Annotated in this window: 49 protein-coding genes and 1 tRNA gene (1 of these 50 only partly in view); 36 read left to right on the forward strand and 14 right to left on the reverse strand. The window is 71.6% G+C overall.

What is annotated here, in order from left to right:
* Positions 1-31: 31 nt before the first annotated feature.
* Complete coding sequence (aspS, locus tag ACFWJ8_RS17745) at positions 32-1390, reverse strand: aspartate--tRNA(Asn) ligase (protein WP_378814032.1); 1359 nt, start codon at positions 1388-1390, stop codon at positions 32-34.
* An 88-nt stretch (positions 1391-1478) separates the two neighbouring features.
* Between aspS and ACFWJ8_RS17750 the strand changes: the two genes are divergently transcribed.
* Genes ACFWJ8_RS17750 through ccsB form a run of 6 tightly spaced genes read left to right on the forward strand, consistent with a single transcriptional unit; the run spans position 1479 to position 6882 of the window.
* The gene (locus tag ACFWJ8_RS17750; RefSeq protein WP_378814033.1) at positions 1479-1898 is read left to right on the forward strand and encodes a hypothetical protein; all 420 of its coding nucleotides are present in this window, start codon (positions 1479-1481) and stop codon (positions 1896-1898) included.
* A 48-nt stretch (positions 1899-1946) separates the two neighbouring features.
* Complete coding sequence (locus tag ACFWJ8_RS17755; protein ID WP_378814034.1) at positions 1947-2576, forward strand: histidine phosphatase family protein; 630 nt, start codon at positions 1947-1949, stop codon at positions 2574-2576.
* Entirely contained in the window at positions 2573-3184 is a 612-nt protein-coding gene (locus ACFWJ8_RS17760) for a TlpA family protein disulfide reductase (protein WP_378814036.1), read from the forward strand. The genes ACFWJ8_RS17755 and ACFWJ8_RS17760 overlap by 4 nt, the downstream gene beginning before the upstream one ends.
* Positions 3181-4065 (forward strand): cytochrome c biogenesis CcdA family protein, encoded by an 885-nt coding sequence (locus ACFWJ8_RS17765; protein WP_378814038.1) that lies wholly within the window; start codon positions 3181-3183, stop codon positions 4063-4065. Before ACFWJ8_RS17760 ends, ACFWJ8_RS17765 begins: the two co-directional genes overlap by 4 nt.
* A complete protein-coding gene (locus tag ACFWJ8_RS17770; RefSeq protein WP_378814040.1) occupies positions 4046-5812 on the forward strand; it encodes a cytochrome c biogenesis protein ResB in 1767 nt (588 codons plus the stop codon). Before ACFWJ8_RS17765 ends, ACFWJ8_RS17770 begins: the two co-directional genes overlap by 20 nt.
* A 5-nt stretch (positions 5813-5817) precedes the next feature.
* Positions 5818-6882, forward strand: a complete 1065-nt coding sequence (gene ccsB / locus ACFWJ8_RS17775; protein ID WP_378814042.1) for a c-type cytochrome biogenesis protein CcsB — start codon at positions 5818-5820, stop codon at positions 6880-6882.
* 113 nt (positions 6883-6995) lie between these two features.
* On the opposite strand, the gene ACFWJ8_RS17780 is transcribed toward ccsB, so the two are convergent.
* The 3 genes from ACFWJ8_RS17780 to ACFWJ8_RS17790 all read right to left on the reverse strand — a co-directional run bounded on the left by ACFWJ8_RS17780 (position 6996) and on the right by ACFWJ8_RS17790 (position 12661).
* Positions 6996-7481 carry a nitroreductase/quinone reductase family protein gene (locus ACFWJ8_RS17780; RefSeq protein ID WP_378814043.1) on the reverse strand — a complete coding sequence of 162 codons (486 nt, stop codon included), beginning with the start codon at positions 7479-7481 and terminating at the stop codon, positions 6996-6998.
* A 210-nt stretch (positions 7482-7691) separates the two neighbouring features.
* Positions 7692-9707: a YhgE/Pip family protein gene (locus ACFWJ8_RS17785; RefSeq protein WP_378814045.1), complete on the reverse strand. Its 2016-nt coding sequence runs from the start codon at positions 9705-9707 to the stop codon at positions 7692-7694.
* A complete protein-coding gene (locus ACFWJ8_RS17790) occupies positions 9704-12661 on the reverse strand; it encodes an MMPL family transporter (protein WP_378814046.1) in 2958 nt (985 codons plus the stop codon). Before ACFWJ8_RS17790 ends, ACFWJ8_RS17785 begins: the two co-directional genes overlap by 4 nt.
* A 137-nt stretch (positions 12662-12798) precedes the next feature.
* Between ACFWJ8_RS17790 and ACFWJ8_RS17795 the strand changes: the two genes are divergently transcribed.
* Positions 12799-13437 (forward strand): TetR/AcrR family transcriptional regulator, encoded by a 639-nt coding sequence (locus tag ACFWJ8_RS17795; RefSeq protein WP_378814048.1) that lies wholly within the window; start codon positions 12799-12801, stop codon positions 13435-13437.
* 104 nt (positions 13438-13541) lie between these two features.
* Here the strand turns inward: ACFWJ8_RS17795 and ACFWJ8_RS17800 are convergent, their stop codons facing one another.
* The gene (locus ACFWJ8_RS17800; protein ID WP_378814050.1) at positions 13542-14549 is read right to left on the reverse strand and encodes an o-succinylbenzoate synthase; all 1008 of its coding nucleotides are present in this window, start codon (positions 14547-14549) and stop codon (positions 13542-13544) included.
* 79 nt (positions 14550-14628) lie between these two features.
* On the opposite strand from ACFWJ8_RS17800, the gene ACFWJ8_RS17805 reads away from it, so the two are divergent.
* The 4 genes from ACFWJ8_RS17805 to metH all read left to right on the forward strand — a co-directional run bounded on the left by ACFWJ8_RS17805 (position 14629) and on the right by metH (position 20726).
* Positions 14629-14967, forward strand: coding sequence for a PadR family transcriptional regulator (locus ACFWJ8_RS17805; RefSeq protein WP_378814052.1), 339 nt, complete (start codon positions 14629-14631; stop codon positions 14965-14967).
* A 17-nt stretch (positions 14968-14984) separates the two neighbouring features.
* Positions 14985-15956 (forward strand): permease prefix domain 1-containing protein, encoded by a 972-nt coding sequence (locus tag ACFWJ8_RS17810; protein ID WP_378814054.1) that lies wholly within the window; start codon positions 14985-14987, stop codon positions 15954-15956.
* A 103-nt stretch (positions 15957-16059) separates the two neighbouring features.
* On the forward strand, positions 16060-16860 hold the full coding sequence (locus ACFWJ8_RS17815) for an LLM class F420-dependent oxidoreductase (protein WP_378814056.1): 801 nt from the start codon (positions 16060-16062) through the stop codon (positions 16858-16860).
* Between the two features lie 224 nt (positions 16861-17084).
* Complete coding sequence (metH, locus tag ACFWJ8_RS17820; RefSeq protein WP_378814058.1) at positions 17085-20726, forward strand: methionine synthase; 3642 nt, start codon at positions 17085-17087, stop codon at positions 20724-20726.
* A gap of 56 nt (positions 20727-20782) precedes the next feature.
* Here metH and ACFWJ8_RS17825 read toward each other — a convergent pair whose 3' ends face one another.
* On the reverse strand, positions 20783-23839 hold the full coding sequence (locus ACFWJ8_RS17825) for an ATP-binding cassette domain-containing protein (RefSeq protein ID WP_378814060.1): 3057 nt from the start codon (positions 23837-23839) through the stop codon (positions 20783-20785).
* Complete coding sequence (locus ACFWJ8_RS17830) at positions 23836-24399, reverse strand: hypothetical protein (RefSeq protein WP_378814062.1); 564 nt, start codon at positions 24397-24399, stop codon at positions 23836-23838. The genes ACFWJ8_RS17825 and ACFWJ8_RS17830 overlap by 4 nt, the downstream gene beginning before the upstream one ends.
* A gap of 87 nt (positions 24400-24486) precedes the next feature.
* Here ACFWJ8_RS17830 and ACFWJ8_RS17835 point away from each other — a divergent pair, with 87 nt between their 5' ends.
* A complete protein-coding gene (locus ACFWJ8_RS17835) occupies positions 24487-25401 on the forward strand; it encodes a 1,4-dihydroxy-2-naphthoyl-CoA synthase (RefSeq protein WP_378814064.1) in 915 nt (304 codons plus the stop codon).
* A gap of 4 nt (positions 25402-25405) precedes the next feature.
* A complete protein-coding gene (locus ACFWJ8_RS17840; protein WP_378814066.1) occupies positions 25406-26560 on the forward strand; it encodes an AMP-binding protein in 1155 nt (384 codons plus the stop codon).
* Positions 26561-26564: 4 nt separating this feature from the next.
* On the opposite strand, the gene ACFWJ8_RS17845 is transcribed toward ACFWJ8_RS17840, so the two are convergent.
* Positions 26565-26948 (reverse strand): VOC family protein, encoded by a 384-nt coding sequence (locus ACFWJ8_RS17845; RefSeq protein ID WP_378814068.1) that lies wholly within the window; start codon positions 26946-26948, stop codon positions 26565-26567.
* A gap of 87 nt (positions 26949-27035) precedes the next feature.
* Between ACFWJ8_RS17845 and ACFWJ8_RS17850 the strand changes: the two genes are divergently transcribed.
* The gene (locus tag ACFWJ8_RS17850; RefSeq protein WP_378814070.1) at positions 27036-28019 is read left to right on the forward strand and encodes a 1,4-dihydroxy-2-naphthoate polyprenyltransferase; all 984 of its coding nucleotides are present in this window, start codon (positions 27036-27038) and stop codon (positions 28017-28019) included.
* Positions 28020-28077: 58 nt separating this feature from the next.
* Here the strand turns inward: ACFWJ8_RS17850 and ACFWJ8_RS17855 are convergent, their stop codons facing one another.
* The gene (locus ACFWJ8_RS17855) at positions 28078-28386 is read right to left on the reverse strand and encodes a DUF4229 domain-containing protein (protein ID WP_378814072.1); all 309 of its coding nucleotides are present in this window, start codon (positions 28384-28386) and stop codon (positions 28078-28080) included.
* Positions 28387-28461: 75 nt separating this feature from the next.
* On the opposite strand from ACFWJ8_RS17855, the gene ACFWJ8_RS17860 reads away from it, so the two are divergent.
* The 3 genes from ACFWJ8_RS17860 (at position 28462) to ACFWJ8_RS17870 (ending at position 31733) form a co-directional block, all read left to right on the forward strand.
* Complete coding sequence (locus tag ACFWJ8_RS17860; protein WP_378814073.1) at positions 28462-28944, forward strand: PLDc N-terminal domain-containing protein; 483 nt, start codon at positions 28462-28464, stop codon at positions 28942-28944.
* A 1-nt stretch (position 28945) separates the two neighbouring features.
* Positions 28946-30769 (forward strand): 2-succinyl-5-enolpyruvyl-6-hydroxy-3-cyclohexene-1-carboxylic-acid synthase, encoded by a 1824-nt coding sequence (gene menD / locus ACFWJ8_RS17865; RefSeq protein WP_378814075.1) that lies wholly within the window; start codon positions 28946-28948, stop codon positions 30767-30769.
* A 100-nt stretch (positions 30770-30869) separates the two neighbouring features.
* Positions 30870-31733, forward strand: coding sequence for a PPK2 family polyphosphate kinase (locus tag ACFWJ8_RS17870; RefSeq protein WP_378814077.1), 864 nt, complete (start codon positions 30870-30872; stop codon positions 31731-31733).
* Between the two features lie 496 nt (positions 31734-32229).
* Here ACFWJ8_RS17870 and ACFWJ8_RS17875 read toward each other — a convergent pair whose 3' ends face one another.
* Positions 32230-33465, reverse strand: a complete 1236-nt coding sequence (locus ACFWJ8_RS17875; RefSeq protein ID WP_378814079.1) for an ankyrin repeat domain-containing protein — start codon at positions 33463-33465, stop codon at positions 32230-32232.
* 155 nt (positions 33466-33620) lie between these two features.
* Here ACFWJ8_RS17875 and ACFWJ8_RS17880 point away from each other — a divergent pair, with 155 nt between their 5' ends.
* From ACFWJ8_RS17880 to ACFWJ8_RS17900, 5 genes are all read left to right on the forward strand, one after another.
* Complete coding sequence (locus tag ACFWJ8_RS17880) at positions 33621-33974, forward strand: PadR family transcriptional regulator (RefSeq protein WP_378814080.1); 354 nt, start codon at positions 33621-33623, stop codon at positions 33972-33974.
* Entirely contained in the window at positions 33971-34867 is an 897-nt protein-coding gene (locus ACFWJ8_RS17885; RefSeq protein ID WP_378814082.1) for a permease prefix domain 1-containing protein, read from the forward strand. Before ACFWJ8_RS17880 ends, ACFWJ8_RS17885 begins: the two co-directional genes overlap by 4 nt.
* A gap of 68 nt (positions 34868-34935) precedes the next feature.
* Positions 34936-35961, forward strand: coding sequence for an ATP-binding cassette domain-containing protein (locus ACFWJ8_RS17890; RefSeq protein WP_378814084.1), 1026 nt, complete (start codon positions 34936-34938; stop codon positions 35959-35961).
* A complete protein-coding gene (locus ACFWJ8_RS17895; protein WP_378814086.1) occupies positions 35958-36788 on the forward strand; it encodes an ABC transporter permease in 831 nt (276 codons plus the stop codon). Before ACFWJ8_RS17890 ends, ACFWJ8_RS17895 begins: the two co-directional genes overlap by 4 nt.
* Positions 36789-36815: 27 nt before the next feature.
* Positions 36816-38471 (forward strand): DUF885 domain-containing protein, encoded by a 1656-nt coding sequence (locus ACFWJ8_RS17900; protein ID WP_378814087.1) that lies wholly within the window; start codon positions 36816-36818, stop codon positions 38469-38471.
* 14 nt (positions 38472-38485) lie between these two features.
* Here the strand turns inward: ACFWJ8_RS17900 and ACFWJ8_RS17905 are convergent, their stop codons facing one another.
* Positions 38486-39775: an isochorismate synthase MenF gene (locus tag ACFWJ8_RS17905; RefSeq protein WP_378814088.1), complete on the reverse strand. Its 1290-nt coding sequence runs from the start codon at positions 39773-39775 to the stop codon at positions 38486-38488.
* 22 nt (positions 39776-39797) lie between these two features.
* Here ACFWJ8_RS17905 and ACFWJ8_RS17910 point away from each other — a divergent pair, with 22 nt between their 5' ends.
* The 5 genes from ACFWJ8_RS17910 (at position 39798) to ACFWJ8_RS17930 (ending at position 44861) form a co-directional block, all read left to right on the forward strand.
* Entirely contained in the window at positions 39798-40475 is a 678-nt protein-coding gene (locus ACFWJ8_RS17910) for a DUF402 domain-containing protein (RefSeq protein ID WP_378814089.1), read from the forward strand.
* A 10-nt stretch (positions 40476-40485) separates the two neighbouring features.
* Entirely contained in the window at positions 40486-41247 is a 762-nt protein-coding gene (locus ACFWJ8_RS17915) for a demethylmenaquinone methyltransferase (RefSeq protein WP_378814090.1), read from the forward strand.
* A 9-nt stretch (positions 41248-41256) separates the two neighbouring features.
* Positions 41257-42312: a polyprenyl synthetase family protein gene (locus tag ACFWJ8_RS17920; protein ID WP_378814091.1), complete on the forward strand. Its 1056-nt coding sequence runs from the start codon at positions 41257-41259 to the stop codon at positions 42310-42312.
* A gap of 86 nt (positions 42313-42398) precedes the next feature.
* On the forward strand, positions 42399-43772 hold the full coding sequence (locus ACFWJ8_RS17925) for an FAD-dependent oxidoreductase (RefSeq protein ID WP_378814093.1): 1374 nt from the start codon (positions 42399-42401) through the stop codon (positions 43770-43772).
* An 84-nt stretch (positions 43773-43856) separates the two neighbouring features.
* On the forward strand, positions 43857-44861 hold the full coding sequence (locus ACFWJ8_RS17930) for an alpha/beta hydrolase (protein ID WP_378814095.1): 1005 nt from the start codon (positions 43857-43859) through the stop codon (positions 44859-44861).
* 264 nt (positions 44862-45125) lie between these two features.
* Here ACFWJ8_RS17930 and ACFWJ8_RS17935 read toward each other — a convergent pair whose 3' ends face one another.
* Together ACFWJ8_RS17935 and ACFWJ8_RS17940 are read right to left on the reverse strand one after the other, a co-directional pair.
* The gene (locus ACFWJ8_RS17935) at positions 45126-45623 is read right to left on the reverse strand and encodes a hypothetical protein (protein ID WP_378814097.1); all 498 of its coding nucleotides are present in this window, start codon (positions 45621-45623) and stop codon (positions 45126-45128) included.
* A 10-nt stretch (positions 45624-45633) separates the two neighbouring features.
* A complete protein-coding gene (locus ACFWJ8_RS17940; RefSeq protein WP_378814099.1) occupies positions 45634-46122 on the reverse strand; it encodes a YajQ family cyclic di-GMP-binding protein in 489 nt (162 codons plus the stop codon).
* A 266-nt stretch (positions 46123-46388) separates the two neighbouring features.
* Between ACFWJ8_RS17940 and ACFWJ8_RS17945 the strand changes: the two genes are divergently transcribed.
* From ACFWJ8_RS17945 to ACFWJ8_RS17975, 7 genes are all read left to right on the forward strand, one after another.
* Complete coding sequence (locus ACFWJ8_RS17945; protein ID WP_378814100.1) at positions 46389-47618, forward strand: extracellular solute-binding protein; 1230 nt, start codon at positions 46389-46391, stop codon at positions 47616-47618.
* 80 nt (positions 47619-47698) lie between these two features.
* Complete coding sequence (locus ACFWJ8_RS17950) at positions 47699-49306, forward strand: ABC transporter permease subunit (protein WP_378814102.1); 1608 nt, start codon at positions 47699-47701, stop codon at positions 49304-49306.
* 1 nt (position 49307) lies between these two features.
* Positions 49308-50237: a sugar ABC transporter permease gene (locus tag ACFWJ8_RS17955; protein ID WP_378814104.1), complete on the forward strand. Its 930-nt coding sequence runs from the start codon at positions 49308-49310 to the stop codon at positions 50235-50237.
* A gap of 112 nt (positions 50238-50349) precedes the next feature.
* Positions 50350-52239 carry a glycoside hydrolase family 13 protein gene (locus ACFWJ8_RS17960; protein ID WP_378814106.1) on the forward strand — a complete coding sequence of 630 codons (1890 nt, stop codon included), beginning with the start codon at positions 50350-50352 and terminating at the stop codon, positions 52237-52239.
* Positions 52240-52315: 76 nt separating this feature from the next.
* Complete coding sequence (locus ACFWJ8_RS17965; RefSeq protein ID WP_378814108.1) at positions 52316-52816, forward strand: FBP domain-containing protein; 501 nt, start codon at positions 52316-52318, stop codon at positions 52814-52816.
* Positions 52813-53724: a PfkB family carbohydrate kinase gene (locus ACFWJ8_RS17970; RefSeq protein ID WP_378814110.1), complete on the forward strand. Its 912-nt coding sequence runs from the start codon at positions 52813-52815 to the stop codon at positions 53722-53724. Before ACFWJ8_RS17965 ends, ACFWJ8_RS17970 begins: the two co-directional genes overlap by 4 nt.
* Positions 53725-53813: 89 nt before the next feature.
* Positions 53814-53898 (forward strand) — tRNA-Tyr (locus ACFWJ8_RS17975).
* A 45-nt stretch (positions 53899-53943) separates the two neighbouring features.
* Here the strand turns inward: ACFWJ8_RS17975 and ACFWJ8_RS17980 are convergent.
* Positions 53944-55536 (reverse strand): phytoene desaturase family protein, encoded by a 1593-nt coding sequence (locus tag ACFWJ8_RS17980; RefSeq protein WP_378814112.1) that lies wholly within the window; start codon positions 55534-55536, stop codon positions 53944-53946.
* Between the two features lie 41 nt (positions 55537-55577).
* Between ACFWJ8_RS17980 and ACFWJ8_RS17985 the strand changes: the two genes are divergently transcribed.
* A complete protein-coding gene (locus ACFWJ8_RS17985; RefSeq protein WP_378814114.1) occupies positions 55578-56135 on the forward strand; it encodes a YbaK/EbsC family protein in 558 nt (185 codons plus the stop codon).
* A 157-nt stretch (positions 56136-56292) separates the two neighbouring features.
* On the forward strand, positions 56293-56964 hold the 5' portion of the coding sequence (locus tag ACFWJ8_RS17990; protein ID WP_378814116.1) for a hypothetical protein. Its footprint extends 288 nt past the window's final position; 672 of the gene's 960 nt are visible here — the first part of the coding sequence; the start codon lies at positions 56293-56295; its stop codon lies off the right edge, out of view.

Here is a 56964-nt window from a genome sequence, read left to right on the forward strand (position 1 = left end):
GGTGCGCTCACGGGGCTCCGTGCGGTGCGGCTTACGGCGCGAGGCGTGTCGGGCCGCGGAACAGGTACGTGACCTCGCGGATCGAGTCCTGGCCGAGCAGCAGCATCATCACGCGCGCGAGGCCCATGCCGAACCCGCCGTGGGGCGGGGCGCCGTAGCGGAAGAAGTCGAAGTAGAAGTCGAGGTGCTCGGCACCGAGGCCCTTCTCCTTCGCCTGCTCGATCAGCACGTCGACGCGGTGCTCGCGCTGCGCGCCGGTCGTGATCTCGACGCCCTTGAAGAGCAGGTCGTACGACTTGGTGAGCCCGGTCTGCTCGTCGCGCATGTGGTAGAACGCGCGGATCTCGGGGTGGTAGTCCGTGATGAACACGAACTGGTGGCCGTAGGCCTCCTCGACATACGCCGAGATCTGGCGCTCGCCCTCGGGGTCGAGGTCGCCGTCGGTGCGCGGGATCTCGTAGCCGCGGCTCTTCACGATCTCGCGCGCCTCAGCCAGCGGGATGCGCGGGAACGGGATGCTGGGCACCTGTACCTCGAGGCCGAACAGCTCCTCGATCTCTGCGCCGTGCTTGTCCTTGACGGCCTGGAAGCCGGCCTGCAGCAGCTCCTCCTGCATCGAGGCGACGTCCTCGTGCGAGTCGATCCAGCTGATCTCGGCGTCGACCGACGTGAACTCGGTCGCGTGACGCGACGTGAACGACGGGTCGGCGCGGAACGCGGGGGCGATCTCGAAGATCTTGCCGAAGCCGGCGACCTGCGCCATCTGCTTGAAGAACTGCGGCGACTGCGCGAGGTACGCGGTCTGGTCGCCGAAGTACTCGAGCGAGAACAGCTCGGCGTTGGACTCGGATGCGGACGCCATGAGCTTCGGCGAGTGCACCTCGATGTAGTCGCGCTCGATCCAGTACGAGCGGAACGCGTGCTCGAGCGTCGTCTGCACGCGGAAGATGAGGTTGTTGCGACGCTGACGCAGGTCGAGGAAGCGCCAGTCCATGCGCTTGTCGAGTCCCGAATCGGCCGCGATCGGCGTCTCGGGCAGTGCCGCGGCAGCGATGTCGAGGGCGCCGATCTTGATCTCGACGCCGCCGAGCTTGACGCGCTCGTCGTGCTTGAGCTCGCCCCGCACCGTCAGGAACGTGCCCGTGGCGAGGTTCGAGATGAGGTCGGTGAGGGCGAGGGCTGCGGCATCCTGGACTTCGGCAGGCTCAGTCGCCGCGGAGGGGTCGGCCGGGCGCGTGGCGGGATTGACCAGCTGCACGGCGCCTGTCTCGTCCCGCAGGATGACGAACTGGACCTTCTTCTGATCGCGGACGGTCTCCACCCAGCCCGACACCGAGACGGGGCCGTCGGGGAGACCCTTCAACTGTCCAACGAGAACGCGTTCACTCACGAGCGTCAAGTGTACGTGGCTGCCTGTCCCGCTCATCGCCAGGCCTTTTCTCTCGCGCGCGATAACGCCTCGCCGCTACCATGCGGGGATGACGACGCCAGAGTCCGAGCCCGTCGCCCCGGGTGCGCCCGCGCCGGTGCCGCCCGGCGCAGCAGGCTACGACGACGCGGAGCCCGCGAAGCGGCCGCTGCGGGTATGGGACATCGTCTTGACGATCGTGCTGCTGGTGGCGGATGTCGCCCTCGCCGCCATCGCGTCGTTCATGGGGGTGTTCCTCGCGATGGCGTCCGACCCGTGCGGTGTGCGCGACTGCAACTTCGACCTCATCACGGCGGGGTTCTTCGTCGGCACCATCGGGCCATGGGTGGCGCTCACGCTCACCCTCGCCGCCGCCATCGTGCTGCTGGTGCTGCGACGCATCGCGTTCTGGGTGCCGTTGGCCGGCGCCGCGCTCATCGTGCTGGTCATGGTGGCGGCGTTCGGGCTGGCCGGCGCCGGAGTCCCGTAGGGCGAACGCTCAGCCGGCCCACAGAAGACGCCCACATAGACTGGTGCGGTGCCCGCCGCTCGCCTCCATCTCGTGCGCCACGGGGAGGTCCACAACCCCTCCCGCGTGCTCTACGGGCGACTCCCCGGATACCGCCTGAGCGCCGACGGCCGGGTCATGGCGCGGCAGGCGGCCGAGTATGTGAAGTCGCTCGAGCGGCCCGTCTCGGTCCTGGTCAGCTCGCCGCTGCAGCGCACGCGCGAGTCGGCCGAGCCGTTCACCGAGCTCTTCGGCATCGAACCGGTCATCGACGACCGCGTGATCGAGCCCACCAACGTGTTCGAGGGCAAGCGCATGAAGAAGGCGCTCGCCAACCCGCTCAACTGGCGCCACCTGCGCGCCCCCGGCGTCCCCAGCTGGGGCGAGCCGTACGCCCGGGTGGTAGCGCGCATGCGCGCAGCGATGAAGGATGCCTGGTTCGCGGCCCCGTCGGGCGACGTCGTCGTCGTCTCGCACCAGCTGCCGATCTGGGTGACGCATCTCGCCGTCGCAGGCGAGCCGTTCAAGCACGACCCGCGGCGCCGGCGCTGCGCGCTGTCGAGCGTCACGAGCTTCGAACTGGTGAACGGGACATGGACCGAGGTCGGCTACGCCGAGCCGGCGACGACGGCCGGTGCCGTGGATGTGGGGGCGGTATGAGTCGGGGCTTCGGGAAGATCCGGGCGGCGGCATCCCTCGTCCTCAGCGCGGTGCTGATCGCGGGGCTCGCGGCGTGCGCCAGCGACCCGCTCGCCGATCAGTACCGCGAGGGCGACAACAAGGGCTTCGTCGCGTCGGACGGGTTCAAGGTCGTCGAGATCAAGCCCGCCGACCGCGAGGACCCTGTCGCGTTCGAGGGCGTGCTCGACAACGGCGAGAAGACCACGAGCGCCGACTACGCGGGGGACGTGACGGTCGTGAACTTCTGGTACGCCGCGTGCGCGCCATGCCGTGTCGAGGCGCCCGAGCTCGTCAAGGTGTACGACTCGTTCGACGGCCAGGACGTGAAGTTCCTCGGCGTCAACCTCTATGACGGCGCCGAGACCTCGCAGGCCTTCGCCAAGAAGTTCGGTGTCGAGTACCCGAGCGCGCTGACCACCGTCGACGGGTCGATCAAGCTCGCGTTCGCCGGCTCGACGCCCCTCAACGCCGTGCCCGTCACGCTCGTGCTCGACAAGGAGGGGCGCGTCGCGGCCCGCCTCATCGGGCAGATCGAGGAGTCGACGATCCTCGAGACCCTCGTGCGCGAGACGCTGGAGGAGTCGTGAACCTCGGCGAACTCGTCGCAGACGGCTCGCTGCTCGTCGCGATCCCGATCGCCGTCCTGGCCGGTGCGATCTCGTTCCTCTCGCCGTGCGTGCTGCCGCTCGTGCCCGGCTACCTGGGGTTCATCGGCGGGGCCGTCGCGCCGCGTCCGGCCGGTGCGACGGCTCCGTCGTCGAAGCGACGGGACGCATCGGCGATCCCGGCTGCGTACGGCGCCGATCCAGCGATCGAGCCCGGTGCTGTGACACAGGCGACCGGATTCGCGGCCCCGGCGGCGGCGCCCTCGGGCGCCATCGACGCCCCGGCCCGTGGCCGCCTGCTGCTCGGCGTGCTGCTGTTCATCGCGGGCTTCACGGTCGTGTTCGTCAGCATGGCGATGCTCGGCGGCACCGTCGGACGCTTCTTCCTCGAGTACGCCGACATCATCACGCGCGTGCTCGGGGTGCTCATCATCGCGATGGGGCTCGTGTTCATCGGCTGGTTCGGGCTCGCGCAGCGCATCGCGCGCCCGCAGGTGCGCGGCAACCTCGGGCTGATCGGCGCGCCGCTCCTCGGCATCGCGCTCGCGATCGGGTGGGCCCCGTGCATCGGCCCGACGCTCGCCGTGATCCTCACGATGTCGTTCGACTCGGGCTCGGTCGGCCGTGCGGCGCTCCTGGGCGTCGCGTACTCGCTGGGGCTCGGCATCCCGTTCCTTCTCATCACGCTCGGATTCGGCTGGGCGACGCGCTCGGTCACCTTCGTGCGTCGCCACATCCGCGTCGTCAACCTCATCGGCGGCGGTCTGCTCATCATGCTGGGTCTCCTCATGGTGACCGGCGTGTGGACCGCCGTGATGGCACAGCTCCAGGGGGTGTTCTCCGGTGTCCCGGCCCCGCTCTGACTCCGAGACCTCGGCGGATCCGCTCCGCCCCGCCGACCACGCCGACGGCACAGGCGCGGCGGCCGAGGCATCCGACGACATCACGCAGCCCGCGCTGGGCGTCGTCGGCTGGCTGCGCTGGGGGTGGCGTCAGCTCACCTCGATGCGCACCGCCCTCGTGCTGCTGCTGCTGCTCGCGATCGCCGCGGTGCCGGGCTCGCTCGTGCCGCAGCGCAGCGCCGACCCCAACGGCGTGCGCCAGTACTTCGTCGACAACCCCGACCTCGCGCCGGTGCTCGACAAGCTGAGCCTGTTCGACGTGTACACGTCGCCGTGGTTCTCGGCGATCTACATCCTGCTGTTCATCTCGCTCGTGGGCTGCGTGATCCCGCGCACGAAGCACCACTTCAAGGCCATGCGCGCGAAGCCGCCGCGCACGCCCGCGCGCCTGTCGCGCCTGGACGCCCACCGCTCCGAGATCCTCGAGTACGCCGACGACGTGGATGCCGAGGCCGCCGCAGCCGCGGCGGTGGACGCTGCGCAGCAGCAGCTGCGCAAGTCCGGGTACCGCGTCGAGCGCTACGACTCCGCCCAGGCGCTGTCGGTGTCGGCCGAGCGCGGATACCTGCGCGAGACCGGCAACCTGGTCTTCCACGGGGCGCTCGTGGGCGTGCTGCTCGCGGTCGGCATCGGCGGCGGGTTCACGTACACCGGCCAGACGGTGATCATCGAGGGCCGCACGTGGGTCAACACGATGCTGGACTACACGTCGTTCAACCCAGGCCGCTTCGTCGACGAGGATGCCTTGACGCCCTACGCGCTGACACTCGACCGGTTCGACGTAACGTACCAGCCGAGCGGATCGCAGGGCGCCGGCATGGCGGGCGACTTCGTCGCCAACCTCACCACGCAGTACGCGGGTGAGAAGACGGCGAAGGGCGAGGTGCGCGTCAACCACCCGCTCGATATGGCCGGCGACCGCGTCTACCTCATGGGCAACGGGTACGCCCCGACCCTCACCATCCGCGACGCGGACGGCGAGATCGTCTTCTCCGAGGCCGTGCCCTTCCTGCCGCAGGACACGAACATGACCTCGCTCGGCGTCATCAAGGTGCCCGACGGCCTCAGCGACCAGGTGGGCCTCGTCGGCTTCTTCTACCCGACGCAGGTGAAGCTCGACAGCGGCGCCTACACCTCCAGCTACCCGGCGCTCATCAACCCGGTCGTGACGCTCGACGTGTACGTCGGCGACCTCGGCATCGACGGCGGCGTGCCGAAGTCGGTGTACACGCTCGACACGAGCGACATGGACAAGCTCACCGGCGTCGGGACCGACGTGAAGTCGCTCGAGCTCGCCCCCGGCGAGACCGCGGACCTGCCCGGCGGGCGCGGCACCGTCACCTTCGAGAACGAGGCGCCCGCGGGCGCAGAGGGCTACGACGGATCGGTCAAGCGGTACGTCTCGCTGTCGATCCACCGTGATGCCGCCGCCACGTGGGTGCTCGTCTTCGCGGTGCTCGCGCTCGCCGGCCTGCTCGCCGCGCTGTTCGTGCCGCGACGGCGCATGTGGGTCAAGGCCGTCGTCCAGGGGCACACGGTGCACCTCGAGTACGCCGGACTCGCCCGTGGCGAGGACCCGACGCTCGCGGCGGCCGTCGACCAGTTCGCCGTGAAGCACCTCGCCTCGCTGGCGGGAGCCGCCCCGACCGGCGGTGCCGGCAGGGCCGCGGCATCCACTCTGTCCGAAACCACCCCCGACGTAGACTGAGGATCATGCCCGACGCCACCCCCTTCTCACTCGACTCGGTCTCGGTGCTCCTGGTCTGGACGGCCATCGCGATCTACGCCCTCGCGTTCATCGCGTACACGGTCGACCTGTCGCGCCGGGGCGCGGTCGCGGCCGACGCGAAGGACGCCGCGGCGAAGGTCGCACGCGAGCGCGAGCTCGTCACCGCGGGGGGCTATGCCGGTGCAAGCTCGGTCGACGCGCTGCGCGCGCAGGAGACGGCGTCCGAGGCGGCGCTGAACGCTCCCGTCGGCCGTCGTGAGCGTCTCGTGTGGGCGCGCATCGGCACGGCGCTGACGGTGCTCGGCTTCCTGTTCCACGTCGGCGGCGACGTGACCCGCGGCATCGCCGCCGGGCGGGTGCCGTGGTCCAACATGTACGAATTCGCCCTCACCGGGACGATGCTCATCGTCGCGGTGTACCTCGGTGTGCTCTTCCGCTATGACCTGCGGTTCCTCGGGACATTCATCACGGGTCTCGTGGTGGTGCTGCTGGGTGGCACGGCCATCTGGTTCTACACCGACATCGTGCCCCTGATGGACCCGCTGAAGTCGGTCTGGCTCGTCATCCACGTGTTCGTCGCATCCCTGTCGACGGCCATCTTCGCGCTCGCGTTCGGGTTGTCTGTGCTGCAGCTCATGCAGGCCAGACGCGAGCGGAAGGTCGCCGTCGCGGCGACGGCCGAGGCGTCCGCCAGTGCCGTCAAGACCGGCCCCGGATTCCTCCGCACGCTCCCCAGCGCCGATGCGCTCGAGTCCCTCGCGTACCGCTTCGCGATCATCGGCTTCATCTTCTGGACGTTCACGCTCATCGCCGGATCGATCTGGGCCAACGACGCGTGGGGCCGCTACTGGGGCTTCGACACCAAGGAAGTCTGGACGTTCGTCATCTGGGTGCTCTACGCCGGGTACATCCATGCGCGGGCGACGCGCGGCTGGCGCGGGTCGCGATCGGCCTGGCTGTCGATCATCGGCTTCACGGCGGTGCTGTTCAACTTCACGATCGTGAACATGTTCTTCAAGGGCCTGCACGCGTACTCCGGCCTGAACTGACGCGTCCTTCCGCAGCAGTCCGTCCGCGGAGGCGAGCGAGGCCGTCCCGCAGACCCCGGTGAGCTCGCGGTCGGCGTCCCCCGACCGTCCCGACCCGGCCCGCACTCTCCTCGTCAGCGTGCGGGCGAGAGCACCACGACCGGGGTCTCGCGGCTGCGGAGCGCCGCGTGCGCGTCGAGGTCCTCGCCGCCGTCCAGAGTCCGGTAGACCGCCCACAGGCGTTCGCGCTCGGCGCCTTCCGCCGCATGCGCGACGATGTCGCGCGAGCCGTCCGGCAGGTCGACCGATGCCGTCGGTGTCGCCTGGAGATTCAGCCACCACGCCGGCGGCGGGTCGCCCCATCCGTTCATCGCGAGGGTCACCAGGTCGTCGCCGTCCTCGAAGTACGCGAGGATCGCGACGCGCGCCTTGCCGGACCGGCGCCCGATCGTGTGCAGCCGCATCATGCCCCACACGGCGGGGGTCGGATGCCGCAGCCCCAGCCGGCCACCCGTCACGCGATACAGCCCCCGGTGCACGACCCACGCCGTCCGGATGAACCAGCGCGGCGGAAGCTTCGCGTCGCCCTGCGGCGTTCCGGCTCGTTCGGGGGAGCTCACGCCTCGATCCTGGCCCGCGCCATCGGCCTCGGCAAGCGCCGGCCTCCGTGCACGACGGGACGGGATGTCGCCGGGGGACGATCAGCGGCCGGGGTTCGGTCCTCCGTCGCGGCATCCCCTCCGCACACGACAGCATCGGGAGCGAGGGGATGCCGCACACGACGCCGCCCCGGCCGCGAAGACGACCGGGGCGGCGTGGAGGCCTGCAGATCAGGCGGTGACGGGCGTCGTCTTCAGGAGGGCGCGCGCCGACGTGGTGCGACGGCGGGCGACGGCCAGCATGGTCGCGGCGAGGGCCAGGAGGGTCCAGATCACGAGTCCGGCGAACGCCGCGCCGAGTCCCGATGCTGACGTGAGCGCCGCGACCATGCCCTGGTAGGCGGCCGAGGTCGGCAGGAGGCCGGCGATGCTCGAGAGCACATTCGGCACGGTCGAGACGATGCCGGTGGCGACGGTGAGCACGCCCACGAGGGCCGCGATCCAGCGCCCGGCTCCGCCGAAGACCGCGACCAGTGCCTGGTTGACGGCCGCGAAGGCGATGCCCGCGACGACGCACACCGCGGCGAACGCCCACCATTCACCCCACGAGTACGACGCGGCCAGCTGCACGACGCCCGCGACGAGCAGGCCCTGCAGCGCGCCGAGTCCGGCCGCGGGGGCGTAGGCGCGCAGCGCCAGCAGCGCCGACGGCTTGCGCGAGGTGAGCGCGCGGCGCGACACCGCCTGGAGGGCGATGAAGGTGCCGAGGCCGCCGAACCACAGTGCGAGCGTCGCCAGCAGGGGGATCGCGGACGCGCCGAAGAGCGACGTGCCGACGCCGTCGGTCTCGACCGGGTCGGCGACGACGGTCGCGAGGTCGGTCGCCTGCTGGTCGGTGTACGAGGGGATCGACGTCGACGCCGTGTGGAGTCCGTCGGCCAGGGTGGCGGTGCCGTCGGCGAGCTGAGCCACGCCGTCGGCGAGGCTCGTGGCACCGGACGCGGCCTGGGTCGCACCGTCGGCGAGCTGTGCCGAACCGCTGGCGAGACCGTTCGCGCCGTTCTGGATGCCGGTCGCCCCGGTCGCGAGTCCGCCCGCGCCCGCGGCGGACTGGTCGATGCCGCCCGCGATCTGCGTCAGACCACCGCTCAGCGTCGCCACGCTCGAGCCGATCGTGCGGAATTGGCCGACGAACTCGGCGGTCGCGGCGGTGTTGAACTGGGCGAGGCCGTCCGAGACGCCGGTGGCTGCGGCATCCGCGCCGGTAGCCGCTTCGAGCAGGGTGTCGCAATACGCCTGTGCTGCGCCGCTCGCGGCGCACTGCTGTGCGATCTGGAGCACGCCCGCCGACGCCTGCGCCGAGAGGCCGGCGCCCTCGGTCAGCTGCTCCGGCACGATCCCCGTCTGCTCCAGCTGGTCGGCGCCGGCGTTGACGCCGTCGGCGAGCTGCTGCGCACCAGAGGCCGCTTCGCGGGTCTTGCCGGCGATCGTCGTCAGGCCCGACTGCAGCTGCGTGGCGCCGCCCGAGAGCTGGGCCGCGCCGTCGGCGAGCTGCGTCGCTCCGCTCGCGAGCTGCGTGTTCCCGTCGGCGATCTGCGTGATGCCCGACGGCAGCTGAGCCGCACCGTCGGCGGCCTGGGTGGCGCCGTCGGCGAGCTGCGTGGCGCCGTCGGCAGCCGTGCCGAGCTGGTCGCCCAGCGTCGTGAAGCCGAGGAACACGTTCTCGAGGTACACCTCGGAGAGCTGCGTGCCCATGCTGGATGCCGCCACCGACGCGACCTGGGCCGTGATGGCGTCGTCGACGATGAGGCTGTCGGGCGGCGTCGTGACCTGGATGGTCGCCTTCTCGGGGGTCTCGCCCGGCTGGGTCGAGGTCGCCGCCGCCGAGAAGTTCTCGGGGATGGTGATGACCGCCGCGTACGTGCCGTCGGCGAGGCCCGCGGCCGCGTCGTCCGCGTTCGAGATCGTCCAGGTGAGGTTGCTGTCGACGTCGTCGGAGCCCTCGACCAGTCCGGCGGTCAGCTGGCGGCCGAGCGGCACCAGCTGGTCGTTGATCGTGACGGGCTCGTCCTCGTTCACGACTGCAGCCGTGAGGCTGTCGAGCCGTTCGGTCGGGTTGTAGAGGGCGGCCACGAGGATGCCGCCGATGACGACGGGCAGCAGCAGGACGCCGATGAGCGTCAGCCACGTCACCGGGCGGCGGGAGCGCGAGCGCTCGATGGCCGTGGTGATCCAGTTGGGGGTCATGCGTTCACCTCTGCGGTGGTGGGGGTGTGGGGGACGCCGGACTGCAGCGTCAGCGTGGACAGGTCCGGGCGGTGGACGTCGGCGAGGAGCGCCAGGGCGGCGCTGTCGGTACGCGAGGTCACGACGAGGGTGAGTGCCGGCGCGCGGTCGGCGGTCGCCCGGGCAGCGAGCGCGGCGGTGGCGTCGCGCAGCAGCGCGGCGGCCTGGTCGCGCTCGGCGGCGTCGAGGGCGTCGGCCCCGTCGATGACGACCAGTTCGGCGCGTCCCGCGAGGGCTCGGCGCAGCTCCTGCACACGATCCTCGGCGTCGCCGAGCAGCGCGAGGCCGACGTGTCCGCGCACCCAGGCCGCGCGCTCGGGCAGCAGGTGCCCGGCCACGCGCAGGCGGCCGTCGTCGGGGGCGAGTCGTCCGGCGGCGACGAGGGCGAAGGCCCGCGTCGCGCGGGGGTCGCCGGTCGCGACGAGGGTCCCGCCCGGCTCGACGCGGAAGGTCGCGCCTTCGAACAGCGAGACCTCGCCGAGCGAGCGCCCGCCGTCGGCGTGCACGCCGACGGCGTCGCCGACGACGACCGCGGTCGTGCCGGGCTCGGGCCAGTCGGCCAGCGAGAGCTCGCGCTCGACGGCCTCGCCCTCGATGTCGAAGTGGGGGAGGATGCGGTCGAGCCAGCGCGGCATCCACCACGCCTTGGCGCCGAGGAGCGCCATCACGGCCGGGACCAGGGTCATGCGCACGAGGAACGCATCGATCGCGATGCCGGCGGCGAGACCCAGCGCGATGGGCTTGATGGACGAGTCGCCCTCGGGCACGAACGCGGCGAACACGGCGAACATGATGACGGCGGCCGCGGTCACGACGCGCGCCGATGCGGTGAAGCCCGAGCGCACCGCGCCGATCGCGATGTCGCGGTCGCTGCGCGTGGCGTGCGCGGCGGCGCTCGCGTTCGAACCGCGGCGCGCGTGGACGTAGTCCTCACGCATGCGGCTGACGAGGAACACCTGGTAGTCCATCGCGAGGCCGAACAGCACGCCCATGAGGATGATCGGCATGAAGCTGATGACCGGGCCGGTCTTGTCGACGTGCAGCAGGTCGGCGCCCCAGCCCCACTCGAACACCGCGGCGACGACGCCGAACGCGGCGAGCACCGACAGCAGGTAGCCGAGCGCCGCCGTCAGCGGCACCCAGATCGAGCGGAACACGATCATGAGCAGGATCAGCGACAGCCCGACGACGAAGATCCCGAACGGCAGCAGCGCGGCGCCCAGCAGGTCGGAGATGTCGATGCCGACGGCCGTGAAGCCCGTGACGAGCAGGTCGACGCCGTACTCGTCCTGCAGGTCGGGCGCGAGGTCGCGCAGCGCGCGCACGAGGTCGGCCGTGGCGGGGTCGTCGGGCGCCGTCTCGGGGATGATCTGGATGAGCCCGGTGTCGGCGGTCTCGTTGGGGGTTGCGAGCGCGACCTCCTTGACGCCCGGCACCTTCTCGATCTCGGCCTTGAGGTCGGCCATGAGCCCGAGCGGGTCGGTCGAGGTGACGATCGTGCCCGTCATGATGAGGGGGCCGTTCGCGCCCGGGCCGAAGTGCTCGGCGGTCAGGTCGTATGCCTGGCGGGCCTGGCTCGACTCGGGCTGCTGGCCCGCGTTGGGCAGCGCCAGCGCGAGGCTGCCGGCGGGGATCGCGACGACGCCGAGCGTGATGACGACGGCGAGCGTGGTGACGAGCGGATGCTTCGTCACGAGCATGACCCAGCGGTTCGGCTTCTTGGCTGCCGGTGTCGCGACGGCCTGCGCGCGGGTCGCGGGGCGGGTGCCGGCCGGCGCCTCGTCGCGCGCCTCGGCGTCGTCAGCCTGGGCGGCGTCGGCCTGGGTGGCGTCGGCGGCGGCTTCCCGTCGGGCGCCGGGGAGCGGCATCCCTCGGCGCTTCCTGCCGTGGCCCCACCCGGCGACGCGCTCCTTCGCGAACCCGAGCAGCGCGGGGGTGAGGGTGATCGCGACCACGACGGCGATCGCGACGGCGACGGCCGCGGCGATGCCCATCGTGGTGAGGAAGGGGATGCCCGCGAAGCCGAGGCCGACGAGTGCGATGAGCACCGTCACTCCGGCGAAGACGACGGCCGAGCCGGCGGTGCCGGTGGCGCGCGCGGCCGACTCCTCGGGGTCTTCTCCGGCGCGCACCTGGTCCTGATGTCGGGCGACGATGAAGAGGGCGTAGTCGATGCCGACCGCCAGTCCCAGCATGATCGCGAGCATCGGCGTGGTCGACGAGATCGAGGCGAACGCGGTCGAGACGTAGATGAGTGCGATCGCGAGGCCGACGCCGATCAGTGCCGAGACGAGCGGGAACCAAGCCACGGCGAACGAGCGGAACGTCACGATGAGGACGAACAACGCGATCAGCACGCCGACTGCTTCGATGAGCGAGAGCGCGGGCACCGACATCGAGAACAGGTCGCCCCCCATCGCGACCTGGGAGCCGGCGGGCAGCTCGTCGCGGAGGTCGGCGGCGACGTCCTCGAGCTGCGCCTTGGTCTCGTCCGAGACGTCGGTGGACTGCCCGTCGAACTGCAGTCGCACGATGGCGGCCGACTCGTCGTCGGCGACCATGCCGCTGACCATCTCGTCGTACGGGTCGGTCACGGCGATCACGCCGTCGATGTCTTCGAACTGCGACACGGCGTCGCCGATGTCGCTCTTGTAGGGGTCGGCGGTGACGTCGTCACCGTCCGCGACGACCACCACCATCTGCGCGCTGGTGCCGCTGGCCTGCGGGAAGCTGCGGTCCAGCAGCTCGATGCCCTCCTGGGCCTCGGTGCCGGGGATCGTGAACGAGTTGTCGGTGCCCTTCATGAACACCGCGGCGCCGGCGCCGGCCAGTGCGAGCAGCAGCAGCCACGAGACGAGCACGCGCCATGGGTGGCGGTACGACCAGCGGCCGAGCGCATACAGGACAGTCGACACAGCGCATCCTCCGGGATCACGGGTGAGAGGTTCGGGAACTGTCGATACAGCGCTGTATCGGATACATGAGTGTATCGTAAGGCGGGTTCGCCGCCCGAACCTGAGTAGTCCGTGTGAGACTGGCGGAGAGGAGAACCATGACCGACACCCAGACGGCAGACAGTGCCGTCACGTCCCCCCGTCGCGAGGCGACACGGCAGAAGCTGCTGGATGCCGCGGCCCTCGTCTTCGCCGAGGTCGGCGTCGACGCCGCCGCCGTCGAGGCGATCTGCGAGCGCGCGGGTTTCACGCGCGGGGCGTTCTACTCCAACTTCGAGACGAAGGACGAGCTGATGCTCGCGCTCACCGAGCGCGTCGCCGGCGAGAAGATCGACGAGGTCGCCGAGCGCGTTGCGGTGCTGCAGGCCCGAGGCGAGGACCTCGAGCCCGGCGCGCTGGTGCGTCAGCTGCTCGACGCGGCGTTCGACAAGAAGCAGGGCATCCTGCTCACGAGCGAGATCCGCACGCGCGCCATGCGGGACCCGCGCCTGGCGCAGACCTACATCGCCTGGCAGACCGGGCTCGTCGAGCGAGTGGGCTCGTTCATCGAGAGCCTCGCGCAGACCTACGGGTTCCGGCTGCGCGTGCCCGCGACCGAGTTCGCAGGCCTCATCATCCAGACGTGGGAAGACACGTCGGCGTTCGCCGTCATGACCGGACTCGCCGCCGAGGAGGCACACACCCTCGTCAACGAGCGCACCGCCCGGCTCGCGACCGCCCTCGTCGACCCGGTCTGACCGACGCGTTTCGTCTGCGCGCGCCAGCGCGCCCTCCGCTCAACGACCGGCACGGTCGTTGAGCGAGCGAGGAACGAGCGAGACGAAACGCCCCGGCCGGACGGTCAGCCTCGGTCCCGCACGGCGAGCACGTCGTAGCAGCGAGCCACGCGGTCGAGCCACCACTGTCGACGCTCGACGGGCGCGGCGTGCTCTGCCAGCAGTGACTCATCGGGGGTCACGCGGCCGACCGCCAGCATCCCCTCCTGCGGCGCCAGCGGAGGTTCCGCGACGTCGGCGGTGAACAGCGACGCCGTGCCGAGGCCGCAGTCGTAGTCGAGGCGGGGGAGGGCTGCGGCCAGCGCGACGCCCATCGACAGCCCGACGGAGGTGTCGAGGGCGCTCGACACGATCGCCGGCAGTCCCGCCTCGGCCACGATCGCCAGCGCGCGGCGAACTCCTCCGAGCGGCTGCACCTTGATGACGAGCAGGTCGGCGGCACCGGCGCGCGCGACCGCGAGGGGGTCGTCCGCCTTGCGGACGCTCTCGTCGGCCGCGATGGGGATGTCCATGTACTTCACCCGTCCCCGCAGCTCGGCGAGCTCGTCGACGCTCGCGCACGGCTGCTCGGCGTACTCGAGGTCGAACTCGGCCAGTGCGTGCAGGGCGCGTTCGGCCTCGTCGACGTTCCAGCCGCCGTTGGCGTCTATGCGCACGCGGCCCTCGGGTCCCATGCTCTCGCGCACGGCGCGCACACGGGCGATGTCGTCGGCCAGACGCTGTCCGGGTTCGGCGACCTTCACCTTGGCCGTCCGGCATCCGTCGAATCTCGCGAGCACGCCCGGCACCGCGGCGGCGGGCACGGCCGGCACGGTCGCGTTGACCCCGACCGTGTCGCGGAGCGGTTCGGGGCGCGGCATCCACGCGTCCTCGATCGAGGCCGACAGCCACGCGGCGGACTCGGCGTCGTCGTACTCGGCGAAGGGGGAGAACTCGGACCAGCCCTCGGGGCCTTCGAACAGCAGGGCCTCGCGGACGTCGATGCCGCGGAAGCGGGTCGCGAGCGGCAGTGCCACCACCCGTGCGGTGCGGAGGATCTCGTCGAGCGGAGGGAGGGCGGCGTCGGGGCTCACGCGTCCATCCTGCAACCTGCGCGAGAAAACATTGATGTGCTGTTGACTATAGTGTGTGACACACAGTACAGTGTGAGACATGAGCGAATCCGAGATCCTCGAGACGCACCTGCAGGAGCTGCGGCGCGGCACGGTCGTGCTGGCCTGCCTGCGCCTCCTCGAGACGCCCGGCTACGGCTACGGGCTGCTCGAAGAGCTCGGGGACCGCGGCTTCCCCACCGATGCGAACACGCTGTACCCGCTGCTGCGCCGCCTCGAGAAGCAGGGGTTCCTGACGAGCGAGTGGAACACCGACGAGGCGCGACCCCGCAAGTTCTACCGCACCAGTGCCGCCGGCACACGCCTCGCCGGCGCGCTGACCGACGACTTCCACGCGATCGCGACCGCGATCGACGGCCTCGACACCGACGACCTGTGAACACCAGGGAGAACGCCATGACCACCGACACCCTCACCGACCGCTACGTCGATGCCGCGATGCGGACCGTCCGCGAGGACCAGCGCGCCGATCTCGCCACCGAGCTGCGCGGCTCCATCGACGACCAGATCGAGGCGCGCATCGCCGAAGGCGCCGACCCCGAGTCCGCCGAACGCGCCGTCCTCACCAACCTCGGCGACCCCGACCTGCTGGCCGCCGGCTACACCGGCCGCCAGCTGCACCTGATCGGACCCCGCTACTACCTCGACTGGTGGCGCCTGCTCAAGCTGCTGCTGTGGATCGTCCTGCCGTGCGCGGCGTTCGGCGTCGCCCTCGGCCAGGTCCTCAGCGGCGCGACGGTGGGCGAGACGATCGGCAGCGCCGTCGTGGCCGTGCTGACCGCCGCCCTCCACGTCACGTTCTGGACGACGCTCGTCTTCGTCGTCCTGGAGCGCACGGGCCACGAGTCGATGGAAACCGGTCCCTGGACCCCCGACCGGCTGCCCGAGCCGCGCCAGCGCGGTGCCGGGCTCGGCGACATGATCGCCTCGATCGCGTTCCTGCTGATCATGGCCGGCGTCGTGCTGTGGGACCACTTCATCGGCCTCGTCCCCACCGAGCCCGGGCTGTCCTTCCTCGACGACGGGCTGTGGCCGTGGTGGATCACCGCGCTGTTCGCCGTGATGGCGCTGGAGGCGGTGCTGGCGATCGCGGTGTACGGCGTCGGACGCTGGACCGTGCCGCTGGCCGTGGCCAACGGCATCCTGAACCTCCTCATCGCGGTGCCGGCACTGTGGCTGCTCGGGACCGGCCGGCTCCTCAACCCCGACTTCTTCCCGACGATCATCGAGGGCTCCGACGGCGCCGAGGTGCAGACCATCATCGCCGCGATCATCGGGTTCGCGATCGTCGCGGTCGCGATCTGGGACACGACGGACGCCGCCCTCAAGGCGGCCAGGGCGCGGCGCGCCTCGGCGGTCCTCGACTGAGGACCACTGCCCGGATGCGGACCCGATCGTGCGATCGGGTCCGCATGTCGGCAGATCTCCTCAAACGAGGAGGCACCCCTCCGGCCGGCCCTAGTCTTTCCCCATGCCCCTCCTCGACATTCCCGTGCGCTTCGGCGTGCAGATCCAGCCTCAGCACACCCCGTACGACGGGATCCGCGACGCCGTCCGCCGGCTCGAGGACCTCGGCGTCGACATCCTCTTCAACTGGGATCACTTCTTCCCCCTGTCGGGGGACCCCGACGGCCTGCACTTCGAGTCGTGGACGATGCTCGGCGCCTGGGCGGAGCAGACCGAGCGCGTCGAGTTCGGCGCCCTGGTCAACTGCAACAGCTACCGCAACGCCGACCTGCAGGCCGACATGGCCCGCACGATCGACCACATCTCGGCCAAGGGCGGCGACACCGGCCGCTTCATCTTCGGCACGGGCGCCGGGTGGTTCGAGCGCGACTACGAGGAGTACGGCTACGAGTTCGGCACCCCGGGTTCGCGTCTGAACGACCTCGCCGCCGGCCTGGAGCGCGTCGAGGCCCGCTGGGCGAAGCTCAACCCGCAGCCCACGCGCAGGATCCCGGTCATGATCGGCGGCAAGGGCGAGCAGAAGACGCTGCGGCTGGTCGCGCGTCACGCCGACATCTGGCACAGCTTCGTGCGGCCGGAGGAGATCGCGCACAAGGTCGAGGTCATCGAGCGCTGGGGGGAGCGCGAGGAGCGCGACACCGCGAACCTCGTGATCTCGAACGAGGTCTACGGTCACGGCGTCGAGCACGCCGACGCGCTCTACGACGCCGGTGCGCGCCTCATCACCTTCGGCTTCCGCGGCCCCGACTTCGACTTCGACCTCGTCGAGTCCTGGCTGCGCTGGCGCGACGGCAAGAACGCCTGACGCCCGCACCCGCGCTGCGCGCTCGCGTCGGCACTCTGGCGTCGAGTGCGCAGGTTCCCGCCGAGACTGCACGTCGTTGACGTCGGAGTCATGCTGATTCGGCGATACCGCACGTACTCGACGGGAGAGAAGAGGGGCGGGATGCTGTGCGCCCGGGTGCGGCGGGGCCAGAGGTGTCCGTCACGGACGGGGCCCGGAGGTCGCCGCGCGACTAAAATCGCGGGGTGACCGCCGTTTCGCTCGCCCCACGCTTCGCCCTCGACATCGACGGTGTGCCCCGCCCCGAGCGCGCGGAGCGCTTGCTCGACGCGGTGCGCAACCGTGTCGTGATCGCGGACGGCGCCATGGGCACGATGCTGCAGCGCCACGATCTCACCATCGAGGGCGACTTCCAGGGGCTCGAAGGCTGCAACGAGATCCTCAACGTGTCGCGCCCCGACGTCGTCGGCGCGATCCACGACGCGTACCTCGAGGTCGGCGTCGATGCGGTCGAGACGAACACGTTCGGTGCGAACTGGTCGAACCTCGACGACTACGGCATCGTCGACCGCATCGCCGAGCTCGCCGAGAAGGGCGCCCGCATCGCGCGCGAGCGCGTCGAGGCGGCCGAAGCGGCCGACGGCCGCGAGCGGTGGGTGCTCGGCTCGATGGGGCCGGGCACGAAGCTCCCGAGCCTCGGCCACACCACGTACGACAACCTGAAGCAGACGTTCGCGCTGCAGGCCGAGGGCCTGATCGACGGCGGCGCCGACGCGTTCCTGGTCGAGACCAGCCAGGACCTGCTGCAGACCAAGGCCGCCATCAACGGCTGCCGCCAGGCGATCGTGAGCCGCGGCATCCGTCTTCCGATCTTCGTCGAGGTGACGGTCGAGACCACCGGCACCATGCTGATGGGGTCCGAGATCGGCGCTGCCCTCACCGCGATCGAGCCGCTCGGCGTCGACGCCATCGGCCTCAACTGCGCCACCGGCCCGACCGAGATGAGTGAGCACCTGCGGCACCTGTCGAAGCACGCCACGGTGCCGATCGCGTGCATGCCCAACGCGGGCCTTCCTGTGCTCGGCGCGAACGGCGCCCACTATCCGCTGTCGCCCGCGGAGCTCGCGACGGCGCACGAGCAGTTCGTGCGCGAGTTCGGCCTCGGGCTGATCGGCGGATGCTGCGGCACGACGCCCGAGCACCTCGCCGCCGTCGTCGAGCGGCTGCGTCCGGTCGGCGGCCCCGCCGCCCGCGTCGTGCACGGACCGGAGCTCGACCCGGGCGTGGCATCGCTGTACCAGCACGTGTCGTTCCAGCAGGACGCGTCGTACCTCGCGATCGGCGAGCGCACCAACGCCAACGGGTCGAAGGCGTTCCGCGAGGCGATGCTCGAGGGCCGCTGGGACGACTGCGTCGAGATCGCCCGCGACCAGATCCGCGTGGGCGCGCACCTGCTCGACGTCTGCACCGACTATGTCGGCCGCGACGGCGCCGCCGACATGCGCGAGGTCGTGTCGCGCCTCGCGAGCGCCTCGACGCTGCCGCTCGTCGTCGACTCGACCGAGCCGCGCGTGATCCAGGCAGGCCTGGAGCTGATCGGCGGGCGCCCGGTCGTGAACTCCGTGAACTACGAGGACGGCGACGGTGCGGCATCCCGATTCGGGCGCATCATGCCGCTGGTCAAGGAGCACGGCACCGCCGTCATCGCGCTGACGATCGACGAGCAGGGCCAGGCGCGCACGGCCGACGACAAGGTCCGCATCGCGTCGCGGCTCGTCGACGAGCTGGTGGGCGACTGGGGCATGCGGGTGAGCGACATCATCGTCGACTGCCTGACCTTCCCGATCGCCACCGGGCAGGAGGAGACCCGCCGCGACGCCATCGAGACGATCGAGGCGATCCGCCGCATCTCCGCCCTGTACCCGGGCATCAACACCACCCTCGGTGTCTCGAACGTGTCGTTCGGCCTCAACCCGGCGGCGCGCAGCGTGCTGAACTCGGCCTTCCTGCACGAAGCGGTCGAGGCCGGGCTCACCAGCGGCATCATCGATGCCGCCAAGATCGTGCCGCTCGCGTCGATCTCGGACGAGCAGCGCCAGGTCGCGCTCGACCTGGTGTGGGACCGGCGCGAGTACGATGCCGACGGCAACGTCACGTACGACCCGCTGGCACGCATGCTCGACCTGTTCGCGGGCGTCGACACCGCCGCTCTGCGCAACCAGCGAGCCGCCGAGCTCGCCGCGCTGCCGACGGGCGAGCGCCTCCAGCGGCGCATCATCGACGGCGAGGGCAAGGGCCTGGAGGCCGACCTCGACCTCGCGCGCGCCGAAGGCATGGCGCCGCTCGCCATCATCAACGACCACCTGCTGGAGGGCATGAAGATCGTCGGCGAGCGGTTCGGCGCCGGTGAGATGCAGCTGCCGTTCGTGCTGCAGTCGGCCGAGGTCATGAAGAACGCCGTCGCGCTGCTCGAGCCCCACATGGAGAAGTCCGATGCCTCGGGCAAGGGGCGCATCGTGCTGGCGACCGTCCGCGGCGACGTGCACGACATCGGCAAGAACCTCGTCGACATCATCCTCACCAACAACGGCTACGAGGTGATCAACCTCGGGATCAAGCAGCCGATCGCCGACATCATCGCCGCGGCCGAGGAGCACGACGCCGACGTCATCGGCATGTCGGGTCTGCTCGTGAAGTCGACGGTCGTCATGAAGGAGAACCTCGAGGAGCTCACGGCCCGCGGTCTCGGCACGAAGTGGCCGGTGATCCTCGGCGGCGCGGCGCTCACCCGCGCGTACGTCGAGGACGACCTCGCGGGCCTGTTCGACGGCGAGGTGCGCTACGCCCGCGACGCGTTCGAGGGGCTCGCGCTCATGGAACCGCTCGTCAAGATCGCCCGCGGGGCCTCACCCGACTCGGTCGGCCTGCCCGAGCTCAAGAAGCGCCGGCACGCCGCCGGCTCCAAGCTCACGCTGACCGAGCCCGAGGCCATGCCCGCGCGCTCGGATGTGGCCGCCGACAACCCGGTCCCGACGCCGCCGTTCTGGGGCACCCGCATCGTGCGCGGCATCGCGCTGCAGGACTACGCCGCGTTCCTCGACGAGCGCGCGACGTTCATGGGCCAGTGGGGCCTGAAGCCCGGCCGCGGCGAGGACGGTCTCTCGTACGAGCAGCTCGTCGAGACCGAGGGGCGGCCGAGGCTGCGCTACTGGCTCGACCGCATCCTCGCGGAGGGCATGCTCGACGCGTCGGTGGCGTACGGGTTCTTCCCGGTCGTGTCGGAGGGTGACGACCTGGTCGTGCTGCATCACGCCGACGACCCGACCGGCGTGCTGGGGGTGCCCGGCCTGCTCGCGCCCGATGGCGGCTCGGGCGGCCCGATCGGCACCGACCGGCTGCGCTTCCACTTCCCGCGCCAGCGACGCGACCGCCACCTGTGCCTGTCGGACTTCGTGCGCGCGCGCGAGTCGGGCCAGGTCGATGTGCTGCCGGTGCAGCTCGTGACCGCGGGCGCGGCGATCGACAAGGTCACCGCGAAGCTCTTCGCCGAGGACAGATACCGCGACTACTACGAACTCAACGGTCTCGTGATGCAGCTGACCGAGGCGCTCGCCGAGTTCTGGCACGCCCGCATCCGCTCCGAGCTCGGCTTCTCGGCGGAGGACCCGACCGACACGGCCGGCCTGTTCAAGCTCGAGTACCGCGGCGCCCGCTTCTCGCTCGGCTACCCGGCGTGCCCCGACATGGAGGACCGCCGCAAGGTCGTCGATCTGCTGCGCCCCGAGCGCATGGGCGTCGAGCTCAGCGAGGAGCTGCAGCTGCACCCCGAGCAGTCGACCGACGCGTTCGTCTTCCATCACCCCGAGGCGAAGTACTTCTCGGTCTGACTCGCTGACATCGGGGGAGGGGATGCCGACGGCCGCGGCATCCCCCTCTCCTGAGGTCAGCGGCGAGCGGGCTCGCGAGCCGGGAGGGTGTGTGCCGTCGCGGGCTGCAGCGGCTTCGTGCGCCGCAGGGCGGCGAGCACCGGACGGCCGATGACGACCAGGCCCGCCACGGTCGTGACGGCGCGGAGGGTGTCCCAGCTGAGGGTCGAGGTGACCAGCGAGTACAGCAGGAAGCTCGAGAGGTTGACGCCGAGCGGCGCCGAGCCGTCGTACGAGATGCCCGTGCCATAGCCGACGGCGAAGGGCCAGTACCAGAGGTTCATGATGAGCCCGAAGACGTACGACGCGACGACGCCGTAGACCGACAGCAGCGCGATCTCGCCCGCGCGCGAGCGCAGCCGGGGGAGCAGGCCGGCGCCTGCGCCCACCCAGGCGCACGCGAACATCTGGAACGGCGTCCACGGGCCGAACGTGCCGGTGACGAGTGTCGACAGGGCGATCGAGGCCATGCCGAGCAGCATTCCGAAGCGGGCGCCGAATGCGCGTCCGGCGAGGATCAGCAGCACGAACACGGCCTCGACGCCGCCGACGCCGGTGCTCGCGATGCGCACCGCCGCGCCGATCGCGGCGAGGGTCCCGAGCAGCGCTAGCATGTGCGCCGACCGGACGGTGCCGTCGAGCGTCGCGATCACCACGAGCACCGCCAGCGGCGCGAGGGCGAGTGCCGCGACGGGCACGGCGGAGTGAGCCTGCGCGGGCACCGCCGTCGCCACGAGGGGCCAGCAGAACGCGCCGAGCGCCACCAGGTTCGCCGCGACGAGCGCCGCGACCGGAAGCAGCGGGGGACGGGAGGCCGGCGGCCGGGCCGGTCGCGTGCGGAATTCAGGAGATCCGGTGGTCGGGGCCGGGGCCCCCGCGGGATTCCGCGCCTCGCGCGGCGGCGGCGTGCGATTCTCCTGAATTCCCTGCACGCGCGGGGGCGCAGGAACGGGAGCGGCAGCCGTCAGCACCCCGTCGCGCATCACCAGGACGCTGTCGGCGTGTGCGGCGACCTCCGGCTCGTGCGAGGCGACGAGCACCGCCGTGCCGTCGTCGGCGAGCGACATGAGCGCCGCCCACACGACGGCGCGGGCGGCGGGGTCGAGGCCGCGCGTCGGCTCGTCCACGAGCATCACGCGCGGGTGGGTCGCGAGCTGGACGGCGAGCGCCAGGCAGCGCCGCTCCCCGGCCGAGAGATCGAGGGGATGCCGCGCCAGTCGTTCCGCGACCTCGGGGCCGTCCGGATCCAGGCCGAGGAACCCGGCGAAGCGCGCGGCGGTGCCGAGGTGCTCTCCCGTGCCCTGGTTGCGCTTCGTCTCGCTCGTGCCTCGCTCGCTCAGCGTCCGGGAGTCCGGGCCTTGGGCGCTGAGTGAAAGCCGGCCTCGCTCGCTCAGCGTCCGGGAGTCCGGCTCTCGGGCGCTGGGCGCGTGCGCTCCTCGCTCGCTCAGCGTCCGGGGCTCCGGCTCTCGGGCGCTGAGCGAGCGCCAGCGAGACGAAGCGTGGCGCGTCGACCCATGCCGGTCCGCACGGGCGCACTCCGCGGCGACCGTGTCGTACACGAACAGGTCGTCCGAGGCGTCCGGGACGAGGGCCACCCGCCCGGCGGCCAGGACGTCCGAGCCACGGGCGGGCAGGGCGAGCGCCGCGAGCAGGCTCGACTTGCCGGCGCCGTTCGGCCCGGTCAGCGCGACGACCTCGCCGGGCCGCAGGTCGACGTCGGCACCGGCCACCGCCACCGTGCCGCGGTGCGTCACGGTGATGCCGCGAGCCCGGAGCACGGGCTCCCCGGGCAGGTCGCGGGGGGCCTGCGGAGCAACCGCCGTCGCAGGGACCGCGACCTGCCGGGCGACCTCCGCCGCAGGCACCGGGTGCACGGTGCCGTCCTCGATCCGCAGCACGTCGTCCGCGACCGCCGCCAGGGCGGCGACGCGATGCTCGGCGACGACGACGCACATGCCGGCCTCGTGCGCGAGCGAGCCCAGCAGCCCGGCGACGCGCACCCGGGCGTCGGCGTCGAGGTCGGCGAGCGGCTCGTCGACGAGCAGCAGAATGGGGTGCTCGACGATCGCCGCGGCGATCGCGACGAGCGTCGCCTCGCCGGCAGACAGACCGCGCGTCGGACGGTCGAGCAGACGAGTGATGCCGATGCGCTGGGCGACGTCGGCGACCCGGGCCTCGACGATCACGCGGGCGACGCCACGCAGCTCGAGCGCCAGGCCGACCTCGTCGCGCACGCGCTCGGTCGCGAACGCTTCGCGCGGGTGCTGCAGCACCACCCCGACCCGCTGCGCCAGGTCCCGCGGGGGCACCGCCGCGCGGTCGTGCCCGACGACCCGCAGCGTCCCGGCGAGCCACCCGCCGTCGGTGTGCGTGTGCAGTCCCGCGATCGCCCGCAGCAGGGTCGATTTGCCCGAACCGGTCGCCCCCGACACGAGGGTGAGGGTGCCGGCTTCGAGCGTCAGAGCGGAGGGGAGACGGATGCCGGCGGCCGCGGCATCCCCTCCGGCGAAACCGGCGGCCACGTCGTGCGCCTCGACGGGCGCGAGGCAGTCGCCGTCGAGCCCGCGCCCGGCGAAACCGCGCAGCTCGAGGGCGGCAGCGACGTGTCCGGCGCGCTCGAGCGTGCGCTGCAGCAGGGGGAGGAGCAGGCGCACGCCGCCGCGCTCGCCGCGCAGACGCTGCGCGAACCGCACGGCGCGGGCGCCGTCGGCGAGCGAGGGGAGCGTCGCCCACGCGATCGCGAGCGCGCGGGCGACGCCGCGCAGGGGTCCTCGCCGCGACGCGCGGGCGAACACGCGGTGCAGGTCGACGAGGGAGTTCAGCACGCCGAAGGCGAGGATCGCGAGGGCGATCGGGAGCGCACTGGCCGCGGCATCCACGAGCCCGTCCGTCGTGACGGGGCCGAGCAGCACGACGTGCGCGAACGGCCGCGCGAGGCGCACCGCGGGCAGCGGCAGCAGCACGGTCCCTGCGCCATCGGCCCCGTGGAACAGGATGCGGTAGACGACCCGGGCCGCCACGAAGCCGGCGGCGAGGACCGCCGCCGCCCGCAGGGGCCCGGGCCGGAGGATCATGACGCGGGAGCGGCCGGCTCGCCGTTGAGGGTGAAGAGCAGCTCGACGGCGTCGCCGGGCTCGAGCGGCTGGGTCGCCAGACCCTCTTCCGCGTAGTTCCACTCGCCGCCGGCGGGCTTGACCCACAGGGACCAGTACGCGAACGCGGCGGGCATGGTCTCGCACTTCTCGAAGTACTCCGAGCCGTCGTCGGCGGTCAGCGCCTCGTCCTCGGCGGGCAGGCCGTTGACGCGGCACACCACCTGGTCGCCGTACTGGTCGGTGCCCTCGGTGGTGATGTCGGTGGCGGCGAAGGCTTCGGCGGCGACGATCGTGTCGTCGGCGCTCACGCACCACGTGTTCGACACGTCGTCAGCGTCGCCGAGTGCGCTCGCGTCGACGACGACCGTGACGCCCTCGTCGCCGTCGCACGCGTGCTCCACCGCGAGCGAGGCCGCCGTCGACGCCTCCGGCGAAGCGGACGTCGTCGGGTCGGGCGACGGGGACGAACAGGCGGCGAGGGTGATCAGCAGAGCGGCGGACGCCGCGGCCACGGCCAGGGTGCGAAGAGTCGAGGTCACCGATCAAGGGTAGTCGGCGGCATCCCCTGTCCGGTTCCGGATGACGCCCGTATGACGCGCGCCGCCGCCCCGCCGTAGGCTGGGCGGGTGAGCGTTTCGGAACTGTTCGACGAGACCGAATGGTCGCCGGCCCCCGGCGCCCCCGACGGCGGTTACACCGACATCACCTCGCATGTATCGAAGGACGGACGCATCGCGCGCATCGCGTTCGACCGGCCCGAGGTGCGCAACGCGTTCCGGCCGCACACGGTCGACGAGCTGTACCGCGCGCTCGACATCGCCCGCCAGGACCCGCGCATCGGGGTCGTGCTGCTCACCGGCAACGGCCCGAGCCCGAAGGACGGCGGCTGGGCGTTCTGCTCCGGCGGCGACCAGCGGATCCGCGGTCGTGACGGGTACAAGTACTCCGAGTCGGAGGAGTCGGTCGGTGCCGAGGCCCAGGCACGCGCCGGGCGCCTGCACATCCTCGAGGTGCAGCGGCTGATCCGCTTCATGCCGAAGGTCGTGATCGCCGTGGTCCCCGGGTGGGCGGCCGGCGGCGGGCACTCGCTGCACGTCGTGTGCGACCTGTCGATCGCTTCCGCCGAGCATGGCCGCTTCAAGCAGACCGACGCCGACGTGGGCTCCTTCGACGCCGGCTACGGCTCGGCGTACTTCGCCCGGCAGATCGGGCAGAAGTTCGCCCGCGAGGTGTTCTTCCTCGCCGAGGAGTACTCGGCCGAGCGCGCGTACGAGATGGGCGCCGTCAACCGGGTCGTGCCGCACGCGGAGCTCGAGCGGGAAGCCGTGGCGATGGCCCGGACGATCCTCACCAAGTCGCCGACGGCCATCCGCATGCTGAAGTTCGCGTTCAACGCCGTCGACGACGGCATGGTCGGGCAGCAGGTGTTCGCCGGCGAGGCGACGCGCCTCGCGTACGGCACCGACGAGGCGGTCGAGGGCCGCGACTCGTTCCTGGAGAAGCGCGACCCCGACTGGTCGCCCTACCCGTGGCACTACTGACGCGATGAAGCTCGAACCCGTCGTCGGCGACGACCCGCGCGAGATCCTGCGGGCGCTGCGCGGTGCGCTGCACGGCGCCGGACCCGCGCTCGGACTGGGCATGGTCGATCGCGTGCCGTCCGAGGTGCGGCCGGGCACTGCCGTGGTCGTGACGACGTCGGGCTCCACCGGTGTGCCCAAGAGCGTCGTGCTGACGCGCGACTGCCTCACCGCGAGCGCCCTGGCGACCGCGGACCGCATCGGCGACGGTGCGTGGCTGCTGGCGCTGCCGGCGAGCTACGTCGCCGGGCTGCAGGTGCTGGTGCGCTCGCTGGTCGCCGACCGCGAGCCCGCGATCCTGTCAGGCTCGTTCACTCCGCAGGCCTTCGCCGCCGCCGCGCTCACGATGACGTCGTCGGTGGGCGGCGAACGCGTGCCCACCTACACGTCTCTGGTGCCGGCGCAGCTGTCGAAGCTGCTCGACGCCGCCGACCACGACCCCCACATCCTTGCCGCACTGCGCTCGTTCGAGCGCATCCTCATCGGCGGCCAGGCGCTGCCTGCCGCCACCCTGGAGCGTGCCGAGGCGGCGGGTGCCCGCATCGCGCGCACGTACGGGTCCACCGAGACCAGCGGCGGCTGCGTGTACGACGGCGTGCCGCTGCGGGGCGTGCAGGTGCGCATCGCCCGCGGCGAGGTGCAGGTGGCGGGGCCGACCCTCGCCGACGGCTACCTGGGCGACCAGGAACTCACGGCCGCCTCGTTCGTGCGCGAGTCCGACGGGACCCGCTGGTACCGCACCGGCGACGCGGGCCTCTTCGAGGACGGGGTGCTGCGCATCCGCGGCCGCATCGACAACGTGATCGTCTCGGGCGGCGTCAACATCTCGCTCGACCGCGTCGAGCGCATCGTGCGGTCGGTGCCCGGCCTCGACACCGCCGTGGTCGTCGGGGTCCCCGACGCCCGCTGGGGCGAGGCATCCGTCATCGTCGCCTCCCGCGGCGAGGCGCTGCGCCGGAGCGAGTCCGTCCAGCTCGACGAGGCGCGCGCTGCCGTGCAGGCCGAGATCGGCCCGCACGCGCGGCCCGCGCGGCTCGTGATCGTCGACGAGCTGGCGACGCTGCCCTCGGGCAAACCCGACCGCGAGGCGATCCGGCGCGCCGTCGCCGCGCTGCACTGACGGGCTAGGACTGCGGGTACGGCCCCGTCTCGACGACGCAGAAGCGGTTGCCCTCGGTGTCTTCGAGCACGACCCAGTCCGCCCCTTCGGGGTAGCGGTCCCAGTCCACCTCGCGGGCGCCGAGTGCGAGCAGCCGCTGCACCTCGGCGGTCTGATCCTCCGCGTACAGGTCGAGGTGGATGCGCGGCGGGTAGTGCTGCGGGTAGCCGGTGACCGACAGCGCGAGGCTGGCCCCGGACGCCGCCCAGTGCGCCTTGCCCGGTGGATCGAGGATCACCCAGTCCTCGCTCGGCTCGCGCCGGTTCACGTAGCCCAGGGCCGCCCGCCAGAAGTCGCCGGCGCGCCCGATGTCTTCCACGGTCAGGACGGTGGATCCGATGCTCAGCATGCCGCCCATCCTCCGCGCCGCCGCCGACATCCGCCACGGGGGTCGACACGCACTCCGCCACAAACGGACGTCCTATGATGTGCTCTCGTGGCAGGAACCCCCAGCAAGAAGCGCAAGACCGCGGGCCCGAAGAAGCAGCAGTCGCGCGGCAACCCGCAGAAGGCGCACGTCTCCCGCGACCCCGCACACGTCGAGAAGGCGACGGTTCGCGACTGGATCGGCGCGGCGCGCCTGCGCACGTTGCCGCTCGCGATCACGCCGATCCTGATCGGCACGGGCGCCGCGATCATCGTGACCGACGTGCTCCACTGGGTGATCGCGCTGTTCTGCCTCATCGTGTCGGTGTCGCTCCAGATCGGCGTCAACTACGCGAACGACTACAGCGACGGCATCCGCGGCACCGACGACTTCCGCGTCGGCCCGTCGCGCCTGACCGCCAGCCGCCGCGCCAAGCCGCGCACCGTGCTCCTCGTGGCGCTGGCGTTCTTCGCGATCGCCGCGCTCGCCGGGCTTGCGATCACGATCCGCACGCAACAGTGGTGGCTCATCGCGGTGGGCGCCGTGTGCATCATCGCCGCCTGGTTCTACACCGGCGGCAAACGCCCGTACGGGTACTACGGCCTCGGCGAGCTTTTCGTGTTCGTGTTCTTCGGCCTCGTCGCGACGCTCGGCACGACGTGGGTGCAGGCGCTGGCCCTCCCGCAGGAGGCGTGGTTCGGCGCCGTCGGTGCCGGTCTCATCGCGTGCGCCGTGCTGCTGGCCAACAACCTGCGCGACATCGACCAGGACCGCACGGCCGGCAAGAAGACCCTCACGGTGCTGATCGGCCGCCGCGCGACGCAGGTGCTGTTCACCGTGTTCCTGGTGGTCGCGTTCCTCATCGCCGCGTTCCTCGCATGGATCGGCTACCCGATCGCGTGGCTGACGCTCCTCGCGCTGCTCGCGGGGATCCCCGCGATGATCATCGTCTGGATGTACCGCGACCCTCGCGAGCTGGTCGTCGCCCTCGGCCTCACGTCGCTGACGTCGGTCGCCTACGGCGCGTTCCTCATGTGGGCCTTCATCGGCTGAGGCCCGCGTGATCGGGATGCCGCGGCCCGCGGCATCCCGTCCGCCCGAGGGCGGGGCGTCAGGCCTGGGGGGTCTCGGGGCTCTCCGTGCCGGGCTCGGCCGCGGCGGCGTCGGCCGCGGCGTCCTCGGCCTCTTCGTCGGTCGCGGCGCTGCGCGCCTTCGCGCGGCGGTCGGCGAGACCGGTCGTGACGTCTTCGAGCGGCTTGCGCAGGAACAGCACCGACAGGCTCAGCCCGATGAGGGCGGCGAAGATGGCGGCGAGCCAGTAGTACTCACGCATGATCGGGAACAGCATCATGATGCCGAACGGCACGAGGAACGCCAGCAGTCGCAGAACCGAGTAGACGATGGCGGAGCGTGCTTTCACCCGTCCATCCTACGTTTCCGTCACGGAGGGCCCCCTCGCCGCCCGGACGGGCCCGGTCCCGCCTAGGATGGTGGCATGGCTCGTGGGCTGCTCATTCTGGCCCTGGTGGCGACAGTGTTCTGGGTCTTCACCATCGTCGACTGCGCCATCCAGCCTCCGATCCGCCATCGCGGCGTGAGCAAGCCGGTCTGGGTGCTGATCGTGGTCCTGCTGCCGGTGCTGGGCGGCATCCTGTGGCTCGCCGTGGGTCGCGCCCGCGGCTCGGTCGCCGTGCTGCGCCGTGCGCCCGATGACGACCCGGAGTTCCTCGGCACGCTCGGCTCGATCAGCGACCAGGACGAGCGCATCCGCCGCCTGGAGGAGGAGCTCGCGGCCCTCGACTCCGAGGACGACGACCCGAAGTGGAACCCGCCGGCCCGGCCGGCGGCATCCGAGGACCCCGCAGCCGGCACGACGCCCGGTGCCGCCGCGACGGGCGGAACACCGCCCGCCACGCCGCCGGCCCGCCCCGCAGAGGGCGACGACGACGCCCGCGGCCAGCGCGGAGCCCTCGGCTGACGTGACCGACCCGCACAGCGCCGAGCGCGCGATCGACGCCGCGCCCGCGACCGACGCCGCGTCCGCCCTGCTGTTCCGCCTCGTCGAGCTCGGCGTGCGGCACGTCGTGGTCAGCCCCGGGTCGCGCTCGCAGGCGCTCGCCCTCGTCGCGGCGGAGTTCGAGCACCGCGGCGCCGTCCGCCTCCATGTGCGCCTGGATGAGCGCGTCGCCGGCTTCACGGCACTCGGCATCGGACGCGAGACCGGGATGCCGGCGGTCGTCGTGTGCACGTCGGGCACCGCCGTCGCCAACCTGCTGCCCGCCGCACTGGAGGCCCATCACGCCGGTGTGCCGCTGCTGCTGCTGACCGCCGACCGACCGCCTGAGCTGCGCGGCGTCGGCGCCAATCAGACCACCCGCCAGCCCGGCATGTTCGCCCCCACCGTGCGGTTCGAGGCCGATCTGCCCGTGCCCGAGGCGGTCGACGCCGACGGCACGCACGAGCAGAGCGTCATGCTGCGCGCCGTGGCCGAGTCGGCCGTCGCCGCGGCGCTCGGCGAGGGCACATGGTCGCCGGGGCCCGTGCACCTGAATCTCCCGTACCGCGAGCCGCTCGCCGGTGTCCTGCCGTCGTGGCTCGGCGTGCCGGCGGCCGAGCTGCGGACGGCGGCCGACCCCGACCCGGACGGGCCCCCGGTCGACGCGGAGCCCGAGGAGGAGGCATCCGGAGCCCTCTATCAAGGCGGGGGAGGGATCGGCGAGTCCGATGTCCCCACCGAGCCCGAGGACGCCCCGTACGTGCTGGAGCGCGGTCCGCGCACCATCGTGCTCGCGGGCGCCGATGCCGGCACCGACGCGGAGGAGCTGGCGCACGTCGGCGGCTGGCCGCTCATCGCCGAGATCGTCAGCGGTGCCCGCTTCGGCCGCCAGCTCGTGCACGGCTACCGCGCCCTCCTGCGCGACCCCGAGCTCGGCGGACGCATCGAACGCGCCATCGTGCTCGGGCACCCGACGCTCAGTCGCGAGGCTGCGCGCCTGCTGTCGGACCCCGACATCGAGGTGATCGCCGTGCGGGGTCCGGGCGAGCCGCTCAACCTCAACGGCACGTCGATCGCCGTCGACCGCATCGCCGTCGCGACGGGCGACCCCGACCGTGCGTGGCTCGGAGAGTGGATGCTGGCATCCCGCGCCGCGGCCGTCGACCTCACGCCCCCGGCACCCGACGCCGACGGTCTGTCGTCGGCCGAGCCGGCGGAGCGGCTCGGCGCGATCGCCGCCGAGCTGCAGGTGATCCGCGCCCCGCTGGACCGGACCGCGCTCGTCGACGCCGTATGGCGCGCGACGTGGCCGCACGACCGGCTCGTGTTCGGTTCGTCGCGCCTGGTGCGCGTGGCGGACGAGGTGCTGCCGGGCAAGAAGGTGCCGGTGCACTCCAACCGGGGTCTCGCGGGCATCGACGGCACGATCGCCACGGCCACCGGCATCGCCCTCGCCAGCCAGGCGGGATCCGGAGCGGGCGTCACCCGTGTGCTCCTCGGCGACCTCGCGGTGCTGCACGACGTCGGAGCGCTCCTGCTGCCGCCGCACGAGGACGAACCGCGCATCCAGCTCATCGTCGGCAACGACGGCGGGGGCACGATCTTCGACGGCCTCGAGGTCGCGGGGGTCGCCGGCGCCGAGGCGATGGACCGGGTGCTCTACACGCCGCACACGGTGCGACTGGAGCAGCTCGCCCTCGCCTACGGCTGGGAGTACCGCCGTGTCACGACCCGCTCGGCGCTCGACCAGGCGCTCACGTCGCCGGTCGGCGGGCGCCAGCTCATCGAGGTCCCGCTGGAGCGCTGAGCGCCGGTCGCCGGTCGCCGGGCGGCCCTTCGTCCCGGTCGTCGGCGCTCCCTCGCTCCAGAACCGAGCGAAGCGAGACGAAGCACGCCATGATGGGCGGATGATCGCCTCGAGTCAGAAGCATTGGAGCGGCGACGTCGCCGACCTCCTGCGCGTCGGCGACGGATTCGTCCTCGCCGACGTCGACCCCCGTTCCACTCCGGGATACGAACGCGACAAGCGTGCCGCCGCGGAGGACCTGAAGTCGGGCGCGCAGCAGCTCGACGAGTACCAGGAGCGCCTGTTCGCGCAGAGCCGCGTGGATGCGACGGACGCGTCGGTGCTGCTCGTGCTGCAGGCGATGGACTCCGCGGGCAAGGGCGGCATCATCCGGCACGTCGTGGGGTCGACCGACCCGCAGGGCATCGCGCTCGCCGCGTTCAAGAAGCCGACGCCCGAAGAGCTCGAGCACGACTTCCTCTGGCGCGTCGAGAAGCGGCTGCCCGAGCCGGGGCTCATCGGGGTGTTCGACCGCTCGCACTACGAGGACGTGCTCATCGGGCGCGTACGCTCGCTGGCGCCGGCCGAGGAGATCGAGCGTCGCTACGGGGCGATCAACGAGTTCGAGAAGCGGGTGGTCGACGGCGGCACGCGCATCGTGAAGGTCATGCTGCACATCTCGCCGGACGAGCAGAAGGAACGGCTCATGGAACGGCTCGACCGCTCCGACAAGCACTGGAAGTACAACCCGGGCGACGTCGACGAGCGCGAGCTGTGGCCCTCGTACATGGCGGCCTACCAGACCGTGTTCGAGCGCACCTCGACCGATCACGCCCCGTGGCACGTCGTGCCCGCCGACCGCAAATGGTACGCCCGGCTGGCGGTGCAGCACCTCCTCCTGGAGGCGCTGGAGGGCATCGACCCGCACTGGCCGGCCGCGACGTTCGACGTCGAGACCGAGAAGGCCCGCCTCGCCGCCAGCTGAGCGCTTCGTCTCGCTGGCGCTCGCTCAGCGACCGGGTGCTGGGGTTGCGGGGTGACGTGCTTCGTCTCGCGGCGCTCGCTCGGCGGCCGGGTGTCGGGGTTGCGGGGTGACGTGCTTCGTCTCGCGGCGCTCGCTCAGCGACCGGGTGTCGGGGTTGCGGGGTGACGTGCTTCGTCTCGCTGGCGCTCGCTCAGCGACCGGGCGCTGGGGTTGCGGGGTGACGTGCTTCGTCTCGCCGGCGCTCGCTCAGCGACCGGGTGTCGGGGTTGCGGGGTGATGTGCTTCGTCTCGCTGGCGCTCGCTCAGCGGCCGGGTGTCGAGGTTTGCCGGCGCTCGCTCGGCGACCGGGTGTCGAGGTTTGCCGGCGCTCCCTCAGCGACCGGGTGTCGAGGTTGCGGGGCTCGCCCGGGGGACCGGGCCCCGGACGCTGAGCGAGCGAGGAACGAGCGAGACGAAGCGCCACCCGGGCCCACGAACGGAGCCAGGTCAATCCGGGTCAGCCCGGGAGCAGCGCTGCGAGCTCGGCGAAGCCGCGGCGCTCGGCCTCCTCGCGGGCGGTGAGGCCGGCGGCATCGCGGATGCCCGGGTCGGCGCCGGCGGCGAGCAGCAGGCGGACGATCTCCTGCTGGCCGGGGCCGCCGTCGCCGAAGACGACGGCCTCCAGCAGCGCCGTCCAGCCGTTGAGGTTGACCCGGTCGAGGTCGAGGCCAGGTACCTGCACGACGCGCCGGATGTACTCGACGTGGCCGCGCTCGGCCGCGGGGTGCGCGGGGGTGCCACCACGGCGGTTCGGGATCGACAGGTCGGGCCGTCCGGGCAGCAGCGCCTCGAGCATCGCGACGCTGCCGGTCACCCCGGTCATGACCCACGGAGTGTCCCGGCGGTAGTCGAATGCGTCGGGGTCGGCGCCCATCGCCACGAGCAGCTGCGCCACCTCGACGTGGTCCGCCATCACCGCGTGCATGAGGGGCGTGCGCTGCAGCTCGGGGTCGCGCACCTCCAGGTCTGCTCCGGCGCGGATCGCGAGGGCCGCGGCATCCGCGTCCCCGCTCTGCGCGGCGGCGAGCAGGGCCGGGTCCGGGTCGGCGGGCGCGGGAGCTGACAGAGCTGTCCTCAAAGTCTGCGTCGCCGTCGGGAACCCGCGTTCCTCGGCCATCTGCAGCGGTGTGAGCCGCTCGGACCCGGAGGGGCGGTCGAGCTCGACGCCGCCCGCGACGAGCACCCGCACGGTCGTGGCGTACCGGGGGGTGTCCTCGCCCAGCCAGATCGACTCGTGGATCGCCTGGTAGCCGATGCGGTTGACGTGGTCGCGGTCGATGCCGGCCTGCAGCAGCGCGCCGACCACGTAGGCGTGGCCGCGCTCGGCCGCGCGGATGAGCCCCGTGCCGTTCCAGCTGTCCTTGTCGTCGATGCTCGCGCCGTGCTCGAGCGTCAGGCGCAGCAGGTCGAGGTAGCCCTCGCTCGTCGCGACGAGGTAGGCCGACTGCTGGGTGCGGTCCTGCGCGTTGACGTCGGCGCCGGCCGCGATGAGCTCGGTGGCACGGGGCACGTCGTCCGCCCAGGCCGCGTCGATGAGGTCGCTGTCGAGCGGGGCGAGTTCTGGCTCGGGTGCCGGAGCACTCGCCCCGCCGGTCGGGGTCGGGCGGCCGGCATCCGGACCCTGCGCCGTGCACGCGGCCAGCGCGACGGTGAGGCCGGCGGCGAGGGCGAACAGGAGCGGGGAGCGGCGCATGGCGGGGACCTCTCGATTCGGAGCTCCTTCGATTCTGCGTCCCGCGGACGCCGCCCGCATCGCCCGCCCGGATCGACGTCGGCAGCCGTACGGATGACATCGGTCAGGCATAGTACTTGATGCACACGAGTACTTGACGTGATACAGTACTTGACATGACACAAGACGACGCGTTCGCAGCCGACCTGCTGCGTGGCCACACCGACACGATCGTGCTCGGTGTGCTCCGGCGCGGCGACGCCTACGGCTTCGAGATCTACAAGGCGATCCGCGACGCGACCGGCGGCGACTACGAGATCAAAGAGGCGACGCTGTACGCGACGTACCGCCGGCTCGAGAAGGACGGCCTCGTCGAGTCGTACTGGGGCGACGAGTCCCAGGGCGGCCGCCGCAAGTACTACCGCATCACCGACGCCGGCCGCGCGGTCTTCCGCGGCAACGTCGCGGCCTGGACCGCGACGCGGCGCATCATCGACTCACTGCTCGACGTGAAGGAGAGCCAGCAATGAACACCGACATCCACCGTCTGCTCGACGAAGCCTTCCAGGGCGTCGAGATGACTCCTGACGCGCAGGACCTGAAGGAAGAGGTCCGCGCCAACCTGATGGCCCGCGCCGACGAGCTGGTGGCCGCGGGGGCGACGCCCTCCGATGCGGCACACCAGGCGGTCGCCGAGCTGGGCGACGTGCGCGACCTGCTGGAAGAGACGTCGGATGCCGCGCCCCGGCGCACGACCGACGAGTACACCGCACTGGTACAGCGCCACCATGTCCGCCCGAAGCCCGGTTTCGTCGTGCGGACCGTCGCGTACTCGATCGCGGCCGTCGTCGGGATCACGCTGGCGATCCTGGGTGCGAGCGGCGTGCTGCCGCTGCCGATCGGCCCGCAGATCGGCCTGTTCGGCATGGCATCGACCGCGCTCGCCCTGATCGTGGGCGACTCGCTGTCCCAGGAGACGACGACCAACCACCCGATGCCGCAGAACCGCGCCGCAGGCTACTTCCTCGCGACGCTGCTCGGTGCGTTCGGCCTCGGCTTCGTGGCCCTCGTGGCGTTCGGGTCGATGCCGGTGTGGGGCATCGTGTTCGCCGCGCTCGGTGTGATCGCGTCGATCATCCTGTTCTCGTTCCTGGGGGCGACGCAGACCAACCGTCACAAGGCGTGGACGCGGCAGCTCGCCGCGGCGACGCCGCCCAACCGGTTCGAGCGCGAGCCCGAGACCGCCGCACGATTCGGCGTCTACACCGCCGCCATCTGGCTCGTCACCTTCGCCGTGATCGCGGTGCTGGTGTTCACGGTCGGCTGGTGGTGGGCGCCGATCGCCTTCGTGGGCGGGTTCGCGCTCATGATGCTGCTCCTCGCCCGCATGCTGTTCGCGCCCGAGAAGACCGACAAGTCCTGACCCGAGGGGGCCGCGCTGCGGCCCCCTCGGCCATTGATCGACCCATCCGAAGGAAGGGATGCTCCGCCATGCCCGAAAACAACGCCATCGTCGCCCGCGACCTCGTGAAGGCCTACCCGGGCCGTGGTCGGCGGCCCGCCGTGCGGGCGCTGGACGGCCTCGGCTTCTCGGTCCCTGCAGGGCGCGTGTTCGGCCTGCTCGGCCCGAACGGCGCCGGAAAGTCCACCACCACCAAGATCCTGACGACCCTGTCGCGCCCCACGAGCGGCACGGCGACCGTCGCGGGCCATGACGTCGCCACCGACCCGGCGGCCGTGCGCGCCGCGATCGGCTACGTGTCGCAGGGCGCGAGCACCGATCCGCTGCTCACCGCGCGCGAGAACCTCGAGATCGCCGCGCGCCTGCGCGGAGTGAGCGCCGGGGATGCCCGCGGCCGCACCGCGCGCCTGCTCGACGAGTTCGGGCTGGCCGAGGCAACCACGCGCCCCGTCGGTTCGTTCTCGGGAGGCATGCGCCGCCGGCTCGACGTGGCGGCAGCGCTCGTCCACCGCCCGCGCGTGCTGTTCCTCGACGAGCCGACCACGGGGCTCGACCCGGAGGCGCGCGCGACGATGTGGGCTGAGATCCGGCGGTTGTCGGGCGAGGAGGCGCTCACCGTCGTCCTCACCACCCACTACATGGAGGAGGCCGACCGTCTCGCCGACGAGCTGCTGCTCGTCAACAGGGGCCGCGCCGTCGTGCAGGGCACGCCGGACGAGCTCAAGTCCGCCCTCCACGGCGACTCCCTGCGGGTCTCGCTCATCGAGCCCGACGCGGCCGCCGTCCGCACCGCGATCGCCCGCGTGCCGGGTCTGCGGGACGTGGTGGTCGAGGCCTCCGGCGTCGACGGCGTGCTCGCCGCCCGCACCGACGACGCGTCCGCCGCGGTCGGCGCCCTCATCGGGGCGCTGGATGCCGCCGGCATCCGCTTCGGCCAGGTCGCGGCATCCCACCCCACCCTCGACGACGTGTACCTGCACTTCGTCGGCCACACCTTCGGCGACCCCTCGACAGGTGCAGGGACCGGAGAACTCACGACAGGAGTCGCCGCATGAGCGCCGTCGCATTCTCGACCACCGTCTCCGCACCCCGTGCGGGATGGTTCACGCAGGCCGGCCAGGTGCTGCGCCGCTGGCTCATCGCGACCCTGCGCCAGGTGTGGGGACCGGTGATGTCGCTCATCCAGCCCGTCATCTGGATCGTCCTGTTCGGGCAGGTGTTCCACTCGCTCGGCGCACTGCCGCAGTTCGGCCCTTCGTCAGGCTCAGGGACCGGGGGCTACATCGACTACCTGGTGCCCGGCATCCTGATGATGACGGTGCTGTACTCGGGCGCGTGGGCCGGCACGGGCTACATCGACGACATCCACTCGGGCGTCATGGACCAGTACCTCACCTCGCCCGTATCACGGTCGGCCATCATCACGGGCCAGCTCGTGCAGCAGCTCATCATCAACCTCGCGCAGTCTCTCGTGGTGCTCGGCATCGGCTGGCTGGCCGGCGCACGCTACCCGGGCGGCATCGGCGGCATGCTCGTGGCGCTCGGCGTCGCGACCCTGCTCGCGACGATCTTCTGCTGCGCGTCGACGGCGGTCGCCCTGACCGCGCGCAGCCAGATCGCGCTCATCAGCCTGTCGCAGCTCATCGTGCTGCCGGCGACGTTCCTGTCGACCACGATGATGCCCGCCGACCTCATGCCCCCGTGGGTGCAGGACGTCGCCCGCTGGAACCCCATGACGTGGGCCGTCGAACTTGGCCGCGGCGGCCTCGACGGCACCTACCCCGACAACGGCTGGTGGCAGGCTGCAGGCCTCGCCGTGCTGGCCGCGCTCGCGTTCGCGTGGGCCTTGCGGTCGATCCGCGCCTACCAGCGCTCCGTGTGAGCCCGGCTGCCCGCCTAGGGTGGACCGGTGAGCTCTGACCCGGTCCGCGAGGCCGCCGACGCCTACGTCCGCGAACTCGCCCGCCACGAGCCCGACGCCGCGCTGGCGCTCGGGCTCGTCGCACGTCCGCTGCCCGACCTGTCGCCGGAATGGCTCGTCGCCAAGTACGAGCTGCAGGGTGCGACGCTCGCCGCCCTCGACGCGGCGGGGCCGGGTGACGAGGTGCTGCGCGCCGCGCTGCGCGAGCGCGTCGAGCGCGAGCGGCTGCTGTTCGACACCGGGTTCACGCCCCGCCTCGTCGCGGGGCTCGCGACACCCGTGCACCTCGTGCGGTATGCGCTCGAAGGCCGGGTGGTGACCGCGGATGCCGCCGGTCTGGCTGTCCTGGCCACCCTCGAGGCGGCGCCGGCCGCGGTGCGCGAATACGTCGCGGCGCTGCGGTGGGCGCGCGACCACGGCGACCGCTTCGCCGGCGGCGGAATCGCGCCGGTGCGCCAGCTCGACACCCTGGCCGCCCAGGTCGCGATGTGGGTCGAGTCGGACTGGTTCGGCTCGGTGCCCGTCGCTGCGGAGGCGGATGCCGCCACCCGCGCCCGCGCGCGGGCCGCCGCCGACGAGATCGGGGTGGCGCTCGCCGAACTGGTCGCAGTGCTGCGCGAGGAGCTGCGACCGGTGGCGCCGACGGTCGACGGCGTGGGCGAGGCGGTGTACGCCGACCTTGCGGCCGGCATGCTCGGCGCGCGCGTCGACCTCGACGACACGTATGCGTACGGGTGGTCCGAGCTGGAGCGCCTGGTCGACGAGGCGCGATCCCTCGCCCGGGGGCTCGGTGGTTCGGGCGACGAGCCGGTGCGGTCGGCGGCATCCCTTCTCGATGCCGACGCGCGGTACCGGCTGGACGGCGTCGCGGCGATCGAGGCGTGGCTCACGCGACGCGTGGGCGAGACCATCGACGCCGTCGCGCCCGCGTTCGACCTGCCGCCGTCGGTGCGCGACGTCGACTGCCTGGTCTCGGAGGCGGCGACCGGGGTCGTGTACTACACACCGGGGGCGCCTGACGGCTCGACGCCCGGACGCGTGGTGTGGACCATCCCGAGCGGCGTGCCCGTGGCGGCGACGTGGCAGGAGGTCACGAGCGTGCACCACGAGGGCGTGCCCGGGCACCACCTGCAGTTCGTGCTGACCGCGTCGTACCCCGAGCTGCACGCGTGGCAGCGCCACCTGTGCCACATCCACGGCTACGCCGAAGGCTGGGCGCACTACGCCGAGCAGCTGGCCGACGAGCTCGGCCTGATCCGCGACCCCGCCGAACGCCTGGGCCTCGTGCTCGGGCAGATCTGGCGGTCGGTGCGCATCGTCGCCGACATCGGGCTGCACACCGGGCGCCCGGTTCCGCCGAACGCGCTCGTGCCCGAGGGGGAGTGGACGACCGAGCTCGCCCGCGACCTCCTCGCCGACCTCGCGCTCGTCGAGCCCGCGCTCGCCGGCTTCGAGGTCGACCGCTATCTCGGCTGGCCCGGCCAGGCGCTCGCGTTCAAGGTCGGGGCGCGGCTGTGGAACGACGCCCGTGCGGCGCACCGCGAACGCCTCGGCGAGGCGTTCTCGCTGCGGGACTTCCACCGCGACGCGCTGGCACTCGGGCCGATGGGCCTCGACCCGCTGCGCGCCCTGCTCGCCGGCTGACGCCGCGGCCGTCGTCAGGCCAGCGCGTCGACGATCGGGCGGAACTTCACGCGCGTCTCGAGCAGCTCGGACTCGGGGTCGCTCGCCGCGACGATGCCTGCGCCGGCGTGGGCGACGACGGGAATCGTGTCGGTGTACTCCGCGTACCGTCGCACGGGCGCGGCGCCGATCTGCGCGCAGCGCAGTGCGATGGCCCACTCGCCGTTGCCGTCGCCGTCGACCCAGCCGACGGGGCCGGCGTAACGCCCGCGGTCGAAGGGCTCGAGCCGGCGGATGGCGTCGAGCGCGGCATCCGTCGGGGTGCCCGCCACCGCGGCGGTGGGATGCAGCGTCGCGACGAGGTCGAGCGATGACGCGTGGTCGGCGAGATCGCCGGCGACGTCGGTCGCCAGATGCCACAGGTTCGGCAGCTTGAGCGTGAACGGCTCCGGGTCGGCGCGCAGGTGGCTGACGTGGGGTCCGAGCGCGTCGAGCACGCTCTGCACGGCGAAGCGGTGCTCGCCCAGGTCCTTGTCGCTGTGGGCGAGCGAGGCGGATGCCTCGGCGTCGTCGTGCGCGTCGGTCCCGCGCGGGATGGTCCCGGCGAGCACACGCGCGGTCACCACGCCGCGCGAGACCGTGACGAGGGTCTCGGGGCTCGCACCGATCATGCCGTCGACCGCGAACGTCCACGTGTCGGGGTAGTCGTGGGCGAGCGCGCGCACGAGGCGCCGCAGGTCGGCCCCGGCGGGGATCGTGCCGACGAGGTCGCGGGCGAGCACGACCTTCTCGAGCTCTCCGGCGCGGATGGCCTCGACAGCGGCGCGGACGGCGGCCTGGTAGGCGGGCGGGTCCATCGTGCCGGGCCCGAGGGTCGCCGACCAGTGCGGACCGTACGGCGTGGGCTCGACGACCGGCTGTTCGAGGTCGGTTCCGACCGAGTGGATGCGCGTGACCCACGACCGCCCACGATGGCGGCCGACGACCGCCTGCGGCACGATGAGCCGGCTCGTGGCCGACGACCGCTCGTCGAACACGAGCGTGCCGAACGCGACGAGCCCCGTGCCGGGCAGGCCCACCGGGTCGTCGACCTCGGCGGTCGTGGCGAGGCGGCGCCACACGTCGGCGGGCGACGGGGCGTCCGCCGGGGCGGGCAGAAGCGGCCCGCGTTCGTAGCCCCCCACGCTCCCGATGCCGATGATGCCGTCGCCGCGACGCAGCCACGCGAGCGGCTCGTCGGGCGAGGCGTAGGCGAGCAGGTCGTCGACGTGCTCGATCTCGCGGGTCTCGACCACCAGCTGAGGCGGGCGGCGCGAAGATGTCACCCCTCAAGCCTAGACTCGCGAGGTGACCGACGCCGCCGACGCACAGCCCCGCCCCTCCCGCACGGACCGGCCCGAGGCGGGTACGGCACTGCAGTTCCGCTGGCGGAAGTGGGACGGCGGACCGCACTGGGTCAACGACGAGGTGTATCTCGGCAGCGATCGGTGGGGCGACTGGCTCGGTCAGCCCGCAGGGTGGCGCAACGTCCGGCCGGGCCGGGAGTTCCCGGCCGAGCACGACAGTGTCACGCTCATGCCGCCGAGCGGCGACTTCGCCTACACGCACAACGCGGCGCCGCACCCGACCCGGGTCTACATCGACATCGCGTGGGACGTCCGGTGGGATGCCGGCGTCCCGACCGGCATCGACATGGACCTCGATGTCGTCCGGCGTGAGCCCGCAGAGCCGTACGTCGATCGCGAGGGCGTGCTGCGCAGCCCCGGCGACGTCTACATCGAGGACCGCGACGAGTGGGACGAGCACCGTGTGGCCTACGGCTATCCCCTCGACCTGGTCGAGCGGCTCGACTCCGTCGCGATCGACCTCGAACGGCGCGTCCGTGCGGCGGAGGCGCCGTTCGACGACGCGACCGCCGCGCACTGGCTGGCGAAGCTGGCGTCGCTGGCGCCTTCCGAGCCGCCGGCCCGGGTGTCGTTCCCCGATCCCGAGACCGCTCTCGGCGCCCCCGGACCCGCGGCCTAGACTCGAGCGCGTGGCCACGCACCCCTCCGATCACGAATCCCACCGCGCCGACCTGCACAAGGACCCGTCGCGTGTGAGCGGCATGTTCGACGAGGTCGCCCCCGGCTACGACCGCACCAACACCGTGCTGAGCCTCGGCAACGACCGGTTCTGGCGGGCCGCCATGGTCCGCGCCGTGGACCCGCGCCGGGGTCAGCGCATCCTCGACCTGGCCGCGGGGACCGCGATGTCCAGTGCCGCACTCGCCGGCCGTGGCGCCGAGGTCGTCGCCGCCGACTTCTCGCCCGGCATGCTCGCCGAGGGCGAGAAGCGCTACGGCCCGACGGCGCCGGGCGGCGGCATCCCGAATCTGTCCTTCGTCGAAGCGAACGCGACGGCCCTGCCGTTCGCCGACGACGAGTTCGACGCCGTGACGATCTCGTACGGACTGCGCAACGTGGACGACCCCAAGAAGGCGCTGCGCGAGATGCTGCGCGTGACGAAGCCGGGCGGGCGCCTGGTGGTGTGCGAGTTCTCGCAGCCGCCGTCGAAGGTCTTCAACGGGCTCTACCGGTTCTACAACGACCGCGTGCTGCCGGTGGCGGCGCGGGCCGTCAGCTCCAACGCCGACGCCTACGACTACCTCAACGAATCGATCCGCGACTGGCCCGACCAGCGACGCCTCTCGGCCTGGATCCGCGAGAGCGGCTGGACCGAGGTCGCCTACCGCAACCTGTCGCTCGGGATCGTCGCCCTGCACCGCGCCGTGAAGCCCGGCGGCGGGCCCCGGTAGGCTGGCAGGGTGACACCGACCGTGCCGGGCTCGCGCATCGCGGGCAAGCTGGGCTTGACCGACCGCGTCTTCGCGGGCACGCGTTCGCGCGGCCTGCGCAAGACGGTCGAGGCGGGGCTCAAGCGCGTCGACCTCGCCCTCGAGCAGGAACTGCGCGCGACCGACGCCCTCGCGGACGCCACCAGCCGCTATCTCTACGATGCCGGCGGCAAGCGCGTGCGGCCCATGCTGGCGCTGCTGACCGCCCAGCTCGGCGAGGGCGCGACCGACGAGGTGATCCAGGCCGCCACTGCGCTGGAGATCACCCACCTCGGCTCGCTGTACCACGACGACGTGATGGATGCCGCCGACAAGCGTCGCGGCGTGCCCAGCGCCCACGCGGTGTGGGGCAACAGCATCGCGATCCTGACCGGCGACCTGCTGTTCTCCCGTGCGAGCCAGATCATGGCGCGTCAGGGCGACCGCGCCATCCGGCTGCAAGCCGACACGTTCGAACGTCTCGTGCTCGGACAGATGCACGAGACCGTCGGCCCCACGGAGGCCGACGACCCGGTGGCGTTCTACCTCCAGGTGCTCTCCGACAAGACCGGCTCGCTCATCGCGGCGGCCGCCCAGGCCGGCGTCATCTTCTCGAACGGGCCGTCCGAGTTCGAGCAGCCGATGGTGACCTTCGGCGAGAAGGCCGGGGTCGCCTTCCAGCTGCTGGACGACGTCATCGACCTGTCGGCGGACCCCGGCGAGACGGGCAAGGTGCCGGGCACCGACCTGCGCGCAGGCGTGCCGACCATGCCGTACCTCGTGCTCGGCCGGCGCACCGACGCCGAGGCCGTCGCCCTGCGCGCGCGCATCGACGACGGCGTGGCGCAGATCGCCGACGGCGCCGACCCCGCGCTCCTCGACGAGCCGCTCGCGCAGCTGCGCGACCACGAGGCCACCCAGGCGACCCTCGACCTCGCCCACACCTGGTCGCGCGAGGCCATCGACGCGCTGGCGCCGCTGCCCGACGGTGCGGTGCGCGAAGCGCTCACCCGGTTCGCGCAGGCCGTCGCCGACCGCTCCAGCTGACCCGCGATCCCGGTCCCTGAGCCTGTCGAAGGGCTCGACGCCTCGACAAGCCGAGCGACCGGGCATCCGCACCGAAAGGACCACGCATGACCAAGCTCCGACTGGCGATCGTCGGCGCAGGACCGGCGGGCATCTACGCCGCCGACATCCTGCTGAAGGCCGAGCGCAAGTTCGACGTGTCGATCGACCTGTTCGAGCAGCTGCCGGCCCCGTACGGGCTGGTGCGGTACGGCGTGGCCCCCGACCACCCGCGCATCAAGGGCATCATCACGGCGCTGCGCGAAGTGCTCGACCGCGGCGACATCCGCATCTTCGGCAACGTCCGTTTCGGCGACGACATCACGCTCGATGACCTGAAGCACCACTACAACGCCGTCATCTTCGCGACCGGCGCGATCCACGACACCGATCTCGACATCCCCGGCATCGACGCGATCGGCTCGTACGGCGCGGCCGACTTCGTGAGCTGGTTCGACGGCCACCCCGATGTGCCGCGCGAGTGGCCGCTGGACGCGGCATCCGTCGGCGTCGTCGGCAACGGCAACGTCGCGCTCGACGTCGCCCGCATGCTGGCCAAGCACGCCGAGGACCTCCTGCCCACCGAGATCCCCGAGAACGTGCACGCGGGCCTCGTCGCCTCGAACGTCACCGACGTGCACGTGTTCGGCCGCCGCGGCCCCGCGAACGTCAAGTTCACCCCCCTGGAGCTGCGCGAGCTCGGTGAGCTCCGCGACGTCGACATGGTCGTCTACGACGAGGACTTCGACTACGACGAGGCGTCGCGGGCCGCCATCGCGAGCAACAAGCAGGTCATGGTGATCGACCGCGTGCTGCAGTCGTGGCGCAAGCGCGATTCGGTCAACAGCGCCGGGGGGACGGCATCCCGTCGCCTCCACCTGCACTTCTACGCGAAGCCCGTCGAGATCAAGACGGATGCCGACGGCCATGTGTCGACGTTCGTGTACGAGCGCACGCGCCCGGACGGCGAGGGCGGCGTGGTCGGCACCGGCGAGCTGCGCGAGGTGCCGATCCAGGCGCTGTACCGCGCCGTCGGCTACTTCGGCTCGCCGCTGCCGGGCGTGCCGTTCGACAAGAAGCACGGCGTGATCCCCAACCGCGAGGGACAGGTGCTCAGCAAGGACTCGAACCAGCGGGTCAACGGCGTGTACGCCACCGGGTGGATCAAGCGCGGTCCCGTGGGACTCATCGGGCACACCAAGTCCGACGCGATGGAGACGATCCGCCACCTCATCAACGACCAGGGCACGTGGTGGCAGCCGGCCGACCCGTCGGAGGAGGCCATCCCGGCGCTCCTCGCCGAGCGCGGCGTGCGCTGGACCGACCTCGAGGGCTGGCACCGCCTCGACGAGCACGAGATCGCACTGGGTGCGCCGCACGAGCGCGCGCGCGTCAAGGTCGTGCCACGCGACGAGATGGTGACGATCTCCCGCGGAGAGTGACGGCACGCTGTCCGCGGCCGCCGGGTCCGCTCACGGTCGCCGAGCCTGTCGAAGCGCGCGCACCCCGGCCCCTAGGCTGAGGTCATGGCCGGGCCCCCCGACGCATGGGTCCCCGACATCCTGGGGAAGCCGTTCGAGCAGCTCACGATGCCGCTCGGCGTCGAGGGCGCTCAGGGCGAGCTCGTCGCGACGCTCGTGCGCAGCATCCCGAACCCGCTGCTGACGCTGTTCGCACCGCTGCGCGACGTCGACGTGCTGTACATCCACGGCTGGTCGGACTACTTCTTCCAGCGTGACGTCGCGCAGTTCTGGACGAGCCGCGGCGCGCACTTCTACGCGCTCGACCTGCGCCGTTACGGGCGGAGCCTCCGCGAAGGCATGACACCCGGCTACATCGACGCCCTCGAGGACTACGACGTCGACATCGCCGCGGCCCTCGCCGCGATGGGACAGGGGACGCCCGATGCGCCGTCGGCACGCCGCCTCGTGCTCATGGGACATTCGACGGGCGGTCTGACGCTCACGCTGTGGGCGTCGCGGCATCCCGGCCGCGCCGCGGCGCTCGTGCTCAACAGCCCGTGGCTGGAGCTGCAGCTCGGCGCGCTCGGCCGCCACGCCCTCGCGCCTCTCGTCGAGATGCGCGCGAAGATCGACCCGCGGGGAACGCAGCCCGAGGTCGACTTCGGGTTCTACACGAGGGCGCAGGAGGAGATCGGGTCGCTGCCGGCCGACCCGCAGCGCGCGATCTGGCGCCCCGACCGCGGCTTCCCGACGGCCCCCGGCTGGCTGGCGGCCGTGATGGACGGGCACCGCAGGATCGCGGCGGGCATCGACGTCGCGTGCCCGGCGTTCGTGCTGCTGTCGACGCACTACACGACGCCGATCTCGTGGAAGGAGTCGATGACCTCGACCGACTCGGTGCTGTGGGTCGACGACATCGCCCGCGCGGCCACCCTCATCGGCCACGGCGTGACGATCGCGCGCATCGAGGGGGCCATCCACGACGTGTTCCTGTCGCGGGCCCAGCCCCGCGCGGACGCCTTCACGGCACTCCGGCGCTGGTCGGACGGCTACATCGTCCACCACTGATTCGTGCAGCCTTGTCCCCCGAAGAGGGGACAGACTTGGTTATACCAATCGGGTTAGGCTTATCGCGAGGCGTCCCCAGCGCCTCAGGGAAGGGACCTCCCCAAGAAACCTTCCCACCGTCGCAGGTGCCGTTCGCCGGGGGGTGGACGAGCGCGATAGCCAGCGACGACAGGCCCCGGGTGTCCCCAGCACCCGGGGCCTTCTACGTCGTGTGCGGGGAATCCGAGCGGACAGGGATGCCGGAGCCGCCGGCATCCACTCCGCTCAGCGCTTGCGTCGCTTGGGGTCGGGCTCGGGCCGGACGAGGGCACGGACGATCACCGTGTACACCGCGAGCGACAGCACGTAGCCGAACACGTACACCACGAGCTCCTGCACGAGGAAGCGGCTGTAGATCAGTTCGCCGTCGACGATCGCGGGAGAGGCGACGCCCACGAAGTACGCGGCCGTCTGCCCTGCGGCGAAGACCGCGAGCAGCGCGAGGGCCGCGAGGATCGCGAGCCAGATGCGGGTGCGCCACACCCGCGTGGTCGAGGCCATGGCCGTCGAGGACGTCCAGTCCGGCACCTGCGGGTCGAGCGCGCCGTTGATCTTCGGGATCAGGATGATCGCGGCGAGGAACAGGCCGTTGAGCCACGGACCGCCGAGGGCGGCGAGCCCCGGGCTGCCCGCGCCGCCGTGCACGAGCTGCGGGATGAGCAGGAGGACGAGGACCGGCAGGGTCGCCGCAGCGGCCGACAGGACGGCCCGGAGAAAGCGCATGGACGCCGCGTCAGCGGTAGTTGACGAACTGGAGGTCGACGTCGAGGTCGGACGCCTTCAGCAGCCGCTGGATCTCCTGCAGGTCGTCGCGGGACTTCGACTGCACGCGCAGCTCGTCGCCCTGGATCTGCGACTTCACCGACTTGGGGCCCTCGTCGCGGATGATCTTCGAGATCTTCTTCGCGTTCTCAGACGAGATGCCGTCCTTGATCGTCGAGGTGATGCGGTACTCCTTGCCGCTGGCGACGGGGTCGCCCGACTCCAGGCTCTTGAGCGAGATGCCGCGCTTGATCAGCTTGGACTGGAACACGTCGAGCACGGCCTTCGCACGCTCCTCGGTGCCCGCCTTGATGAGCACGGCTTCGCCGCTCCACTCGATCGAGGCGCCCGTGCCCTTGAAGTCGTAGCGCTGCTCGATCTCTTTGCGTGCCTGGTTGAGGGCGTTCTCGGCCTCCTGGTGGTCGACTTTCGAGACGATGTCAAAGGAGCTGTCAGCCATGCCGGGAAGTCTATCCGCGGGCGCCCCACCGCGTGGAGAAGTGGATGCCGCTGCAAGCGGTTCCAGACGCCGACAGGCGTGCAAGCGGTTCCATGCTGGTACGCAAAGTCACGGCGAGATATCGATCAAGGCCCGGTGTTGCCATATATCGACTGCCGTTGCAGAATGTAAGCGCTTGCAATCGCAGCGAAACGAGTCGAACCCGCACTGTCGCGCCCCGGCGGTGTGGCCGGACTCACTCAGTACTCCAGAGAGGCACTGCACCGATGAAGGTGAACAAGAAGAGCTGGCTCGCGATCGGCGGCATCGCCGTCGCGTCGATCATCCTCGCGGGCTGCTCGAGCAGCAACGCGTCGGACGACAGCAGCAAGGACGACTCCAGCGCCACCACGCTGACCGTGTGGGTCGACACCGAGCGCGTCGACGCCATGAAGGGCGCCGTCGAAGCGTACGAGGACAAGACCGGCGTCACGGTCAAGCTCGTCGGCAAGGACAACGCGAAGATCAAGGACGACTTCATCCAGCAGGTGCCGACGGGCAAGGGCCCCGACGTCGTCATGGGTGCGCACGACTGGCTCGGCGAGCTCTCGACCAACGGCGTCGTCGCGCCCATCGAACTCGGCGACTCCGCCGACGACTACCTCCCCGTCGCGCTGCAGGCGTCGACCTACGAGGGCACGACCTACATGCTCCCGTACGCGGTCGAGAACATCGCGATCCTGCGCAACGCCGACCTTGTCCCCGAGCCGGCCACGAGCTTCGACGACATGATCGCCAAGGGCACCGCCGCAGGCCTGGCGACCCCGTTCGTCGTCGAGCAGGGCGTCGAGGGCAACCCCTACCACCTGTACCCGTTCCAGACCGCGTTCGGCGCCCCGGTCTTCGGCACCGACGCCGAGGGCAACTACGACCCGACCGACCTGCAGATCGGCAACGAGGGCGGCTTCGAGTTCGCCAACTGGCTCGCCGCGCAGGGCGCCGCGGGCACGCTCAACACCGACATCGACGGCGACATCGCCAAGACCAAGTTCACGAGCGGCGAGGCGGCCTTCTGGCTCACCGGCCCGTGGAACGTCGGCGCCGCGACCGACGCCGGCATCAACGTCGCGATCGACCAGATCCCCAGCCCGACCGACCAGGTCGCGTCGCCGTTCGCCGGTGTCAAGGGCTTCTTCGTGAGCTCGGAGTCCAAGAACAAGGTCGCCGCGAACGACTTCCTCGTCAACTACATCGGCACCGAGGACGTGCAGCTCGACCTGTTCAAGGCCGGCAACGTGCTCCCCGCGCTGAAGGCCGCTGCCGACACGGCCGCCGCCGACCCGATCATCGCCGGCTTCCAGAAGGTGGGCGCCGACGCGGTGCCCATGCCTGCGATCCCGGCCATGGGTTCGGTGTGGCAGTACTGGGGCATCGCCGAGGCCGCCATCATCGACGGCGCCGACCCGACGACGACGTGGCAGAAGCTCACCGACGACGTGGCCGCCGCCATCAAGTAATCCCTGCGGTCCCCTGACCGCGAACGCGACCGGGACGGATGCCGCGGCATCCGTCCCGGTCCCGATGATGAGGACGCTCCATGACCGACACCATCACCTCTGAGACCGGCGAGCAGGCGCCGCCGCAGACGCCGAAGCAGCGCAGCGCTGCCCGCATCGCGGACGCCGCCGGCGGCAGGACGCGCTGGCTCATGCTGAAGATCGCGCTGCTCGCGATCGTCGACGCGGTCGCGCTGTACGCCGTCTTCGTCCTCTTCCTGCACAACGAGTGGCTGGTCCTGGGGCTCGTCGTGGCCGTCACCGTCCTCGTCAACTGGATCTACTTCTCTCGCAAGCAGATCCCCGCCAAGTACCTGACGCCGGGCATCATCCTGCTCGTCGTCTTCCAGATCTTCACGCTGCTGTACACCGCCTACATCGGCTTCACGAACTACGGCACCGGGCACAACGGCTCGAAGGACCAGGCGATCGCGTCCCTCATGCGCTCGTCGCTGGTCCGTGTCGAGGACTCGCCCACCTACGACGTCACCGTCGTCGAGCGCCTCAACGAGCTCGGCCTGCTCGTGACCGACCCGACCGACGGCGAGGTGTCGCTCGGCACCAACACGCAGCCGCTCGAGCCGGTCGATGTGTCGGCCGACGGCACCGTCGACGGCTGGACCTCCCTCACGTTCGCCGACGTCCTGCAGCGCAGCGACGAGGTCGAGGCGCTCGCCGTCCCGTACAGCGACGACCCCAACGACGGGGCGATCCGCACGCAGGACGGCCAGAAAGGCTACCTCTACGTCTCGACCCTCGACTACGACCCGGTCGCCGACACCATGACCGACACGACGACCGGGACGGTGTACGCCGACACCGGGGAGGGCGCTTTCACGTCCGAGTCGGGGGAGCAGCTGCTGCCCGGCTGGCAGGTCTTCGTCGGGTTCGACAACTTCGTCCGCGCCCTCACCGACACGTCGATCCGCGGCCCGCTGCTGGCGGTCACCGCGTGGACCTTCGTGTTCGCGGCCGTATCCGTCGCCTCCACGTTCTTCCTCGGGCTGCTGCTGGCGCTCGTTTTCCAGAACAAGCGCATGCGCTTCAAGAACGGCTACCGGATCATGCTGATCCTGCCGTACGCGTTCCCCGCCTTCCTGTCGGCCCTCATCTGGGCGGGCATGATGAACAAGAGCTTCGGCTTCATCAATCAGGTGCTGCTCGGCGGTGCCGAGATCCCGTGGCTGACCGATCCCTGGCTGGCGAAGATCTCGGTGCTGATCGTGAACCTGTGGCTCGGCTTCCCCTACATGTTCCTCGTATGCATGGGGGCGCTGCAGGGCATCCCCGAAGAGGTGAACGAGGCCGGTGTGATGGACGGCGCGAACCCGTGGCAGATCTTCCGCCGCATCAAGCTGCCGCTGCTGCTCGTCACCGTCACGCCGCTGCTGATCGCGTCGTTCGCGTTCAACTTCAACAACTTCAACCTGATCTACATGCTCACCGGCGGCGGTCCACGCTTCACCGACGTGTCGATACCCGTCGGTCAGACCGACATCCTGATCTCGATGGTCTACAAGGTGGCCTTCACCGGCCAGAACCGCGACTACGGCCTGGCGTCCGCGTTCACCATCCTGATCTTCATCGTGGTGGCCGTGATCTCGATCATCAGCTTCCGCAAGACCAAGGCCCTCGAGGAGCTGAACTGACATGGCACAGACCGCTCTGACCGAAGCCCGCACCGACGTCCGCGACACGGCCGCGCTGCCTGCGCCCCGTCGCCGCTCGCTCGGCAAATGGTTCGCCGACACCGGCTGGCGCCACGTGGTCGCGATCGTCGTCTCGATCTTCGCGATCTTCCCGCTGCTGTACGTGCTGTCGGCGTCGCTGAATTCGAACGGCACCCTCATCGGCAGCAACCAGCTGTTCTCGCAGGTGAGCTTCGACAGCTATGTCCGCATGCTGACGAACCCCGACGTGCCGTACCCGATGTGGTTCCTCAACACGATGATCGTGGCCCTGGTGACCGGCTTCACGATGGTGTTCATCGGTGCGCTCGCCGCGTATGCCTTCTCGCGCATGCGCTTCGCGGGCCGTCGCGTGGGCCTCATCACGATCGTGGTCGTGCAGATGTTCCCGCAGCTGCTGGCGGTGGTCGCGATCTTCCTCATGATGACGGCGATCGGGGACTGGTTCCCGGCCATCGGCCTGAACACCCTCAGCGGCCTGATCCTCATCTACCTGGGTGGCGCGCTCGGGGTGAACACATACCTCATGTACGGCTTCTTCAACACGATCCCGAAGGAGCTCGACGAGGCCGCCAAGATCGACGGGGCGGGCCACGCGCGCATCTTCTTCACGATCATCCTGCGCCTGGTGGCACCGATCCTCGCGGTGGTGGGGCTGCTGTCGTTCATCGGCATCGTGAACGAGTACGTGATCGCGAGCGTCATGCTCATCGACCCCGACAAGAAGACCCTCGTCGTGGGGCTCACGCAGCTCGTCTCGAACCCCCGGTACGCGGACTGGTCGGCGTTCTCGGCCGGTGCCGTGATGGCCGCCATCCCGGTCGTGGTGCTGTTCCTGCTGCTGCAGAAGTACATCGTCGGCGGTCTCACCGCGGGCGCGACGAAGGGCTGATCGAGCGGCTGCCGGATCCTGGTGCGCTGCGGCGCGCCGGGATCCGGCATCCCCTGTTCATCCGCCCGTCGCGGGCGCGTGGGATCATGACACCCTCACGAAAGGCCGGAGCATGACGAGTCCGCTGCCGCATCACGACGGCTCACCCCTGTACGTGTCGACCGCGTCGCCGGCGCTCGGCGACGTGGTGCGGGTCCGCCTGCGCGTGCCCGCCGGCTACGGCCCGCTCGCAGCGGTACGCACCCGCTCCAACCCCGACCACGAGCCGGAGTGGACGGATGCCGTCCTGCTCGGCACCGCCGACGGCTGGGACTGGTGGGAGGCCCCGGTCGAGGTCCGCAACCCGCGCCACGGCTACCGCTGGGTGCTGCTCCACGAGGACGGCCGCGTCGAGTGGCTGAACCAGACCGGACTGCACGGGATCGAGACGCTCGACGCGGAGGACTTCGCGCTCGTGGCGACCCCCGCGCCTCCGGCGTGGCTGCACCACTGCGTCATGTACCAGGTGTTCCCCGACCGCTTCGCGCGCTCGGCGCAGGCCGACGAGCGGCCGGCGCCGGACTGGGCGATGCCGGCCGCATGGGACGAACCGGTGAACCCGGTCGTGCCCGCCCGCTCGCAGCAGTTCTACGGCGGCGATCTCGACGGCCTCACCGAGAGGCTCGACCATCTCGTCGCGCTCGGCGTCGACCTGCTCTACCTCACGCCGATCTTCCCGGCGGCCTCGAACCACCGCTACGACGCGTCGAGCTTCGACCGCGTCGACGAGCTGCTCGGCGGCGACGAGGCGTACGTGCGGCTCATCGAGGCGGCGCATGCTCGCGGCATCCGCGTCATCGGCGACCTCACGAGCAATCACTCCGGCGATCGCCACGAGTGGTTCCGTGCGGCGTACGGGCACCCCGGCGCGCCGGAGCAGGAGTTCTACTACTTCACGAACGACGACAACACGGCGTACGAGTCGTGGCTCGGGCACGAGACGCTGCCGAAGTTCGACTGGTCGTCGCAGGAGCTGCGCCGCCGCTTCGTCGAGGCGCCGGACTCGGTGGTCGCGAAGTGGCTGCAGCCGCCGTACTCGATCGACGGCTGGCGCATCGACGTCGCGAACATGACCGGGCGCCTGGGTGCGGTCGACCTCAACGCCGACGTGCGCGACCTGCTGCGGCGCCGGATGCTCGAGATCAACCCTGATGCGATCCTGCTCGGCGAGTCCACGAACGACGCCGCGAGCGACCTGCAGGGCGACGGCTGGCACGGCGCGATGACGTACCCCTCGTTCACGCGGCCGGTGTGGGGCTGGCTCTCGGACCCCACGCACGCGCCGTACCTCGCGTGGGACGGGTCGACCCAGACCGAGCCGTGGTTCTTCACGCAGCCGATCGGCGGCATCCCGCGCTACACCGCGCGGCAGTTCGTGGATGCCGTCGTGCGGTTCACCGCCGGCATCCCGTGGCGTGTGCGCCTGGGCAACATGCAGCCGCTCGACACGCACGACACCGGCCGCTTCGCGACGAACGCCGCAACCGGGACCGTGCCCGTCGCGGCGGGCCTCATGATGACGCTGCCGGGCCTGCCTGTCGTGTTCGCGGGCGACGAGTTCGGCCTCGTCGGCGTGGACGGCGAGGCGAGCCGCACCCCGATCCCGTGGGGGACCGAGAGCGATCCGGCCGTCGCGGAGCGCCTGGCACTGTACCGCGACCTCGTCGCGCTGCGCCGCGCGCACGACACGCTGTCGACCGGCGGCCTGCGCTGGGTGCACGTCGACGACGACACCGTCGTCTTCGTGCGCGAGTCGGCCGACGAGACGCTGCTCGTGCTGGCTTCGAAGGGCGATGCGGATGCCGTCGTCGCCGCCGGTGGGCTGCCCGGGGCGGCCGCGGCCGAGCCCGTCCACGGCGACGCGACGCTCGCCGTGGGCGACGACGGATCGGTGCTGCTGTCGGCAGACGGCCCGGCGTTCGCGGTGTGGACGCTGCCCGGCGTGGCGGTGCCGGGCGCCTGATCGGACGGCCCGGGCCCGATGGCGAGGGGTGGCGGCGGCATCCACTCTTCGTAGACTGGGGCGGCGAGGAGGTGCCATGCGCCCGCTGACCGAAGAAGACGTGCGTTCGTCGTTCGTGAACGCCTCACCCGATGAGCTGAGACTCGTCACCCTGCCTGCCGATTTCGTCCTGACCGATTGGGACCATCTCGACTTCCTGGCGTGGCGAGATCCGCGCACGCGCGGTCGTGGGTATGTCGTCGCCGAGATCGACGGCCGGCCGTCCGGCATCGTGATGCGCGCCGCCGACGGCTCGTCGCACGCGCGCGCGGCGATGTGCAACCTGTGCCACACGATGCAGCCCGCCGACCAGGTCGTCATGTACACGGCGCGAAGGGCGGGGGATGCCGGCGCCCACGGCGACAGCGTCGGCACCTACATCTGCGCCGACCTGTCGTGCCACGAGAACGTGCGGCTGGCCGCCCCGCTCGCCCCGAATGAGGTGCGGGCGAGCGTCGATCTCAAGATCGACGGCACGCGGCGACGCACCGAGGCGTTCGTCGGACGCGTGCTCGAGACCGCGGGCGTCCGCCGATGACCGTGGTGGTCGTCGGCGATGCGCTCATCGACGAGCTGCGCGACGAACACGGCGTGCGCGAGTTCGTCGGGGGAGCGGCGCTCAACGTCGCGGTGGGCCTGTCGCGTCTCGGGGTGCCGACGACGCTCATCGCGATGCTGGGTGACGACGAGCCGGCGTCGCGTGTGCGCCGCTACCTCGCCGACTACGGCGTCGAGCTCATCGCGACGCCGTCGCTGCTGTGCACCGCCCGGGCCGTGTCGACCCGTACCGGAGGGGGCGAGCCGACCTACGTCTTCAACGAGGCGTCGCAGCGCCGCCGCATCCGGTTCGGCGCGACGGAGCGTGCGGCGATGGCCGATGCGGATCTCGCGGTCGTCAGCTGCGTCGCACTCGACGACGCCGACCAGACCGCCGAGCTGGCCGACGCTCTCTCCTCAGCGGGGACCGCGCTCGCCCTGGATCCCAACCCGCGTGCGGGCATGATGCACGACAAGGCGGAGTTCGTGCGCGGCTTCGAGGCGCTCGCTGCCGGTGCCGCGCTCGTCAAGGTCGGCGAGGACGATGCCGCGCTGCTCTACGATGAGCGCCTCGACGCGCTGCGGGCGCGGCTGATCGACCTGGGGGTGAAGGCCGTGCTCGCCACCGAGGGTGCGGCCGGCGCCACGATCGAGGCCGGCGACATCGTGGTCACCCGGCCGATCTCGAACCTGCCCGGGCGCATCGTCGACACGATGGGCGCCGGTGACGCGGCGTTCGCGGCGACCGTCGCCGCCCTCGTCGTGGGCGCTCCCGACAGTGATGAGGAGTGGGAGGCGGTACTGCAGTCGGCGATGGATGCCGCCGCCGCGACCTGCCGGTTCGAAGGCGCGCTGCTGCGGACGCCGGACTCTCTCCGCGGCATGGATCTGGACCGCATCGGCACGTGAACGGCCTCGATTTCTGACCTCGCGCATCTACGCGTAAGATAGTGGATCGCGCCTCCGATCGACTGGAAAAGCCGGGCGGGTGCGCACCTGGCGAGTTACCCAAGCGGCCAAAGGGATCTGACTGTAAATCAGCCGTCTTAGACTTCGGGGGTTCGAATCCCTCACTCGCCACCAACGTGAACGCCCCCTCGTGGGGCGTTTCGTGGTTTCCGGGCGATGTCAGCGGCTGAGCAGCTCGAGCGCGGCCATCGCGGCGTTGTGGCCGCCGATGCCGCTCACGGCGCCGCCGCGGCGGGCGCTCGACCCGCACAGCAGGATGCGCTGGTGCGCCGTCTCGACGCCCCACACGCGGGCGGGGGAGTCGAGCGGGTCGTCCTCGTCGGCCCACGGCCAGTCCAGGGCGCCGTGGAAGATGTCGCCGCCCACCATGCCCAGCGAGCGTTCGAGGTCGAGCGTGGTGCGCGCCTCGATGCAGGGCTCGCCGTCCGCCGTGACGTGGAGCACGTCACGGATGGGCTCGGCGAGGACCGCGTCGAGGCTCGCCTCCGCGGCGGACAGGAGCTCGGCGCGACGCGCGTCGGGATCGACCCCGGCGAGCAGCCGATGCGGCACCTGCAGCCCGAACAGCGTGAGCGTCTGTGCGCCCGACGCGCGCAGACCGTCACCGAGGATCGACGGGTCGGTGAGCGAGTGGCAGTACACCTCGGCGGGAAGGGGTGCGGGCAGCCGACCGGCCACGGCGTCGTCGTACGCACGGTCGAGCTGGGTCATCGTCTCGTTGATGTGGAACGTGCCCGCGAACGCCGTGGCGGGGTCCACGGAGGCGTCCCGCAGCCGAGGCAGGCGCGACAGCAGCATGTTGACCTTGAGCTGAGCGCCCTCCGGCGCGGCGGCCGTGGCGTTGCCTGCACCTGCGCCGGCGGCATCCAGCAACCTCGCCAGCACGGCTTCGCCGACGCCGCTCAGCACGAGCCGGGCGTGCACGACGCGCTCGCCGTCGCCGATCACGACGACGCCGTCGGGACTGATCGCGGTGGCCTCCGCGTCTGTCACGAGCTCGGCGCCGGCGCGCAGCGCGGCGTCCCGGAGCGCACCCGACACCTGGCCCATGCCGCCGACCGGGACGTCCCAGTCGCCGGTGCCGCCGCCGATGATGTGGTACAGGAAGCAGCGGTTCTGCCGGAGGGACGCGTCGTCCGCGGAGGCGAAGGTGCCGATGAGGGCGTCGGTCAGCACGACGCCGCGCGCGAGGTCCGTGCGCAGGGACGCGCGGACGTGCTCGCCGAGCGGCTGCTGCACGATCGCCTCCCACAGCCCGTCGTCCTCGATCGCCGACCGCATGTCGGCGGTGCGCGGCAGTCTCTCCGTCATCGTGGGGAAGACCGTCCGGGCGAGCGGGGCGAGCCGTTCGTAGAACCCGGCGAAGCGCTCGGCCTCACGCTCGTCGCCCGTCGCCCGGGCGAAGGATCCCGCCGTGGCACGGGCGTCGCCGTCGTCGATGAGCAGACCGTGATCGGGGGACGCGGGATCGGGCGTGTACGACGACACCCGGCGGCGGACCAGCCGGATGCCGAGTCCGAGGTCGTCGACGATGCGACGGGGGAGCAGGCTCACCAGGTAGGAGTACCGCGACACCCGCGCATCCATGTCGGCCCACGGCCGCTCCGACACGGCCGCGCCGCCCACGTGCGGCAGCCGTTCGAGCACGGCCACGCGGTACCCGGCGCGCGCGAGATACGCCGCGGCGACGAGGCCGTTGTGGCCGCCGCCCACGATCGCGACATCGACGTCGCGCGACGGTGCGCTGTGCATCGGCTCATGCTAGCCGCGCGGGGGCCGACTACCGTGAACCCATGATCTGGACGACCACCGGCACGCTCGACGCCGTGCCCGCGACGACGCGCCCCGACCTCGTGGCACAGCCGGTCGCCGCAGCGCTCGCGCATCTCGCCCCCGAGATCGCGGCGACCGTGGGCGTCGCGTCGATCGACGCGGACCTGGCCGACACCGCCGTGTTCTGCGAGCGCTACGGCGTGGCCCCCGAGGCGTCGGCGAACTGCGTCGTCGTGAACGGCCGGCGCGGCGGCGACGAGCGCTTCGCGGCGTGCATGGTGCTGGCGACGACCCGGGCCGACGTGAACGGCGTCGTCCGCCGGCGCCTCGACGTGCGCACAGCGTCGTTCGCGCCGATGGACGAGGCGGTCGCCCTGACCGGCATGCAGTTCGGCGGCATCACGCCGATCGGCCTTCCCGTCGGCTGGCCGATCCTCGTCGACGCGGCGGTCGCCGCCGCCCCCGAGGTGGTGCTCGGCGGGGGCATCCGCGGCAGCAAGCTCTTCCTTCCGGGCAGCGCGCTGCTCGCCCTGCCGGGCGCCGAGCTCGTCGAGGGTCTCGGCCGCGCGATCGGCTGAGGGCCCGGGCATCCCGGGGCGCCGGGGTGCGGCATCCACTCGTCTGCGCCGAGGGATGCCGCGACCGGTGGCGGCGCCGGAACACGTCATCCGCCCGGGTGCGTCGGCGTGTCAGGATGGGCATGCGGGGGACCGCCCGCGCCACGAGAGGAACGCCATGACCGTGCCCGATCCGTATGCGACGGCTCCGTACGCCCCGGCCCCGCCCGCACGCTCGGAGAACTCGCTCTCGCCGCTGCTGCGCGCCGCCATCTGGGTCGCCATCGGCGCCCTCATCGCCGCCGCGCTCGTCTGCGTCGTGTGGGTGCTCGTCGGCTCGCAGAACGGCATCGTCGGCCGGGCGTTCCTGACGATCCTGCTGCTGGTGGCGTTCGCCGGCGTCGCGATCCTCGACGCGCACCTCGCACCCTCGCGGCCGGCGTGGTTCGCCCTGGCGAGCCTCGGCAGCTGGATCATCGCGCTGCTGCTCGGCGCGATCATGATCTGGATGCCGACCCGCTACCCGTGGCTCGGATTCTCGCGGTTCATCCAGTTCCTGCTGATCGTCCTCATCCTGCAGCTGGTGCTGCTGCACGTGCGCCTGTTCCTCAAGGCGTTCCACCGGTACGAGACGACCTTCACGCGCGTCATCACGATCGCCACCATCTCGCTCGTCGTCGCGCTCGCCGCGCTGCTGATCGTCCCGCTCGCCTTCGGCGAGTGGCTCAACCTCGCCGACCTGTACTGGCGCATCGTCGTCGCCGTGGCGATCCTGGCCGCCGTCGGCACCGCGATCGTGCCGCTGGTGAACGTCCTCTTCGCGCCGAAGCGGCCGCACACCCACGTGCCC

The organism is Microbacterium sp. NPDC058389 (genome assembly GCF_042722305.1).
In the GTDB taxonomy this organism is placed as follows: domain Bacteria; phylum Actinomycetota; class Actinomycetes; order Actinomycetales; family Microbacteriaceae; genus Microbacterium.

What these genes read in the sequence shown, in the direction of transcription:
- ACFWJ8_RS17750 (WP_378814033.1), top strand. Translation starts at nt 1,479, where the DNA reads ATGACGACGCCAGAGTCCGAGCCCGTCGCCCCGGGTGCGCCCGCGCCG.
- ACFWJ8_RS17760 (WP_378814036.1), top strand. Translation starts at nt 2,573, where the DNA reads ATGAGTCGGGGCTTCGGGAAGATCCGGGCGGCGGCATCCCTCGTCCTC.
- ccsB (WP_378814042.1), top strand. Translation starts at nt 5,818, where the DNA reads ATGCCCGACGCCACCCCCTTCTCACTCGACTCGGTCTCGGTGCTCCTG.
- ACFWJ8_RS17785 (WP_378814045.1), bottom strand. Translation starts at nt 9,707, where the DNA reads ATGACCCCCAACTGGATCACCACGGCCATCGAGCGCTCGCGCTCCCGC.
- ACFWJ8_RS17795 (WP_378814048.1), top strand. Translation starts at nt 12,799, where the DNA reads ATGACCGACACCCAGACGGCAGACAGTGCCGTCACGTCCCCCCGTCGC.
- ACFWJ8_RS17805 (WP_378814052.1), top strand. Translation starts at nt 14,629, where the DNA reads ATGAGCGAATCCGAGATCCTCGAGACGCACCTGCAGGAGCTGCGGCGC.
- ACFWJ8_RS17810 (WP_378814054.1), top strand. Translation starts at nt 14,985, where the DNA reads ATGACCACCGACACCCTCACCGACCGCTACGTCGATGCCGCGATGCGG.
- ACFWJ8_RS17815 (WP_378814056.1), top strand. Translation starts at nt 16,060, where the DNA reads ATGCCCCTCCTCGACATTCCCGTGCGCTTCGGCGTGCAGATCCAGCCT.
- ACFWJ8_RS17825 (WP_378814060.1), bottom strand. Translation starts at nt 23,839, where the DNA reads ATGATCCTCCGGCCCGGGCCCCTGCGGGCGGCGGCGGTCCTCGCCGCC.
- ACFWJ8_RS17840 (WP_378814066.1), top strand. Translation starts at nt 25,406, where the DNA reads ATGAAGCTCGAACCCGTCGTCGGCGACGACCCGCGCGAGATCCTGCGG.
- ACFWJ8_RS17845 (WP_378814068.1), bottom strand. Translation starts at nt 26,948, where the DNA reads ATGCTGAGCATCGGATCCACCGTCCTGACCGTGGAAGACATCGGGCGC.
- ACFWJ8_RS17860 (WP_378814073.1), top strand. Translation starts at nt 28,462, where the DNA reads ATGGCTCGTGGGCTGCTCATTCTGGCCCTGGTGGCGACAGTGTTCTGG.
- ACFWJ8_RS17870 (WP_378814077.1), top strand. Translation starts at nt 30,870, where the DNA reads ATGATCGCCTCGAGTCAGAAGCATTGGAGCGGCGACGTCGCCGACCTC.
- ACFWJ8_RS17875 (WP_378814079.1), bottom strand. Translation starts at nt 33,465, where the DNA reads ATGCGCCGCTCCCCGCTCCTGTTCGCCCTCGCCGCCGGCCTCACCGTC.
- ACFWJ8_RS17880 (WP_378814080.1), top strand. Translation starts at nt 33,621, where the DNA reads ATGACACAAGACGACGCGTTCGCAGCCGACCTGCTGCGTGGCCACACC.
- ACFWJ8_RS17885 (WP_378814082.1), top strand. Translation starts at nt 33,971, where the DNA reads ATGAACACCGACATCCACCGTCTGCTCGACGAAGCCTTCCAGGGCGTC.
- ACFWJ8_RS17890 (WP_378814084.1), top strand. Translation starts at nt 34,936, where the DNA reads ATGCCCGAAAACAACGCCATCGTCGCCCGCGACCTCGTGAAGGCCTAC.
- ACFWJ8_RS17895 (WP_378814086.1), top strand. Translation starts at nt 35,958, where the DNA reads ATGAGCGCCGTCGCATTCTCGACCACCGTCTCCGCACCCCGTGCGGGA.
- ACFWJ8_RS17925 (WP_378814093.1), top strand. Translation starts at nt 42,399, where the DNA reads ATGACCAAGCTCCGACTGGCGATCGTCGGCGCAGGACCGGCGGGCATC.
- ACFWJ8_RS17930 (WP_378814095.1), top strand. Translation starts at nt 43,857, where the DNA reads ATGGCCGGGCCCCCCGACGCATGGGTCCCCGACATCCTGGGGAAGCCG.
- ACFWJ8_RS17935 (WP_378814097.1), bottom strand. Translation starts at nt 45,623, where the DNA reads ATGCGCTTTCTCCGGGCCGTCCTGTCGGCCGCTGCGGCGACCCTGCCG.
- ACFWJ8_RS17940 (WP_378814099.1), bottom strand. Translation starts at nt 46,122, where the DNA reads ATGGCTGACAGCTCCTTTGACATCGTCTCGAAAGTCGACCACCAGGAG.
- ACFWJ8_RS17945 (WP_378814100.1), top strand. Translation starts at nt 46,389, where the DNA reads ATGAAGGTGAACAAGAAGAGCTGGCTCGCGATCGGCGGCATCGCCGTC.
- ACFWJ8_RS17950 (WP_378814102.1), top strand. Translation starts at nt 47,699, where the DNA reads ATGACCGACACCATCACCTCTGAGACCGGCGAGCAGGCGCCGCCGCAG.
- ACFWJ8_RS17955 (WP_378814104.1), top strand. Translation starts at nt 49,308, where the DNA reads ATGGCACAGACCGCTCTGACCGAAGCCCGCACCGACGTCCGCGACACG.
- ACFWJ8_RS17960 (WP_378814106.1), top strand. Translation starts at nt 50,350, where the DNA reads ATGACGAGTCCGCTGCCGCATCACGACGGCTCACCCCTGTACGTGTCG.
- ACFWJ8_RS17965 (WP_378814108.1), top strand. Translation starts at nt 52,316, where the DNA reads ATGCGCCCGCTGACCGAAGAAGACGTGCGTTCGTCGTTCGTGAACGCC.
- ACFWJ8_RS17970 (WP_378814110.1), top strand. Translation starts at nt 52,813, where the DNA reads ATGACCGTGGTGGTCGTCGGCGATGCGCTCATCGACGAGCTGCGCGAC.
- ACFWJ8_RS17980 (WP_378814112.1), bottom strand. Translation starts at nt 55,536, where the DNA reads ATGCACAGCGCACCGTCGCGCGACGTCGATGTCGCGATCGTGGGCGGC.
- ACFWJ8_RS17985 (WP_378814114.1), top strand. Translation starts at nt 55,578, where the DNA reads ATGATCTGGACGACCACCGGCACGCTCGACGCCGTGCCCGCGACGACG.